Raw genomic sequence first — 55,184 nt, 5'->3', positions numbered from 1 at the left:
CACCATCGCGAGGCCGACGAGGATCACGACACCGAACTCGACCCAGCCGTCGGCGATCTTGCCCTGGAGCTTGATCTGCCAGAGGGCGCCGATGAAGCCGGCGGCGATCGAGATGAACATGAGGATCGACATGCCGTTGCCGATGCCGCGGTCGGTGACGAGCTCACCGAGCCACATGACGACACAGGTACCGGCGGTCATCGTGATGACCATGACGATCGTGGTGAAGATGGACCGGTCCGGGACGATCTGGCTGGCGACCTGGCAGCCCTGGAACAGGGCGCCGGTGCGGGCGGTGGCGACGAGGCCGGTGCCCTGCAGGATCGCGAGTGCGACCGTCAGATAGCGCGTGTACTGCGTGATCTTCGCGGTGCCGGACTGTCCCTCTTTTTTGAGGTTCTCCAGCTTCGGGATGACCACGGTCAGCAGCTGCAGGATGATGCTCGCCGTGATGTACGGCATGATGCCGAGCGCAAAGATCGTGATCTGCAGCAGCGCGCCGCCGCTGAACATGTTGACGAGACCGAACAGGCCATTGCTGCTGCCTGCCTGGTCAACACAGATCTGTACGTTCTTGTAGCTCACGCCGGGTACCGGGATGTGGGACCCGAGCCGGAACAGCACGATGATGCCGAGCGTGAAGAGCAGCTTCTTGCGCAGGTCGGGCGTCTTGAACGCCCGGGCGAACGCGGTGAGCACGGTGCCTCCTGCGACCCCCGCGCTACTGCGTCAGAGGTGACGGTCTGAGGGATCGACGTATACGACAAAGCAAAGGTGCACGCCACCTTACCGGCGAGTGTGCCCCCCGTGGAACGACCAACCGGGGATGCCCCATATGTGAGGCATCCCCGGTCGGGTTTCGAGCTATTTAGTCACTTGATCGTCTTAGACGAGCTCGGTGACAGAGCCGCCGGCAGCGGCAATCTTCTCCTTGGCGGAGGCGGAAACGGCGTCAACCGAAACCGTCAGCGCCACGGAGATCTCGCCCTGGCCCAGGACCTTGACGAGGCTGTTCTTGCGAACCGCGCCCTTGGCGACCAGGTCGGCCACCGTGACCTCTCCACCCTCGGGGTAGAGGGCACCGAGCTTGTCCAGGTTGACGACCTGGAACTCGGTGCGGAACGGGTTCTTGAAGCCCTTCAGCTTCGGCAGGCGCATGTGGAGGGGCATCTGCCCACCCTCGAAGCGCTGCGGAACCTGGTAGCGGGCCTTCGTACCCTTGGTACCACGACCTGCCGTCTTACCCTTCGACGCCTCACCGCGACCCACACGGGTCTTCGCGGTCTTGGCACCGGGGGCGGGACGGAGGTTGTGAGCCTTCAGCGGGCTGTTCTCAGCCATGATTAGTCAACCTCCTCAACCGTCACGAGGTGGCGGACGGTGTGCACCATTCCGCGGAACTCGGGGCGGTCCTCCTTGACGACCACGTCGTTCAGGCGCTTGAGCCCGAGCGAACGCAGGGTGTCGCGGTGGTTCTGCTTGCTGCCGATGTACGACTTCGTCTGCGTGATCTTGAGGCGAGCCATTACGCGACACCCGCCCCGGCACGCGCACGAAGCAGAGCCGCGGGGGCGACGTCCTCGAGGGGCAGACCACGGCGAGCCGCGATCTCCTCGGGACGCTGCAGGCCCTTCAGGGCCTCCACGGTCGCGTGCACGATGTTGATCGCGTTGTCGGAGCCGAGCGACTTCGACAGGATGTCGTGAACGCCGGCGCACTCCAGAACGGCGCGCACCGGGCCACCGGCGATAACACCGGTACCGGGGGAAGCAGGCTTCAGCAGGACGACGCCCGCGGCCTTCTCACCCTGGATCGGGTGCGGGATGGTGCCCTGGATGCGGGGAACCTTGAAGAAGTTCTTCTTGGCTTCCTCGACACCCTTGGCGATGGCCGCGGGAACTTCCTTGGCCTTGCCGTAACCGACACCTACGGTGCCGTCACCGTCACCCACCACGACGAGCGCGGTGAAGCTGAAGCGACGACCACCCTTGACAACCTTGGCGACACGGTTGATCGCGACAACGCGCTCAACGTAAGCGGTCTTCTCGACGGCAGCACCGCCGTCGCGACCCTTCCGGTCCCGCCGCTCGCCGCCACCGGCACCGCTTCCGCGGCGCTGGGGTCCAGCCATTGGATTACCTCTCTCTGTTACGTCCGTGAGTCCCGGAACCGGGGCTTAGAACTTCAGCCCGGCTTCGCGGGCGGCGTCAGCCAGAGCGGCAATGCGCCCGGCGTATCGGTTGCCACCGCGGTCGAACACGACGGTCTCGACACCCGCAGCCTTGGCACGCTCGGCGACGAGCGCGCCGACAGCCTGGGCCTGGGCGCTCTTGTCGCCTTCGCCACCGCGGATCGAAGCGTCCAGGGTCGACGCGGACGCCAGGGTGTGGCCCTGGAGGTCGTCGATGACCTGAGCAACGATGTTGCGGTTGGAACGCGTCACGACGAGGCGCGGACGCTCCGCCGTACCCGAGACGTTCTTGCGGATGCGGATGTGGCGGCGAGCCTTGGCAGCGCGCTTGTACGCGTCGCCCTTGGCGATCTTCACACCGTATGCCATGGCTACTTACCAGCCTTTCCGACCTTGCGGCGGATGACCTCGCCGGCGTACTTGACACCCTTGGCCTTGTACGGGTCGGGCTTCCGCAGCTTGCGGATGTTGGCGGCGACCTCGCCGACCTTCTGCTTGTCGATGCCCTCGACCGAGAACTTGGTGGGCGACTCGACCTTGAACGAGATGCCCTCGGGCGCCTCGATCAGGATCGGGTGGCTGTAACCGAGCTGGAACTCCAGGTCGGAGCCCTTCGCGGCGACGCGGTAACCGACACCGCTGATCTCGAGAGCCTTGACGTATCCCGTGGTCACACCGGTGATCATGTTCGCCACCAGCGTGCGGGACAGGCCGTGCAGGGCCTTGTTCTGACGCTCGTCGTTCGGGCGGATGACGTTCAGGACGCCGTCCTCACCCTTGGCGACAGCGATGGGCGCAGCGACGGTGTGCGTGAGGGAGCCCTTGGGGCCCTTCACGACGACCGTACGGCCATCGATGGTGACGTCCACGCCGGCGGGAACCGGGATGGGGAGCTTGCCGATACGAGACATAGCTTTTCCTCCGTTCCCGACTACCAGACGTAGGCGAGGACTTCCCCACCCACGCCCTTCTTGCCTGCCTGCTGACCGGTCAGGAGACCGTGGGACGTGGAGATGATCGCCACGCCCAGGCCGCCGAGGACCTTCGGCAGGTTGGTGGACTTCGCGTACACGCGCAGACCGGGCTTCGAGATCCGCTTGATGCCCGCGATGGAGCGCTCACGGTTCGGCCCGAACTTCAGCTCGAGGACGAGGTTCTTGCCGACCTCGGCGTCCTCGACCTTCCAGCCGGTGATGAAACCCTCCTGCTTGAGGATCTCTGCGATGTGCGACTTGATCTTGCTGTGCGGCATCACGACGGAGTCGTGGTACGCCGAGTTAGCGTTACGCAGACGCGTGAGCATGTCTGCGATCGGGTCAGTCATGGTCATGAAGTGGCCTTCGGCCTCTCTCGCCGGGGTTTCCTGTATGCGCCATCCCTCTCCCCACTCAGTGGCGGGACGGGTGCGGTGCGGGGACCTACGGCGTAGTAAGTCGATAGGGCGGCGGACGCCCAACCCCACAAGCCTACGGCATGCGGGCAGGGCGGTCCGCCGACCTGATGCTTACCGAGAGCTTCCGGAAAACCTCAACGCCCAAAGGGCGGGAGGATTTACCAGGAGCTCTTGGTCACGCCCGGCAGCTCGCCACGGTGAGCCATCTCACGAAGGCAGACGCGGCAGAGGCCGAACTTGCGGTACACGGAGTGGGGACGACCGCAGCGCTGGCAGCGGGTGTACGCACGCACACCGAACTTGGGCTTGCGGGCAGCCTTCGCGATGAGAGCCTTCTTCGCCATCTCGCTTACGCCTCCTTGAAGGGGAAGCCGAGGTGACGGAGGAGCGCGCGGCCCTCAGCGTCGTTGGTCGCCGTGGTGACCACGGTGATGTCCATACCCCGGGTACGGTCGATCTTGTCCTGGTCGATCTCGTGGAACATGACCTGCTCCGTGAGACCGAAGGTGTAGTTGCCACGGCCGTCGAACTGCTTCGGCGACAGACCACGGAAGTCGCGGATACGCGGCAGCGCGAGCGACAGCGTACGGTCCAGGAACTCCCACATGCGGTCACCACGGAGGGTGACGTGGCAGCCGATCGGCTGACCCTCGCGCAGCTTGAACTGCGCGATGGACTTGCGGGCCTTCGTGACGGCCGGCTTCTGGCCGGTGATCGTCGTCAGGTCGCGGATGGCGCCGTCGATCAGCTTCGAGTCACGGGCGGCGTCGCCGACACCCATGTTCACGACGATCTTGACGAGGCCGGGGATCTGCATGACGTTCTCGTAGGAGAACTCCTCACGCAGCTTGCCCGCGATGTCCTCGCGGTACTTCGTCTTCAGACGCGGAGTGGTAGCCATCAGATGTCCTCACCCGTGCGCTTGGCAACGCGGATCTTGTTGCCTTCGTCGTCGAAGCGGTAACCGACGCGGGTGACGACCTTCTTGCCGTCCTTCTCCACGACCAGCTGCACGTTGCTCACGTGGACCGGGGCCTCGGTGATGACGATGCCACCGGCCTGGTTCTGCGCGGCCTTGGTGTGCTTCTTGACCCGGTTGACACCCTCGACGAGGACGCGGTTCTCAGCGGGGAAGGCAACGATGACCTTGCCCTGCTTGCCCTTGTCCTTACCGGTGATGACCTGGACCAGGTCGCCCTTCTTGATCTTCATGCTTACAGCACCTCCGGCGCGAGCGAGATGATCTTCATGAACTTCTTCTCGCGCAGCTCACGGCCCACGGGGCCGAAGATACGGGTGCCGCGAGGGTCGCCGTCGTTCTTCAGAATGACGGCGGCGTTCTCGTCGAAGCGGATGTACGAGCCGTCCTGGCGGCGGCGCTCCTTGACGGTGCGAACGATGACCGCCTTGACGACGTCACCCTTCTTCACGTTGCCACCGGGGATCGCATCCTTGACGGTGGCGACGATGACGTCACCGATGCCCGCGTAGCGGCGACCGGAGCCACCGAGAACACGGATGCAAAGGATCTCCTTGGCACCAGTGTTGTCGGCGACACGCAGTCGCGACTCCTGCTGGATCACGTCTATCTCCTGTTTGTCTGCCGGTTCCCGGCCGGGGCTTCACTGAAGCCCCGACCGAGCCTGGCGGAACTGACCTGAAGGGTTACCCCCTCAAGTAATTACTTGGCCTTCTCGAGGATCTCGACGATGCGCCAGCGCTTGCTCGCCGACAGCGGACGCGTCTCCATGATGAGGACGCGGTCGCCGACGCCGGCAGCGTTCTGCTCGTCGTGCGCCTTGAGCTTGTTCGTACGGCGGATGACCTTGCCGTACAGCGCGTGCTTGACGCGGTCCTCGACGGCGACGACGACGGTCTTGTCCATCTTGTCGCTGACGACCAGACCCTCACGGGTCTTGCGGAAGCCGCGCTCGGTCTTCTCAGTCACGTTCTCGCCCATCAGACGTTCTCCACCGTCTCGATACCGAGCTCACGCTCGTGCATCAGGGTGTAGATGCGAGCGATGTCCTTACGGACGGACTTGAGCCGGCCGTTGTTCTCCAGCTGGCCCGTGGCCGCCTGGAAGCGGAGCTTGAACAGCTCCTCCTTGGCCTCGCGCAGCTTGGCAACGAGCTCCTCGTTGCCGAGCTCGCGGAGCTCGGACGCCTTGGTACCGGCCGCCATCACGACTCACCTGCCTCGCGCTTGACGATCCGGCACTTCATCGGCAGCTTGTGGGCCGCACGAGTGAGGGCCTCACGCGCAATCTTCTCGTTCGGGTAGGACAGCTCGAACATGACCCGACCCGGGTGCACGTTCGCGATCCACCACTCCGGCGAACCCTTACCGGAACCCATGCGGGTTTCGGCCGGCTTCTTCGTGAGCGGGCGGTCCGGGTAGATGTTGATCCAGACCTTGCCGCCACGCTTGATGTGGCGGGTCATGGCGATACGAGCGGACTCGATCTGGCGGTTCGTCACGTAGGCGGGGGTAAGCGCCTGGATGCCGTACTCGCCGAACGTGACCTCAGTACCGCCCTTGGCCATACCGCTGCGCTTCGGGTGGTGCTGCTTGCGGTGCTTGACCCTACGAGGGATCAGCATGACGGTCAGGCCTCCGTTCCGGTGCTCTCGGCCGGAGCGGCGGCGGGAGCCTCGGCCTTGGGGGCCTCGACACCAGCAGCCTGCTGCGGCTTGCGGCCACCACGGCCGCCGCGCTCGCCACCACGGCCACCACGGCCGGCGGGACGGTCGCCAGCGCCGGCACCACGGGCCGGGCGGTTACCCGCACGGGCCGCAGCGTTCTCGGCGCGAACCTCGGCGATGTTCTTGACGTCGCCCTTGTAGATCCAGACCTTCACACCGATACGGCCGAAGGTGGTCTTGGCCTCGAAGAAGCCGTAGTCCACGTTCGCGCGCAGCGTGTGCAGCGGCACACGACCCTCGCGGTAGAACTCGGAGCGGGACATCTCGGCGCCGCCGAGACGGCCGCCACACTGGATCTTGATGCCCTTGGCGCCGGCCTTCATGGTGCCCTGCATGCTCTTGCGCATGGCACGACGGAAGGAGACGCGGGAGGAGAGCTGCTCGGCAACGGCCTGGGCAACGAGCTGAGCGTCGAGCTCGGGGTTCTTGACCTCGAGGATGTTCAGCTGGACCTGCTTGCCCGTGAGCTTCTCGAGGTCACCGCGGATGCGGTCGGCCTCGGCGCCACGGCGGCCGATGACGATGCCGGGACGGGCGGTGTGGATGTCCACACGCACGCGGTCACGGGTGCGCTCGATCTCAACCTTCGAGATGCCGGCGCGCTCCATGCCGGACGTCATCATCCGACGGATGGCGACGTCTTCCTTGACGTAGTCCTTGTACAGCTTGTCGGCGTACCAGCGGGACTTGAAGTCCGTGGTGATGCCGAGTCGGAACCCGTGCGGGTTTACCTTCTGGCCCATTACCGGGAACCTTCCTTGCTGCTGACGACCACGGTGATGTGGCTGGTCCGCTTGCGGATCCGGTAGGCACGGCCCTGGGCACGCGGACGGAACCGCTTCAGGGTCGGGCCCTCGTCCACGTACGCCTCGCTGATGACCAGCGTGGAGGCGTCCGGGTGGTTGTAGTTGTGCGCGGCGTTGGCGATGGCGCTGTCCAGCACCTTGCCGACCGGCACGCTCGCGGCCTGCGGGGCGAAACGCAGGACCGCCTGAGCCTCCGTGGCATCCATGCCACGGATAAGGTCCACCACGCGGCGGGCCTTCATGGGCGTGACGCGGATGTACCGCGCCTGGGCCCTGGCTTCCATGGTTGTCCCTTCGGTGTAAGTCATAGTCGTAACCACCCCGCGATTAGCGGCGCTTCGACTTCCGGTCGTCCTTGACGTGGCCGCGGAAGGTGCGAGTCGGCGAGAACTCGCCGAGCTTGTGGCCGACCATCGACTCGGTGACGAACACCGGGACGTGGGTCTTGCCGTTGTGCACCGCGATGGTGTGACCCAGCATGGCCGGGATGATCATCGAGCGACGGGACCAGGTCTTGATGACGTTCTTGGTACCAGCTTCGTTCTGAGCGTCCACCTTCTTCACGAGGTGGTCGTCGACGAAGGGTCCCTTCTTGAGACTGCGCGGCATCTAAACCCGCTCCTAGCGCTTCTTGTTCGTCTTGCGGCGGCGGACGATGTACTTGCTCGAAGCCTTCTTCGGCGAGCGAGTACGACCCTCCTTCTGACCCCACGGGGAGACCGGGTGACGACCACCGCTGGTCTTGCCCTCACCACCACCGTGCGGGTGGTCAACCGGGTTCATCGCGACACCGCGGACGGTCGGGCGAACGCCCTTCCAGCGCATGCGGCCGGCCTTGCCCCAGTTGATGTTCGACTGCTCGGCGTTGCCGACCTCGCCGACCGTGGCGCGGCAGCGCGCGTCGACGAGACGGATCTCACCGGACGGCATGCGGAGGTGGGCCATCACGCCCTCCTTCGCGAGCAGCTGCACGGAGGCACCAGCCGAACGCGCGAACTTGGCGCCGCCACCGGGGCGGAGCTCGATCGCGTGGATCGTGGTACCGACCGGGATGTTGCGGAGCGCGAGGTTGTTGCCCGGCTTGATGTCGGCCGTCGGGCCGTTCTCGATCCGGTCACCCTGCTGCAGACCGCGCGGCGCGATGATGTAGCGCTTCTCGCCGTCGGCGTAGTGCAGCAGCGCGATGCGCGCGGTGCGGTTGGGGTCGTACTCGATGTGCGCGACCTTGGCCGGCACGCCGTCCTTGTCGTGACGACGGAAGTCGATCACGCGGTAGGCGCGCTTGTGGCCACCGCCCTGGTGGCGAACGGTCACACGACCGGTGTTGTTACGGCCGCCCTTGCTGTGCAGGGGGCGGACCAGCGACTTCTCCGGCGTGGACCGCGTGATCTCGACAAAGTCGGCGACGCTGGAGCCACGACGGCCCGGGGTCGTCGGCTTGTACTTGCGGATACCCATTTCTCAGTCCTCGTCCGATTCCGGACGACTAGACCTCCGTTAGGAGGCCTGGCCGCCGAAGATGTCGATACGGTTGCCCTCGGCAAGGGTCACGATGGCGCGCTTGGTGTTGGCGCGCTTGCCGAAACCGGTCTTGGTGCGCTTGCGCTTACCCTGACGGTTGATCGTGTTGACCCCGGTGACCTTGACCGAGAAGACCGCCTCGACGGCCTGCTTGATCTGGGTCTTGTTGGCGCCGGGCGCGACGATGAACGTGTACTTGTTCTCGTCCAGCAGCGCGTAGCTCTTCTCCGAGACGACCGGCTTGATCAGCAGGTCGCGCGGGTCGGTGAAGGTCTTGCTGGTAACGGTCGCCTCAGACATCAGGCGTCGCTCCCTTCGGTCTCATCGGCCTTGGGGCCAGACACGAAGGACTCGAAGGCGGCCTTGGTGAAGACCACGTCGTCAGAGACGATCACGTCGTACGTGTTCAGCTGGCCCGGCTCCAGGATGTGAACCTGGGGCAGGTTGCGGGCGGACAGCCACGAGGCCTCTTCGCTGCGGTCGACGACCAGGAGCAGGTTCTTGCGCTCCGAGATCTTGCCGAACAGCGTCTTGGCGGCCTTGGTGGAGGCGGCACCCTCGACCACGCCGGTGACGACGTGGATGCGGGAGTGACGCGCACGGTCCGAGAGGGCACCGCGGAGGGCGGCGGCCTTCATCTTCTTCGGGGTCCGCTGCGAGTAGTCACGCGGCACGGGGCCGTGGACGACGCCACCGCCGGCGAACTGCGGAGCGCGGGTCGAACCCTGACGGGCGCGGCCGGTGCCCTTCTGGCGGTACGGCTTGCGGCCACCACCACGGACTTCGCCACGGGTCTTGGTCTTGTGCGTGCCCTGACGGGCAGCTGCCAGCTGGGCGACGACGACCTGGTGGATCAGCGGAACGCTGGTCTTCGCGTCGAAGATCTCCGCGGGGAGCTCGACGGTACCGGCCTTGTCGCCTGCCGGCGAAAGGATGTCAATGGTGCTCATTACCTCAAGCCCCCTTGGCCGCGGTACGGACCAGGACGAGGCCGCCGTTCGGACCGGGGACCGCGCCCTTGATGAGGAGCAGACCCTTCTCCGCGTCAACCGCGTGGATGGTCAGGTTCTGGGTGGTGACGCGCTCGTTACCCATGCGACCGGCCATGCGCATGCCCTTGAAGACACGCCCAGGGGTGGCGCAGCCACCGATCGAACCGGGGGAGCGGTGCTTGCGCTGCACACCGTGACCGGCGCCGAGGCCCCGGAAGTTGTGCCGCTTCATGACACCGGCGAAGCCCTTGCCCTTGCTGTTGCCCGTGACGTCAACCTTGACGCCGGACTCGAACACCTCGGCAGTGATCTCCTGGCCGAGCGTGTACTCGCTGGCGTCGGAGGTGCGGAGCTCCACCAGGTGGCGGCGGGGGGTCACGTCGGCCTTGGCGAAGTGGCCCTTGAGGGGCTTGTTCACCTTGCGCGGGTCGATCTCGCCGAAGGCGATCTGGACCGACTCGTAGCCGTCGATGTCGTTCGTACGGACCTGGGTAACGACGCAGGGTCCGGCCTTGACCACGGTCACCGGGACGACACGGTTGTTCTCGTCCCAGACCTGGGTCATGCCGAGCTTCTCGCCCAGGACGCCCTTGATCTGCTTTGCCATCTTCTCGACGCCTCTCAGAGCTTGATCTCGATGTCGACGCCGGCCGGAAGGTCCAGGCGCATCAGCGAGTCAACGGTCTTGGGCGTCGGGTCGAGGATGTCGATCAGGCGCTTGTGCGTGCGCATCTCGAAGTGCTCGCGCGAGTCCTTGTACTTGTGCGGCGACTTGATGACGCAGTACACGTTCTTCTCAGTGGGCAGCGGCACCGGGCCCGCGACCGACGCACCAGTGCGGGTCACCGTCTCGACGATCTTCTTCGCCGAGGAGTCGATGACCTCGTGGTCGTAGGCCTTGAGCCGGATGCGGATCTTCTGTCCCGCCATGGCTACTCCGTAGTCCTGTCTCTATGTGGAAACGCTCTGGCCCTCGGCCGGCTGCGGGACGTGGTCCCGCGGCTTCTCTCCGACCCACGCGGTCGGGCGTGTCGCACACCCTCTACAGAAAATTCCCATACGGAAATTCCCTCGTCCAAGGGGGTGCGGTCCCTGTGACCGCGTTTCGGGGGAGAAACACCCACCGAGCGCCTGGTGGGCACCGTGCTGACACTTCCCAGAAGATTCCCGTACGTCCGCCCCCATTGCTGCCCCGAAAGGCAGATTAAGGACGACGAGTACTGTGGGACTCGCTTCCGGTCCTCCCGGCGGGAGGCGCGCAGCATCGGCACTCAACCGAGCAACTTGAGTAGTCTGCCATACGAGGCACGTACCTGGCCAATCGGGCCGAAGAGAATACCCCGCCACTCGATCACGTCAAACTATGCCGCGCGACGGGGCCCCTGGTCAGGACCGGGACAGCGTCCCGCACCCCTCCTGGCTGACGGCGTCGATGGGCTTGCTCCTGTCGTACGGGTCCACGGGCGTCCCGGAAGGCGTCGGTCCGCTGCCGACCGGGTCCGAGAAGAACGACGGGTGCACGTAGCCGTCGTACCGGTCACAGGCACTGTTGCCGATGTCGCGCTGGTAGTGCGTGAGCATCAGCCGACCGGGAGTCCCCTTCCATTTGCGCAGGTCGGCGATGGAGAAGGTGGCTTCGCGCCGCACGATGGTCCGCGCGACGTCCTCCGGGTTCCCCTTGGTCTTCACGAAGGGGTAGACGAAGGAGTAGTCCACCTTGATGTCGGCCATTCCGGGCTTCTGCCCCTCCTCCACCCACATCCGGCCCCGCACCTTGACCACGTCGCCCACGGGCTTCAGCTCGGCCGGGTCGTACCGGGTGAACAGGTTCAGCGGGTCCTGGTCCCGCGACGGCTGGGCGTAGGAGTCGTTCAGCTGCTTCATCAGCTCCTCCTGCTGCGGGTCCAGCAGCTTCAGCGCCGCCTCCGGACGTTCGCCGCGCAGGGTCGCGGGATCCAGGTTGGCCGCGACCAGGAACTGCTTCGCCTTCGCCAGCGCGTCCGCGACCTGCTCCTTGGAGAACCCTCCGACGGCCGCGGCCTCCGGCACCTCGATCCCGGCGGCGCCGTCGGCCCACTGGAGCGCCGGGGAGCCGCGGAAGGGTTCCTTCCGGGTCGGGCGGTCGGGGTCCGCCGACGGCGGAGGGGCACTCGGGCGCCCGGTCTCCGGGGCCGGCGGGCCCGCGTTCTCGGCGTCCTCGCGGGCCTGGGACTTGCCCGTCACCTTGTCGATCACCAGCTCCGGCCGCATGACGACCAGCGCCACCCCTGCGATGAGGGCGATGGCCAGGGCGGCCCTGAGGCGCCGCCGACGCCTGCCGCGGCCCTGCATCTCCTGCCACGCCGGGCCGGTGCGCCAGCCCGGCGGGTCCTGCTGGTGGCGCAGCCGCTCGGTCACCATCCGCGCCCGCGCGGACGGCTCCTTCGGCGCGTCGCCCTCCCCCGCCGCGGCCTGCTCCATGAACCGCGCCCACTCCTCGTCGGAGGGACTCCGCCCGGCTCTCCGGTCGTCGTCGTTCCTGCCCATGCCCCACCCCTGTCCGTGAACGTGCGAGAGGCCCCGCACCTTCGGTGCGGAGCCTCTCACCTGCTGATTCACCGCATTAGATCACTTGCTGAAATACCCGGTGATGTCCGCGAGGAGATCCACGGACCCGGCGTTGTTGTAGAAGGTGACCTTCCCGTCGACCACGGGGACGATCACCAGGTTCGGGATCGTCTGGCCGCCGGTGAAGTTCAGGTTCGAGGCGGTGGGACGGGGGGCCGTCGCGCCGCCCGGGTAGACCGACACGTAACTGGCCTGGGTCGGGTTCGTCGCCGTCACGTTCAGCACGACGGCCGTGACCCCGGCGGGCAGGACGCCCTCGGCGCCCGTGAGCTGGAGGGTGACCGTGGAGCCGCCCGCGACGGGCTTCTGCGGGACGCCCAGGCCCTCACGGGTGTCCATGAGGCGCTTGGGGCCGATGTTGGTCTGCGTCGATCCCGCGGTGCTGTCCGAGAAGTAGCCGGTGATGTCGGCGATCAGGTCGACGGTGCCCGCGTTGTTGTAGAAGCTGACCTTGCCGTCGACCACGGGGACGATCACCAGGTTGGGGATCGTCTGGCCGGCGGTGAAGTTCAGGTTCGACGCCGTGGGGCGCGGGGCGGTCGTGCCGCCCGGGTAGACCGACACGTAACTGGCCTGGGTCGCGTTGGTCGCCGTCACGTTCAGCACGACGGCCTTGGCTCCGGGGACCGGGATGTCGAGGCTGACCGCGGTGCCGCCGGCCACCTTCTGCCGGGGGACGCCGAGGCCCTCACGGGTGTCCATCAGGCGGGTCGGGCCGTAGCTGGTCTGCGTGGCGCCCTCGCCGCTGGAGGTGAAGTAGCCGGTGATGTCGGCTATCAGGTCGACGCCGCCGGCGTTGTTGTAGAAGCTGACCTTGCCGTCCGCGACCGGGACGACCACCAGGTTGGGGATCGTCTGGCCGGCGGTGAAGTTCAGGTTCGACGCGTTGGGGCGCGGCGCGGAGGCGTCGCCCGGGTAGACCGAGACGTAGCTGGCCTGCGTCGGGTTCGTGGCCGTCACGTTCAGGACGACCGCGGTGACGTTCTTCATCTCCGCGCTGGTGACCGGGAGCGTGACCGCACCGCCGCCGGGCACCTTGCCGGCCCGCACGCCGAGTCCGGTGCGGGTGTCCATGAGGCGGTTCGGGGTGACGGGGACGAACTTGATGTCCTTGGCCGCCACGGCGACGACGGTGACCGGGAGGCTGGTGGCCACCTTGCCGTTGGTGGTGGTCGCCCGGACCTGGAGGTCGTGGTTGCCGAGGGCCAGCGGCGGCGTCGAGGCGGTGGTCGCCTTGCCCGCGTCCACGACCGGGGCGCCGTCGACGAGCAGCTCGTACTTGGTGATCAGGGCGGGGGCCGTGGTGGTCTCCCAGGAGAGGGACACCGGTCCGACGGTGGTCTCCAGGGGGGTGCCCGGCTTCGGCGCCGACCCGTTCACGCCGGTGATCTTCAGCCCCGCGGCGGGGCCGGCCGCCCGGATCGTGCCGAGCTGCGGGTAGAGCGAGTTGCCCGGGCACTCGGTGTTGAAGCCGTCCCGGTGGCCCGAGAGCGTCTTGAACTGGTACGACTCGCCCTTGGTGAACTTGGTGCCCGAGTAGTTGGTCTGGGTGTCGCCCGCGACCAGCGTCGTCGTGCCGTTGATGTCCCCGCCGTACTGGCCGAGCTTGTACGAGGCGATCCTCGCGACGGCGTCGAGCGCGGCGGGCGAGGCGCCCTCGTTCGTGTAGTCGCCGAGGACGGCGACGCCCGCCGACTCGGCGTTCCAGCCGTAGGTGTGCGCGCCGTTGACGGGCTGGTCGACGCCGCCCTGGCGGCCCTCGAAGACCGTGCCGCACTTGTCGACGAGGAAGTTGTAGCCCAGGTCCCGCCAGCCGTTGGACTGCACGTGGAAGACGTGCAGGCTGCGGACGATGGCCGCGGACTCGCTGCAGTCGTAGGCCGCGCCCGTGGTGTGGTGGACGAAGACGGCCTTGATCCTGCCTCCGGGGAGGTAGATCGGGCCCTCGTTGTTCAGGGACTCGTCGGCGCCCCACGCGACGCGCGAGACCACGTCCGGCTTCGGCGCGGTGGAGTCGGGGCCGGGGACCGACGGCGGAACGGTGGGCGGGTCGGTGGGCACCGGGTCCGCCGCCGGGAGCGCGAAGGCGGCCGGGGCGGCGGCGAGGTCGCCCTTCTTCGCGGGCTTGGCGGCGCCCGGGTCGACCAGGTTCAGTTCCATCCCGGCGGGGAGCTCGGCGGTGCCGCCGCCCACCCGGACCTCGGCGCCGTCGGAGGGGCCGACCCAGACGGGCTCGGTTGCGCCGCGCAGTCCGGGGCGCTTGCCGTCGAGGCCGGCCTTGGCCACGTCAAGGGTGATCCACTTCGACCACTTGCCGGTCTCGGCGTCCCGGGTGCGGGCCTCGATGGTGCCCTGGACCTGGGCGGAGGGGTCCTTCCAGGAGACACCGAGGAGCCCGAAGGGCTTGGTCTCCTGCTGGGAGAGGACGGCCTTGCCGGTCCCCTTCGGCTTGAGCGCCAGCTTGTGGACCTTGCCGACGACGGGCGTCTTCGCCTTGCCGGAGGCCTGGTAGCGGGCGCCGGCGTTCTCGTCCGGGGAGTCCGTGCCGAATCCGTTGGCCGCTCCCTGGAAACCGAGTACCGCCACGACCCCGAGAGCGGCGGCGAGAGCCGTCCCGCGCACTCGTCCTAGTTTCAACGTGTTTCCCCAACCCCTGAGTAGAGCTGTGCCGCCACTTGCGAACGGGCGGATGCTACTGGCAGGGGATGCCGGGAAAACCGGCGGGGTACCGGGCCCCGGCAGGGGCCCCGGACGTCTCAGTGGCGGCGCCAGAGCACCCAGCCGTGCTTCTTGTCCACCTTGGCCACGTACCAGCCCGCGGGCGCGTGCGGCCAGGTGTCCTGCGGCGTGGCGTCCTCCTTGGCGAGCTGGAGGAGCGCCGCGTCCGCCTTCGCCGGCGGCCGTTCGCCGTTCTCCAGGTCCCGCGTCCAGACCCGGCCCTCGAACACCTCGTACGTCTGCGCCATCCGCGTGCCCCACTCGACGTCCCAGTCCATGACCAGGTTCTCGCCGGGCCGCAGCCCCGCGGCCTTGGTGAAGCCCGTGGCCTGGGCCTTGCTCCGTTCCGGGAACACGTTGGCGACGTTCGCGGTGACCGTGGCCGTCGCGTACATCGCGAAGAGAGCCAGCGACACCCCGAGGGCCCAGGTGACCCGGCGTCCACCGGCGAGGCGCAGGAGCACGCAGGCCGCGAGCACCAGCAGGGCTCCGGCGGCCGTCCGCCCCATGTGCAGCTTCGTCCACTCCGAGGCCAGGAACAGGGCGTCCGGCATGGCCCACTTGATGATCTCCAGCTTCCGCAGGCCGGATCCGACCACGAACATCACGAACGCGCCGGTCACCATGACGAGCAGCGCCGCCGCCCCGGCCAGCCGCAGCAGCGCGCCGGTCCGGGCGCGGTGCAGGGTGGCGACGCCCACCACGAAGAACGCGGGCACGAGCGGGGCGAGGTAGCGGGCGTAGATCCAGTTGTCGATCCGCCCCCCGTCCTCCGGCAGTCCGGCGGCCGCCGCGAGCGCGATCCCGCACAGCAGGGCGACCATCACGAAGGAGACGACGCGCGAGCCTCGCGTGAAGCGCTTGCTGAAGACGGCGAACACGCACAGCGCGACGGCGAGCGCGCCGAAGCCCCAGGAGGAGACGGAGAAGTACCAGATCTGGCCGATCGAGCGGGTGATCGTGCGGCGCAGCAGCTCCGGGTCGACGAGGTTGTCCATGACCTGCGTGCCCACCGAACTCGGCGGGTTGTCCGTGAACCGGGCCTCCAGCCAGGTGGACAGCAGCTTCGCGGCCAGCACGGACAGCGCGAGCCCGCCCCAGGCGCCGAGGGTGGAGCGCAGCGGCGCCCACTTGAGGACGAGGGCACCCAGCAGCACCACGGCGGTGAGGGCGACGACCACGCCGCCGCGGTCGTGGACGGCCATGGAGGCGCCGGCCAGGAGTCCCGTTGCCGCCCCGTACCGGAGGCGGTGGCGGGCGTCGCCCTCGCTCAGCCAGCCGTGCATGGCGATCAGCCACGCGAGGAGGACCACCGGGAGCAGGGTGTCCGACATGACGAACTCGGAGTAGAAGACCACGGGCGGCATCAGGGCCGCCGCCATGGCCGTCAGGACCGACAGGCCCCTGGACAGGTCGAGCCGCCGCAGGGCGGCGTAGGCGAGCGGGAAGACCAGGGCGTTGATCAGCGTGTTGATGACCATGACCAGCCGGTACGCGGTGACCGGATCGTCCGTGAACCACATGGCCGGGGAGATCAGCAGCGGGTAGCCGCCGGGGATGACCGACCCGACGGGCATCTCCGTCGTGGTCCCTCCCGCGAGCACCCGGGCCAGCACCAGGTAGGAGGCCTCGTCCGCGTGGACCGAGGGGAAGCTGTTGCCCCGCACGAGGAAGAGGCGGAACAGCACCTGTACCAGGTATCCGCCGAGCAGTGCCGCCGGCCAGAACCCCCGCTTGCCGACCCAGGTCCGTGGTTCGAGCAGCCGTCGCGGCCGCTCCGGTGTCGCGGTCCGCTCGGGAACGGGCGTATCCGCCGCGTCCAGGGTTTCGGTTGCCGACTGCACGCGGGGCACTCCCTGTCTGGTCTGGTATCCGAGCTGCTGGTCGTGCGGCCGCGCGCGTGCGGACACGCGGCGTGATGAGCGCGGAGAACGAAGCGGAGCCGTCGGCGCTTCGAAGCGGATGGCTCGGGCGCTTCCCCGCACGAGGTCCTGTACGCCCCGTGCTCCCCCGCCGCAACCGTACCAAGATGCGGTAAAAGCCGTGGCGATTCCCTCGGGCCAAGGAATCGCTCAGTGTATGCACCGGCCGGTAGGGTGGCGCGTCATGATAGAAACCGCTCCCGCGCCGGTCCCCATCCCGGCACCGGCAGCCGAGCGCCGGGCGCCACGCCTACGCGGAGGCGGCCTTCCCAGGACCTTCGCCCTCGTCTCGGCCGAGGCGGTCACCGCGCTCACCGCCGCGCTGGCGCTCATCGTGCTGTGCATGCGCCTGCACGTGAACCCGATGACACGAATCGGGCAGGTCAGCGGTCTGGCGGGCATCCAGCTGCGGTTCCTGGCCCTGCTGGCCGCCTCCCTCCTGGTGTACGGGCTCGTCGCGCGGCTGCTGCCGGGAGCGGCCGTGCGCATCGGCGCCGCGGCGGTCGCGGGTCTGGCCACCGGGGTGACCGCCTCGGGCAGCATCGTGGCGCTGCGCGGCACCGACTGGCCGATCTACGCCAACATCGGCGACGTCGGCAACCTCCAGCAGTGGGCGTACGACGTCATCGACGGCGTGACGCTCCCGCCGTCGTACCCGCCCGGCTTCCCGCACCTGCTCGCCTGGGCGGCGGAGAACCTCTTCGACGGGGACGTGCCGAAGGCCACGAAGTGGGTGATGATCGGCTTCCTCGCGCTCACCGGCCCCGCCGCCTATCTGGCCTGGCGGATGCTGCTGCCCCCGCTGTGGGCCCTCGGCATCGGCGTGACCGCGACGCTGCCGCTGGTCGACCCGTACAAGCCGTACTCCCCGCTCGTCCTGATGGTCGTCATCCCGGTCTTCGCCAAGCTCGCCCAGGTGGTGCTGCGCTCCTCCGCGCTCGGCCGGAAGCGGGCCCTGGCCGTCGGCGCCGGTCTCGGGCTGCTGCTCGCGGGTCTGTTCCTGCTGTACGCGGGCTGGTTCGTGTGGTCCTCGGTCGGTGTCGTCGTCCTCTTCACGATGCTGCTGGTCCACCTCTTCCGCGCGGGCGGGATTCGCGCCCTGGGGGAGGGCCTGGTTCCGCTGAGCGCGACGCTCGTGGTGTTCTTCGCCCTGGCCGGCTCCTACTTCGTGCAGCTGCTCTCGGCCAGCGGCACGACCAAGGACACGTACTTCTACTTCGACACGGCCAGCGACCCGGCGTACTTCGCCATGTGGGGCGCCGACATGCCGAGCCCGCAACACCTGCTCGGCTGGCCGCCGCTCGGAGAGCTCGGCGGTGTCGGCCTCTTCAGCATCGTCCTGATGCTGGGGCTGGGCGTGGCCCTCGCCCTCGGGCTGCGCCACCCGCTGGTGATGACCCTGGCGGCGTGCACGGCGAGCGCGTTCTTCCTGCGCTACTGGTACGCCTCCCACATGGAGCGCGACCAGGCGGTGCAGCTCTACCCGCGCACCAGCCACCAGATCATGTACTGCCTGATCGCGCTGACCGGCCTCGCGGTGTACTTCGCGGCCGGGCGGGTCCGGGCGTGGGCGCGCGCCCACGAGGTGGAGGTGCCGCTGTCCGCCCGGGCCCGGCCGGCCCTCACCTCCCGGCCCAGGGCCGTGGTCGTCGGCGCGCTCGCCGCGCTGGGACTGCTCTTCGGCACGGCCGGCTCCTCGACGGCGGACAACATCATGCCGAAGGACCCCGCCAAGGGCGGGATGGGGCAGCTCGCCTGGCGCTCGCACACCATGCGGCAGCCGGACGGGACGTGCCCCAAGTACGCGCCCAAGGGCAAGTGCGAGCCGTACACCCCGCCTCTGCGGGGCAAGAGGGACGTCCCCGCCGCGAAGAAGTAGGGGCGCTCCTACGGAAAACGGCCTGCCGCTGGTCCTGGGACCGGCGGCAGGCCGTTTCTCGTACGGGGGCGGAGCGGGCCGCTCAGCTCTGCCCGGAGGTGAAGGCGTGCCGGGCGAGCGTACGGGCTCCGTCGCGCTGCCCGCGGCGCAGGGCACCGGGCAGCATCGTGAGCGCGTGCAGCCGCGAGGCGCTGTGGAAGCGCGCCGCGCGGGCCGCCTTCGGCCAGCCGCGGGCGTCCATGCGCGCGGCGACCGCGGAGAAGTACCGCTCGGCCTCCGCGAAGCGGGTGCCCGAGAAGGCCTGTACCGACGACTCGCTGACCGCGTGCCGGCGGTACTGGAACACCGTGGTGGAGTTGTCGATGACCATTCCCTCGCCCTCTTCGAGCAGGTCGACGACGAGCGCGAGGTCCTGGATCACCGAGTAGTCGTCGCGGAAGTTCACCTTGCGCAGCGCTTCTCCGCGCCAGGCGATCGAGGGGAAGTAGAGCCAGTTACCCCGCAGCACGCTGGCGGCCAGTTCCTCACCGGCCATCAGCCGGCGGCCCTTCACCTGCGGTGCGTACAGCCGCTTCTTGGTGTTGTCCACGAGACCGGCCGTGACCCGGCCGTCGCCGTCGATGACCTCGACGCCGGGCTGGACCATGCCGGTGCCGGGGTGGGAGGCGAGGACCGAGCGGACGGTCTCCAGGTAGTGCGGGTGCAGCAGGTCGTCGCAGCCCATGATGACCACGTAGTCGGCCTCGGAGAGCTGCACGCACTTCTGGAAGTTCTTGGTGATGCCGAGGTTCTGCTCGTTGCGGGTGTAGTGCACCCGCTCGTCACCGAGCTGTTCGAACCAGCCGGGGACGTCCGGCTCCTTGCCGTCGTCGATCACGACGAGCCTGAAGTCCGGGTCGGTCTGCGCCAGGACGCTGCGCACCGCGTCCTGCATCAGCCGGACGTCCCCGTAGTAGGGGAGCATGAAGTCGAAGGTCGGGGTAGCCACGGGACGTCAGGCCTTCACGGAGTCGGAGTCCGCGGGGGCGCCGGCGGCGGCCTCGGCCGGGGGAGCCTCCGGGGCCGCCGGGACGTCGCCGCGCAGCCGGGCGTCGTTGTGCCGGATGCCCTCGCTGATGGCGACGGTCCGCGCCAGGTCGGTGATCTTCTTCTCCAGCGAGCGGAAGCGCAGGAAGGTGTTGAGCGTGAGGAAGCCCATGGCGAGGACCATCACGTACAGCACCAGGTCCGTGCCGCGGCCGACGCCGAGCTGCTGGGCGACCCAGGTGACGTCGGTCGGGCGGAGCACCGCGTACACGTTGACGACGACGAACACCGAGAAGGCGATGCGCTTCCAGGCCCGGTTCTTGGCCTGGCCCCAGGTCCGTATGAACATCAGTGCCATCGACACCGAACCGGCGATCAGGAGCAGCTGGATCCAGAAGTACTTCATCGACGCCCACGCTCCCGCAGCGAAATGTCAAAAAGGATGTTGACGCCGTTGATCAGGGACTGCCCCTTGGCGCGCGAGTAGTCCGTGTAGAGGATGTCCACCGGCACCTCGGTGACCCGCAGGCCGGAGCCGGCCAGGAAGCCGACGAGCTCCGATGCGTGGGCCATGCCGTTCATGGTGATGTTCAGCTGCTCGGCGGCCTCACGGCCCAGGACGCGCAGACCGTTGTGCGCGTCGGTGAGCTTGAGCTTGCGCGCGGTGGGGCTGACGGCGGCGGCCGTGCGCAGCACGACCTGCTTGATCCACGGCACCTGGCCGTTCTGCTCGATGAACCGGGAGCCGAGCACCACGTCGGCCTCGTCGGCCCGCAGGACGGCGACCATCTTCTCGACGTCCTTGGTCTGGTGCTGACCGTCCGCGTCGAAGGTGGCGAAGTAGCGGGCGCCGGGCTGGGCCAGCGCGTACGTCAGGCCGGTCTGCAGGGCCGCGCCCTGGCCGAGGTTGACGGGGTGGCGCACCAGGTGGGCGCCGGTGGTCGCTATGTGCTCGGCCGAGTCGTCGGTGCTGCCGTCGTCGACGACGACGATGTTGGGGAACGTCTTGCGGGCCCCCTCGACCACGTCGGCGATCACCTGGCCCTCGTTATAGGCCGGTATGACCAGCCAGACATCGTCGTATTGGGACACGGTAGCTCCAGCTGAATGTGGCACGAACGAGTACTCGGTGATCGGTGAGGCGTCTCGGCGCGGCAAGGTCATCTCCTGGAAGCGCCCACGCCCGGGCTGCTTGCGTCGGCCATGTGCCCTGGTCCTCCGGTGGCCCCCGCAGCCGCTCCGGGGAAGCTCAGCCTCAAAGCCGCCAGCATAGCGAGCACGGTGGCGAGGGAGCCGAGGGCGTAGGCGAGGATCACACGCAAGGCCACGTCTCCCGGCACGAAGGTGACGCCCAGAAGGACCGCCGTACCGAGGACCCAGCACAGCAGTTGCAGGTTGTGCCGCTTGAATACCATGAGCGCCTGTCCGAGGACCATCGCGAACATGTACGCGACGGTGCCCGCGGACATCAGGAAGAAGTCGAGGCAGCCCAGTACCGGCTTGGCACCGAACAGCACCTGGATGAGCCACGGCCCGAAGACCGTGGCGGGCACGCCGCCGAGCAGACCGAGCCCTCCGACGACCACGCCGATCCGGCGCAGCATCGCCCAGAAGGCCACCCGGTCCCCCGCCGTGAACGCGGCGCTGAGGCCGCTGAGCAGGGACGCCTGGAGCGAGCCGAAGACGAAGAGCGGCACGCGGGCCAGGACCAGCGCGTTCAGCAGCGCCGCGATCAGGACGCTGTCGGCGGGTGCGAGCAGCTTGGTGCTCATCACGGCGGCGTTGACGACCACCTGGGAGAGCAGGGTCGCGCAGATCAGCAGGCCGAGCCCGTTGTACAGCTCGCGCCAGGCGATCGGGCCGCCGGGGCCGGCCCCGCGCAGCAGCGGGGGCAGCGTCACCAGGGTCGCCGCGATCGGCGCGATCGCGAGGACGAGGCTGAAGTCGAGCGCCGAGTGCAGCCCGGAGAGGGCGCAGGCGAAGGCGAGCACGATCCGCAGGCCGCCGTCCACGGCGAGCTGGGTGCCGTACGCGGGGAACAGCCCGAGCCCGGCCAGCACGCCCCGGGTCAGGTAGCACACGGCCATGCCCGCGAAAGCCGCGCCGAGCGCCGCGACCAGCGAGCGGTCGCCGTGGAACAGGAGGTCCGCGAGGGGACCGGCGGCGAGGCCCAGGGCGAGCAGGGTCGCGCCGAGGATCCCCGCGGTCAGCAGGGCGGCCCGGCGGAGCACGGGGGCGGCGCCCCGGCCGAGGACCGTGCGGGCGGAGACGATCCGCGTGAGCTCCTGCTCGACGGGGAAGAACAGACCGATGCCGACGGACATCACGATCGTCCACAGCACGGAGACGTTCGCCATGTCGTCGGTGGACAGGCTGTGGCCCGCCACGCCCAGGTGGACGTAGGAGGCCGCGCCCAGCACGACGGTGCCGCCGGCCACCGCGACGGTGCCCGGCGGCAGGGCCGCGCTCAACTTGTTCAGCAGGGCTTTCATCCCGCCCGGCCGTCCCGGGCCTGCGTGGCCAGCGTGGTGAAGGCGGGGGCGCCGAGCGCCTCCGCCAGCTGCTCCCGCCAGTCCGCGAGCGGGGCCAGGCCCGCTTCGGCCCAGCGATCGTGCGCGAGCACGCTGAACGCCGGCCGGACGGCGGGGCGTACGAACGCCTCCGAGGTGGTGGGCCGGATCCGCTCCGGGTCGAGCCCGCTCAGCCGGTACGTCTCACGGGCCAGCCCCATCCAGGTGGTCCGGCCGCTGGCGGTGCCGTGGTAGACCCCGCCCGGGGCCCTGCCTTCGAGCGCGGCGAGGCCGAGCTCGACGAGGCGGCGGGCCAGCGCGAGGGACCAGGTGGGCTGGCCGTGCTGGTCGTCGACCACGTCGAGGGTGTCGCGCTGCGCGGCCAGCTTCAGCATGGTCGCGACGAAGTTCGGGCCGTGCTCGCCGTACAGCCAGGCCGTCCGGACCACGTAGCCGTCCTGCGGCAGGAGTTCGGCGACGGCCTGCTCGCCGGCCAGCTTGGTACGGCCGTAGGCGTTGACCGGTCCGGTCTCGGCGTCCTCGCGGTACGGCTCCGCGGCGTCGCCGGGCAGCACGTAGTCGGTGGAGACGTGCAGCAGCCGCGCCCCGGCGGCGGCGCAGGCCCCCGCGAGGACCCGTACGCCGGTGCCGTTGACGGCGGTGGCGGCCTCCTCGGCCGTCTCCGCCCCGTCGACGTCCGTCCAGGCGGCGCAGTTCACGACGACGGCGGCCCCCTCGACGGCGGCGCGGACCGCGTCCGGGTCGGTGATGTCGAGGTCGGCGCGGCGCAGGCCCGCCGCCTCGATGCCGGCGTCCTTCAGGACGGCCAGGACGTCCTGGCCGAGCATCCCGGCCGCGCCGGTGACGAGCCAGCGCCCGGCTCGCGGGTCGGTGCTCACTTCTGCAGGGCCGCCTTCGCCTTCAGCGGCTCCCACCAGGCGCGGTTCTCGCGGTACCAGTCGATGGTGGCCTTGATGCCGTCCTCGAACGTGACCTGCGGGGCGTAGCCCAGCTCGGCGCCGATCTTGCTGATGTCGATGGAGTAGCGCAGGTCGTGGCCCTTGCGGTCCTCGACCCGCTCGACCATCTCCCAGCCGAGGCCTGCGGCTTCCAGCAGGACGCCGGTGAGCTCCTTGTTGGTGAGCTCGGTGCCGCCGCCGATGTTGTAGACCTCGCCGGCGCGGCCCTTGCGCATGGCCAGGTCGATGCCGCGGCAGTGGTCCGAGACGTGCAGCCAGTCGCGGACGTTGCCGCCGTCGCCGTACAGCGGGACCTTCTTGCCGTCCATCAGGTTCGAGACGAACAGCGGGATGACCTTCTCCGGGAACTGGTAGTGCCCGTAGTTGTTGGAGCAGCGGGTGACCACCACGTCCATCCCGTGGGTGCGGTGGTACGCCAGAGCCAGCAGGTCGGACGACGCCTTCGAGGCGGAGTACGGGGAGTTCGGCACCAGCGGCCACTCCTCCGTCCAGGAGCCCTCGCTGATCGAGCCGTAGACCTCGTCGGTGGAGATGTGGACGAAGCGGCCGACGCCGTGCTTGCGGGCGGCGTCCAGCAGGACCTGCGTACCGACGACGTTGGTCATCACGAACGGGCCCGCGCCGGCGATCGAGCGGTCCACGTGGGACTCGGCGGCGAAGTGCACGACCACGTCGTGACCGGCCATCACACGGTCGACGGCCTCGGCGTCGCAGATGTCGCCCTTGACGAAGCGGTATCCGGGGTGGTCGGCGACCGGGGCGAGATTGGCCTCGACGCCGGAGTACGTCAGCTTGTCGAAGACAGTGATCTGCGCCGTGGCATCTGCACCGAGCTGCTGGCGAACGAATTCTGAACCGATGAAGCCGGCGCCGCCGGTCACGAGGATGCGCATAATACGAAGAGTCTAGCCGCCTGCCGAACGTCACATGCCCTGGGCGCGGCTCCCCCACGGCCCCTCGCATAGGGTTCTCCCCATGCGTGGAATCCTCTTGGCCGGTGGCACCGGATCGCGACTGTGGCCGCTGACGCGGGCAGTCTCGAAGCAGCTGCTCCCCGTCTTCGACAAGCCGATGATCTACTACCCGCTCTCCACCCTGGTGATGGCGGGCATCAGCGAGATCCTGATCATCACGACCCCTGACGACCGGGCCCAGTTCGAGCGACTGCTCGGCGACGGCTCGCAGTTCGGGCTGCGGCTGGAGTACGCCGTCCAGGAGCGCCCGGAGGGCATCGCCCAGGCCTTCGTCCTCGGCGCCGACTTCATCGGTGACGAGTCCGTCGCACTGATCCTCGGCGACAACATCTTCCACGGCAGTGGTCTCGGCACCCGCCTCGCGCAGCACACCGACGCCAAGGGCGGCCGGGTGTTCGCGTACCCGGTGGCGGACCCGACGGCGTACGGCGTCGTCGAGTTCGACGAGACCGGCCAGGCCATCTCCATCGAGGAGAAGCCGGCCCGGCCCAAGTCCCGCTACGCGGTGCCGGGTCTGTACTTCTACGACAACCGGGTCGTGGAGATAGCCCGCGGGCTGGAGCCCAGCGCCCGCGGCGAGCTGGAGATCACCGCCGTCAACGACGCCTACCTGCAGGCCGGCGAGCTGAACGTGACGATCCTCGACCGGGGTACCGCCTGGCTCGACACCGGCACGTTCGTGTCGATGGTCCAGGCCTCCGAGTTCGTCCGCGTGATCGAGGAACGCCAGGGCTTCAAGATCGGCTGCATCGAGGAGGCGGCCTGGCGGGCCGGCCTGATCGACTCCGCGCAGCTGCGCGAACTGGCCGAACCGCTGACCAAGAGCGGCTACGGCGACTACCTGCTGCAGCTGCTCGCCGAGGAGGACGCCCGATGAAGTTCCGCGAGCTCTCCATCGAGGGCGCCTTCGAGATCACCCCGCAGCTGCACGGCGACCCGCGCGGCCTGTTCACCGAGTGGTACCGCTTCGACCGGCTGGCCGAGGTCGTCGGGCACCCGCTGAACCTGGCGCAGGCGAACCTCTCGGTCTCCTCGGCCGGTGTGGTCCGCGGCATCCACTTCGCCGACGTCCCGCGCGGCCAGGCCAAGTACGTGACCTGCGTGCGCGGCGCCGTCCTCGACGTGATCGTGGACCTGCGCGTCGGCTCCCCGACCTTCGGCACGTGGGAGGGCGTCCGCCTCGACGACGTGGACCGCCGCGCGGTCTACATCCCCGAGGGCCTGGGCCACGGCTTCTGCGCGCTCAGCGACGACGCCACGCTCTCCTACCTCTGCTCGGAGACCTACAACCCGACCGGCGAGCACTCCGTGCACCCGCTCGACGCCGACCTGGGCATCGAGTGGCCGGCCGAGGTCCCGCTGCTCTCCGCCCGCGACGAGGCCGCCCCGTCGCTGGCCGACGCGATCGCGACCGGGCTGCTGCCCGACTACGCGGCCTGCAAGGAGTTCACCGAGTCGCTCCGCGTGAGCTGACCGCCGGCGCACCCGCGCGAAGAGGGCCGCATCCCGTTCACCGGGGATGCGGCCCTTTCGTCGTACCGCAGCCCGGCCCGCCGGGCCGTCAGTGGACGACGGAGAAACTGCGCCAGGGCAGACTGCCGGTGGCCGTCACGTTCGAGGTGGACTGCGGGATGTAGATGCCGGGCGCCCTGTCGCTCTTCTGGCAGTCCGGCGTCCTGTACATGATCACGTCGACGAGGGTGTTGTTGTAGACGTGGGACGCGCCGCGCGGGAGGCCGATCTTGTGGCAGCCCTGGACGGGCGTGTTCGAGTAGCTGAGCAGGACCGGCGAGTCCTCGGCCCGGAAGCTGAGCTGGCCCACGGTGGTCTTGCCGGTCGAGCAGGCCGTGGCCGTGAGCAGCAGCGCCGCCCCGGTGATGACGCCGACGTACCGGAGCCTGGCTCCTCCGATTTCACGCATGGTGCTCGGTCCTCGTCTCTGCGGTGGTGTCTGCCTCTACCGCAGCCTCACCCGCCGGGCGCCGCCGGGCATCCGCAGCGCACCCGAAGGGATGACGGCTCGTCCCGCGGTGAGCTCTCCCCCCGCGTCGGGCCACCGGCACGCCGAAGGGCCCCGTCCCACCGCCGGAGCGGTGGGACGGGGCCCTTCAGTGCAACTTGGTGCTCGTCGAACGAGCTACCAGGTCAGAACACGAATTACTTCGTGATCTTGGTGACCTGGCCGGCGCCCACGGTACGACCACCCTCACGGATGGCGAACTTCAGGCCCTCCTCCATGGCGACCGGCTGGATCAGCGCGACCGACATCTCGGTGTTGTCGCCCGGCATGACCATCTCCGTGCCGGCCGGCAGGGTGACGACACCCGTGACGTCCGTGGTACGGAAGTAGAACTGCGGACGGTAGTTGTTGAAGAACGGGGTGTGACGGCCACCCTCGTCCTTCGACAGGATGTAGGCCTGGGCCTCGAACTCGGTGTGCGGGGTGACCGAACCGGGCTTGATGATGACCTGGCCGCGCTCGACGTCCTCGCGCTTGATGCCACGGAGGAGCAGACCGACGTTCTCACCGGCCTGGCCCTCGTCGAGCAGCTTGCGGAACATCTCGATACCGGTGACCGTGGTGGTGGTCTTCTCTTCCTTGATACCGATGATGTCGACGGTCTCGTTGACCTTCAGGACACCACGCTCGATACGGCCGGTGACGACCGTACCGCGACCGGTGATCGTGAAGACGTCCTCGACGGGCATGAGGAACGGCTTCTCGGTGTCACGCGGCGGGGTCGGGATGGCCTCGTCGACGGCGTCCATCAGGCCGAGGAGCTTGTCGCCCCACTCCTTGTCGCCCTCGAGCGCCTTCAGCGCGGAGACGCGGACGACCGGCAGGTCGTCGCCCGGGAACTCGTACTCGGAGAGCAGCTCACGGACCTCGAGCTCGACGAGCTCCAGGATCTCCTCGTCGTCCACCATGTCGGCCTTGTTCAGGGCGACGACGATGTACGGAACGCCGACCTGGCGGGCCAGGAGCACGTGCTCCTTGGTCTGCGGCATCGGGCCGTCGGTGGCGGCGACCACGAGGATCGCGCCGTCCATCTGCGCGGCACCGGTGATCATGTTCTTGATGTAGTCAGCGTGACCCGGGCAGTCGACGTGGGCGTAGTGACGCGCCTCGGTCTGGTACTCGACGTGCGCGATGGAGATGGTGATACCGCGCTGGCGCTCCTCAGGAGCCTTGTCGATCTGGTCGAACGCCGAGGCCGCGTTCAGGTCCGGGTACTTGTCGTGCAGCACCTTGGTAATGGCGGCCGTGAGGGTCGTCTTACCGTGGTCAATGTGACCGATGGTGCCGATGTTGACGTGCGGCTTAGTCCGCTCGAACTTCGCCTTCGCCACGGGGTCCTCCTGAGAGTGGTTCTGTACGCCTTAACTCATCGGCGCCAGGTGATCTTTGCTGGATAGCCGGTTCCCCCGGGGCAACGGGAGATTGCTCCTGTTGCCCCAGAGGCTCCGGTGGCAAGCCTAAAACGTGAACTCGGAAGAGTTACTCGCCCTTGGCCTTCGCGATGATCTCCTCGGCGACGTTCCGGGGAACCTCGGCGTAGGAGTCGAACTGCATCGAGTAGCTGGCGCGACCCGAGGTCTTGCTGCGGAGGTCGCCGACGTAGCCGAACATCTCCGAGAGGGGCACGAGGCCCTTGACGATCTTGGCTCCGTGACGGTCCTCCATGGCCTGGATCTGGCCACGGCGGGAGTTGATGTCACCAATGACATCACCCATGGACTCCTCGGGCGTGGTGACCTCAACGGCCATCATCGGCTCGAGCAGAACGGGCGAAGCCTTGCGCGCGGCCTCCTTGAAGGCCTGCGAGCCGGCGATCTTGAACGCGAGCTCGGAGGAGTCGACCTCGTGGTAGCCACCGTCGAGAAGCGTGACGCGGACGCCCGTCATCTCGTAGCCGGCCAGGATGCCGAACTGCATGGCCTCCTGCGCACCGGCGTCCACCGAAGGGATGTACTCCTTCGGCACGCGGCCACCGGTGACCTTGTTCACGAACTCGTACGCCGGGCCGTCGGCCTCGGTGATGGGCTCGATCGCGATCTGCACCTTGGCGAACTGACCGGTACCACCGGTCTGCTTCTTGTGGGTGTAGTCGTGACGCTCGACGGCCTTGCGGATCGTCTCGCGGTAGGCCACCTGCGGCTTGCCGACGTTGGCCTCGACCTTGAACTCGCGCTTCATACGGTCGACCAGCACCTCGAGGTGCAGCTCGCCCATACCGCCGAGGATGGTCTGGCCGGTCTCCTCGTCCGAGTGAACGTGGAAGGAGGGGTCCTCCTCCGCGAGACGCTGGATGGCGACACCCAGCTTCTCCTGGTCACCCTTGGACTTGGGCTCGATGGCGACCTGGATGACCGGAGCCGGGAAGTCCATGGACTCCAGGATCACGGGCTGCTTGTCGTCACAGAGCGTCTCACCGGTGGTGGTCTGCTTCAGGCCCATCACGGCGACGATGTCGCCGGCGCCCACCGAGTCGATCTCCTCACGCTTGTTCGCGTGCATGCGGTAGATCTTGCCGATGCGCTCCTTCTTGCCCTTGACGGAGTTCAGCACCGCGGTGCCGGCCTCCAGGCGGCCCGAGTAAACCCGGACGAAGGTGAGCTTACCGAGGTGCGGGTCGCTCATGATCTTGAACGCGAGCGCGGCGAGGGGCTCCTCGTCCGACGGCTTGCGCTTCACGACCGTCTCGGCGTCGCGGACGTCGTGGCCCTCGATGGCCTCGATGTCCAGCGGCGACGGGAGGTAGCGGACGACGGCGTCGAGCAGGGGCTGAACACCCTTGTTCTTGAACGCCGTGCCACAGAACACCGCGGTGATCGTGGGCTCGCCCTTGCCCTTGCCGGAGCCCAGGATGATGCGGCGCACGGCGGCGTGCAGCTGCTCCTCGGTCGGCTCGTCGCCGTTGAGGAAGAGCTCCATGATCTCGTCGTCGTTCTCGGCGACGGTCTCGACCAGCTTGCCGCGCCACTCCTCGGCAACCTCGGTGTGCGAGGCCGGGATGTCGACGATGTCGTACATCTCGCCCTTGGTCGCCTCGGCGGACCAGACGAGCGCCTTCATGCGGACGAGGTCGACGACACCCTGGAAGTCGGCCTCGGCACCGATCGGGAGCTGCATGACGATCGGAACCGCACCGAGGCGGTCCTTGATCATGTCGACGCAGCGGTGGAACTCGGCGCCCGTACGGTCGAGCTTGTTGACGAAGCAGATGCGCGGAACGCCGTAGCGGTCGGCCTGACGCCAAACGGTCTCGGACTGCGGCTCCACACCGGCGACACCGTCGAACACGGTGACGGCGCCGTCGAGGACGCGGAGCGAACGCTCCACCTCGACGGTGAAGTCAACGTGACCCGGGGTGTCGATGATGTTGATGGTGTGGTCGACGTCCTCGAGCGGCCAGTGGCAGGTCGTCGCGGCAGACGTGATCGTGATGCCGCGCTCCTGCTCCTGCTCCATCCAGTCCATCGTGGCAGCGCCGTCGTGGACCTCACCGATCTTGTACGACACACCGGTGTAGAACAGGATGCGCTCGGTGGTGGTCGTCTTGCCCGCGTCGATGTGAGCCATGATGCCGATGTTGCGCACCTTGGCAAGGTCAAGCGAAGTGGTAGCCATATCGGCTCAGTCTTCTCTCGGTCTCGATGTGGGTTCGGACTACCAGCGGTAGTGCGCGAAGGCCTTGTTGGACTCGGCCATCTTGTGCGTGTCCTCGCGCTTCTTGACGGCCGCACCGAGGCCGTTCGAGGCGTCGAGAAGCTCGTTCATCAGGCGCTCGGTCATGGTCTTCTCGCGGCGGGCGCGGGAGTAGCCCACGAGCCAGCGGAGGGCCAGGGTCGACTGACGACCCGGCTTGACCTCGACGGGAACCTGGTAGGTCGCGCCACCGACACGGCGGGACTTGACCTCGAGGGACGGCTTGACGTTCTCCAGCGCGCGCTTCAGCGTGATGACCGGGTCGTTGCCGGTCTTCTCGCGGAGGCCTTCCATGGCGCCGTAAACGATGCGCTCGGCGGTGGAGCGCTTGCCGTTCAGGAGGATCTTGTTGATGAGCGAGGTCACCAGAGGAGATGCGTAGACCGGGTCGATGATGACCGGGCGCTTCGGGGCGGGGCCCTTACGAGGCATTCTTACTTCTCCTTCTTGGCGCCGTAGCGGCTGCGGGCCTGCTTGCGGTTCTTGACAGCCTGGGTGTCAAGCGCACCGCGGATGATCTTGTAGCGAACACCCGGCAGGTCCTTCACACGGCCACCACGCACGAGCACGATCGAGTGCTCCTGCAGGTTGTGTCCCTCACCCGGAATGTAAGCGGTGACCTCGATGCCGGAGGTCAGACGCACACGCGCGACCTTACGCAGCGCCGAGTTCGGCTTCTTCGGGGTGGTCGTGAACACACGCGTGCAGACGCCACGACGCTGAGGCGAAGCCTCGAGCGCGGGGGTCTTTGTCTTCTCGACCTTGTCCTGCCGGCCCTTACGGACCAGCTGCTGGATCGTAGGCACTACTTCTCCGGTTTCTGTGTGCCGTGTAGTGAAGCTAACCTGGAACTTTTGCCGACCCACGCGGTCGGGTGTGTCGGATCCTGCACACCTTCACCGGGGTGAAGGAGGGCTCGGATCGCGGTGTGTTCTTCTCGGCTCACCGCGGCGTCCTAAGCGCACGCGGGAGCCCAGGGCACACCCCAGGCACAAGGTCAGAGCGTACCTACCTCACAGAGGTAGGTCAAAACAAATGCCCAGCACGAAAACACACCGGACGCAAGGCGTACGGACCGGCCACTTCGTCCGGACCGCCCTTCCGCGGCGCAACACCCGGACCGCGCAGGTCAGTCGCGGGCACGGCGCCGCGACGGCGGCCCCGCAGGCCGGCATGCCCCGGCCCTACGAACCCCGGCGCGTTCCCCCGCCCGAGTGGTCGCACCGGCCACCGCTCCAGGAGCGCCCACGCCCCCGTCCGGGCCGCCGCCGGGACCGCGCCGCGCCCCGTACCGGCCACCGACCCCGCCGGTCCTGGCAGGCCTCGGCCGCGTGCGCCGATCGTCGCAGCCGTCTCCGCGGTGGCCGTGACCGCCTGGCAGATCAGCGGCCAGTAGCCCGCCCGACCCCGCGCACCGGGGCGGCCCGCCCGGGGGGCCGCCCCCCGCCCGCGACCTAGACTGGCGGCTTGCCGTCGAGGAGCAGGGAGCAGGACATTGGGCACCGTGGCACCGGAGCAGACCGCGGTCGGCTCCCCTCCCCCCGGCCCGGACGAGCGCTCCCCCCGCCGCACCCTGCGGTTCCGCGGGCCCCTGCTCGCCTTCCTGATCACCGCGGGCGCGTTCTGCACGGCCTGGGTGGCGCGCGGCAGCTTCCCCTTCGGCAACACCGGCCGGGCCATCAACGACCAGGCCAACCAGTACGTCCCCTTCCACCGGGCCCTGTGGGACCTCGTCCACGGCCAGGCCGCCGGGGACCTGCTCTTCACCTGGCGCGGCGGCTTCGGCCAGCAGTTCCTGTCCGACTACTACACGTACCTCGGCAACCCCTTCTCCTGGCTCGCCGTCCTCGTCCCCCGCGCCCACGTGGACCTGGCGGTCTTCGCGATCACCCCGATCACCATGGGCACCGGCGCCGTCGTGATGACGGTGTACCTCGGCAAGCTGCACCCCGGCCCCTGGTGGCAGCGCGGCGTGCTCGGAGCCGTGTACGGCCTGTGCGCCTGGGCCCTGAGCGACGCCTCCTACATCCCGATGTGGCTGTGGGGCCTGGTGGCGCTGCCCGTGCTCGGCATCGCCGTCGAGTGGTGCCTGGAGCAGCGGCGCTGGCCGGGCGTGGCCCTGCTCGTCGCGCTCGCCTGGTTCGGGAACTTCTACACGGCGATGATGGCGACGATGGCCGCCTGCGTCCTGCTGGCCATCCGCCTGACCACGCTCGGCATGACGGGCCGCCAGCGGCTGCTCGCCCTGTGGCGCGCCGCGACCGCCGCCGCCACGGGCATCCTCCTCACCCTCCCGTTCCTCCTCCCGTCCTTCCTGTCCAGCAGCGCGGCGCAGCCCACCCGGGCGGGCGCGTTCGACCCGGTCCGGATCGAGCTCTTCCTCGCGGGCATGCTCCCGGCGACGCACCTGTGGGGCGGCCGGCCCCGCCTGTACGTCGCCTCCCTCGGGCTGATCCTGGCGGGCTCGTTTCTCCTCAACACGCGCATCGCGAAGAAGACCCGGCTGGTCTGGGCCGCGGCGACGGTCCTCGTGGCCGTCTCGTTCCAGTTCCCGCCCACCCAGTACGTGTGGCACGGCCTGGCGGTCCCGAACGGCAACCCGTACCGCGAGGCCTTCGTCTTCAGCGGCATGGTGGTGATCGTCGCCTGGCTGGCCCTGGCCAACCGGCCGCGCCCGCTCCACCTGGCCCTGGTGGCCGCCCTGCTCGTCCTGGCCGCCTTCGTACTGCGCCGCGCCGACGACTTCGGCGGCTGGACCTGGCCCGCCGTCCTGGGCGGCGGCGCGGTCTCCGTCCTCGCCCTCGTCCTGCTCACCCTGGGCGAGAAGCGCCGCCACCTCGTCCCCGTGGCCGCCGCGCTCATGGTCGCCGTGGTCTTCGCCGAGTCCGCGGTCGCCGCCTACAACGCGGACGTCCGCCGCGCCCGTGAGCGCTGGGCGAAGCCCGTCGCCACCTCGAACCGTTCGATCGCCGAGCACTTCGACGCCGTACGGCGCGTGGACGGCTGGCCCGCCTACCGCACCGACTCGGGCGCGCCGCAGACCTCGTACAACGACGCCCTCGCCCTGCGCTCGGAAGGCCCGCAGTACTACAGCAGCTATCTGCCGGAGGCGACCTACCAGGCCCTGGAACCCCTCGGGTACGGCTACAAGAACGACGGCCGGACCTTCTTCGGCGCGGACAACCCGGTGCTCGACGCGATCTTCTCCATCGGCGCCCGCGTCCGCCCGGGAACCGCCCCCGGCACCTGGACGGGCGCCACGTTCCCCGCGCCCCCGCTGGTCACCGTCCGCACCGCGCCCTACACCTCCCCGGGCCCGGCGGACAGCGTCTGGGCCCGCCAGGAGAACGTCCTGGGCGCGACCGTCTACCAGGTCCCCGACGTCGCCCGCGGCGGCAGCGCCACCGAGCAGACGTACACCGCGCGGTGCACCCCCGGCTCCGAGGCCTACTGGTACTCCCCCGCCCTCCACGGCACCCTCGCCGCAGGCGGCACCGAGCGGCCCCTGGAAGACCTGATGACCGGTGTCACCCCGCTCGGCCCGGTCCCCGCCTCGGGCCGGCTCGACGTCACCGTCCGCACGCGGACCGAGGACGCCACGGCCGGCACCCACCCCCTGGGCTGCCTGAACCGCACCGCCCTGGACACCAGGGTCCGCGACCTCACCACCACGGGCGCGACCAAGGTCGACGTCACCGGCCACGGCATCGAGGCGACCCTCCCCCGCGGCACCACCGGCACCGCGGTCCTGGCGATGACGAACGTCCCCGGCTGGCAGTGCTCCGCCCCGGTCCGCGACTTCCACGGCCTGGTCTCCCTGGACCTCCCGGCGGGCACGGACGAGCTCTCCTGCACCTTCACCCCGAGGGGCCTGGCCCCCGGTCTCGCCGGCGCCGCCGTGGCCCTGCTCACCCTGGTCTCGGTGACGATCGCGGCCCGCCGCCGCCGCGCCTGACCCGCCCGCCCTGGGTTCCGGCCCCCGAGCCGGAACCCTGGCCCGGACCCCGGGCCGGGACCGGCCCCCAACGAGAAAACCCCCGCCGCTCCTCTCGGAGCGACGGGGGGTTTCTTCATACGAGCTCTCAGCCGTTGTACGGGCCGTAGTCGTAGTCCTCCAGCGGGACAGCCTGGCCGGAGCCGGTGCCGAAGGGCGAGTAGTCGATGTCGTCGTAGCCGACGGCCGAGTACATCGCGGCCTTCGCCTCCTCGGTGGGCTCCACCCGGATGTTGCGGTAGCGGGACAGACCCGTACCGGCCGGGATGAGCTTACCGATGATGACGTTCTCCTTGAGGCCGATCAGGGAGTCGGACTTGGCGTTGATCGCCGCGTCCGTCAGGACCCTGGTCGTCTCCTGGAAGGACGCCGCCGACAGCCACGACTCGGTCGCGAGCGAGGCCTTGGTGATACCCATCAGCTGCGGACGGCCGGAGGCGGGGTGACCGCCCTCGGTGACCACACGACGGTTCTCGGTCTCGAACTTCGACCGCTCGACCAGCTCGCCCGGCAGGAGCTCCGCGTCGCCGGACTCGATGATCGTCACGCGGCGCAGCATCTGCCGGATGATGATCTCGATGTGCTTGTCGTGGATCGACACGCCCTGCGAGTTGTAGACCTTCTGGACTTCGCCGACCAGGTGGACCTGGACGGCACGCTGGCCGAGGATGCGCAGCACGTCGTGCGGGTTGGTGGCACCCATGGTGAGCTTCTGGCCCACCTCGACGTGGTCGCCCTCGTGCACGATGACCTTGGCGCGCTTGGAGATCGGGAACGCCGTCTCGTCGCTGCCGTCGTCGGGCGTGATGACGATCTTCTTCGTCTTCTCGGTCTCCTCGATCCGCACGCGGCCGGCGGCCTCGGAGATCGGGGCGACACCCTTCGGGGTACGGGCCTCGAAGAGCTCGACGACACGCGGCAGACCCTGCGTGATGTCGTCACCGGCCACACCACCGGTGTGGAAGGTACGCATCGTCAGCTGGGTACCGGGCTCACCGATGGACTGGGCGGCGATGATGCCGACCGCCTCACCGATGTCGACCAGCTTGCCGGTGGCGAGCGAGCGTCCGTAGCAGAAGGCACAGGTGCCGACCGCGGACTCACAGGTCAGGACCGAGCGGGTCTTGACCTCCTCGACGCCGTTGGCGACCAGGGCGTCGATGAGGACGTCACCGAGGTCGACGTTGGCCGGCGCGATGACCTTGCCGTCGATGACGACGTCCTCGGCCAGCATGCGGGCGTAGACCGAGGTCTCGACGTCGTCGGCCTTACGCAGCACGCCGTCCTCGCCGCGAACGGCGATCTTCAGCTTCAGGCCGCGCTCGGTGCCGCAGTCCTCCTCGCGGATGATCACGTCCTGCGAGACGTCCACCAGACGACGGGTCAGGTAACCCGAGTCGGCGGTACGCAGGGCGGTGTCCGCCAGACCCTTACGGGCACCGTGCGTGGAGATGAAGTACTCCAGAACGGTGAGGCCCTCACGGAAGGACGCCTTGATCGGACGCGGGATGGTCTCGTTCTTCGCGTTCGACACCAGACCACGCATACCGGCGATCTGTCGCATCTGCATCATGTTTCCTCGGGCACCCGAGTCAACCATCATGAAGATGGGGTTCGTCTTGGGGAAGTTCGCGTTCATCGCCTCGGCGACCTCGTTGGTCGCCTTGGTCCAGATCGCGATGAGCTCCTGCGTGCGCTCGTCCTTGGTGATCAGACCGCGCTCGTACTGCTTCTGGACCTTCTCGTCCTGCTCCTCGTAGCCCTTGACGATGGCCTTCTTGGCCTCGGGCACGACGACGTCGGAGATGGCCACGGTGACGCCCGAACGGGTCGCCCAGTGGAAGCCGGCCGCCTTCAGGTTGTCGAGCGTCGCCGCCACGATGACCTTGGGGTAGCGCTCCGCCAGGTCGTTGACGATCTCGGAGAGCTGCTTCTTGCCCACCGAGTAGTCGACGAACGGGTAGTCCTCGGGCAGCAGCTCGTTGAAGAGCGCGCGGCCCAGGGTGGTGCGCAGACGGAAGCTGTCGCCCGGCTGGAACTCCTGCTCGCCCTCCTCGGCGACCGGCGGCACCCAGCCACGCGGCGGGATGGTGCCCACCGGGAAGCGGATGTCGACGGACGACTGCAGCGCGAGCTCGCCTGCGTCGAACGCCATGGTCGCCTCGGCCGTGGAGCCGAACGCGCGGCCCTCGCCCTTGGTGTCACGGAGCTCACCGTCGGTGGTCAGGAAGAACAGACCCAGGACCATGTCCTGCGTCGGCATCGTGACCGGACGGCCGTCGGCCGGCTTGAGGATGTTGTTCGAGGACAGCATCAGGATGCGGGCCTCGGCCTGCGCCTCCGCGGAGAGCGGCAGGTGCACGGCCATCTGGTCACCGTCGAAGTCCGCGTTGAACGCGGTGCAGACGAGCGGGTGGATCTGGATGGCCTTGCCTTCGACCAGCTGGGGCTCGAAGGCCTGGATGCCGAGGCGGTGCAGCGTGGGCGCACGGTTCAGCAGGACCGGGTGCTCGGCGATGACCTCTTCGAGCACGTCGTACACGACCGTGCGGCCGCGCTCGACCATGCGCTTCGCCGACTTGATGTTCTGCGCGTGGTTCAGGTCGACCAGGCGCTTCATCACGAACGGCTTGAAGAGCTCCAGCGCCATGGCCTTGGGCAGACCGCACTGGTGCAGCTTCAGCTGGGGACCGACGACGATCACGGAACGCGCGGAGTAGTCCACGCGCTTACCGAGAAGGTTCTGACGGAATCGACCCTGCTTGCCCTTCAGCATGTCGCTGAGGGACTTCAGGGGACGGTTGCCGGGACCGGTCACCGGACGACCACGACGACCGTTGTCGAAGAGGGCGTCGACGGCCTCCTGGAGCATGCGCTTCTCGTTGTTCACGATGATCTCGGGGGCACCGAGGTCGAGAAGGCGCTTCAGGCGGTTGTTGCGGTTGATCACGCGGCGGTACAGGTCGTTCAGGTCGGAGGTCGCGAAGCGGCCACCGTCCAGCTGCACCATCGGACGGAGGTCCGGCGGGATGACCGGGACGCAGTCCAGAACCATGCCCTTGGGCTTGTTGCTGGTCTGCAGGAACGCGGAGACGACCTTGAGGCGCTTGAGCGCACGGGTCTTCTTCTGGCCCTTGCCGGTACGGATGATCTCGCGGAGGCGCTCGGCCTCCTCCTCCAGGTCGAAGGACTCGAGACGCTTCTGCAGCGCGGCGGCGCCCATGCAGCCGTCGAAGTACGTGCCGAAGCGGTCACGCAGCTCGCGGTACAGGAGCTCGTCGCCCTCCAGGTCCTGGACCTTGAGGTTCTTGAAGCGGGCCCACACCTCGTCGAGGCGGTCGATCTCGCGCTGGGCGCGGTCGCGGAGCTGCTTCATCTCGCGCTCGGCGCCTTCGCGCACCTTGCGGCGCACGTCGGCCTTCGCGCCCTCGGCCTCCAGCTCGGCCAGGTCGCTCTCGAGCTTCTTGGCACGGCCTTCGAGGTCCGCGTCACGGCGGTTCTCGATCTGCTGGCGCTCGACGGAGACGTGGGCCTCCAGCGACGGCAGGTCGCGCTGGCGGCGCTCGTCGTCGACGAACGTAATCATGTACGCGGCGAAGTAGATGACCTTCTCGAGGTCCTTCGGCGCGAGGTCCAGCAGGTAGCCCAGGCGCGACGGGACGCCCTTGAAGTACCAGATGTGGGTGACGGGAGCGGCAAGCTCGATGTGGCCCATGCGCTCACGGCGCACCTTGGCGCGCGTGACCTCGACGCCACAGCGCTCACAGATGATGCCCTTGAAGCGGACACGCTTGTACTTGCCGCAGTAGCACTCCCAGTCCCGGGTAGGACCGAAGATCTTCTCGCAGAAGAGTCCGTCCTTCTCGGGCTTGAGGGTGCGGTAGTTGATGGTCTCCGGCTTCTTGACCTCGCCGTGCGACCAGGTTCGGATGTCGTCCGCGGTGGCAAGGCCGATCCGCAGCTCGTCGAAGAAGTTGACGTCGAGCACTGTGCGTCAATCCCTCTTTCGGGGTCGAGTCTCAATCATGGTCTGAACGGTCCCGGGGCGGCCGGGGGATCTGTCCGATCCCCCGGCCAGGCCCGTCAGACCTCTTCGACGCTGCTCGGCTCGCGCCGGGACAGGTCGATACCGAGCTCCTCCGCCGCGCGGAAGACGTCCTCGTCGGTGTCGCGCATCTCGATGGACATGCCGTCCGAGGACAGCACCTCCACGTTGAGGCAGAGCGACTGCATTTCCTTGATGAGCACCTTGAAGGACTCGGGAATGCCCGGCTCGGGGATGTTCTCGCCCTTGACGATGGCCTCGTAGACCTTCACGCGGCCGGTCACGTCGTCGGACTTGATCGTCAGGAGTTCCTGGAGCGCGTACGCGGCGCCGTATGCCTCAAGCGCCCACACCTCCATCTCACCGAAGCGCTGACCACCGAACTGCGCCTTACCACCCAGCGGCTGCTGCGTGATCATCGAGTACGGACCGGTCGAACGGGCGTGGAGCTTGTCGTCGACCAGGTGGTGCAGCTTGAGGATGTACATGTACCCGACCGAGATCGGGTCCGGGAACGGCTCGCCGGAGCGGCCGTCGAACAGGCGCGCCTTACCGGTCGGGAGCACCATGCGCTCGCCGTCACGGTTCGGGATGGTGTGCTGGAGCAGGCCGGCCAGCTCGTCCTCGCGCGCACCGTCGAAGACGGGGGTGGCGACGTTGGTGCCGGGGGCGACCTGGTCGGCGCCGATCGCCTGGAGGCGCTGCGCCCACTCGTCCGCGAGGCCGGAGACGTCCCAGCCGCGGCTGGCGAGCCAGCCGAGGTGGATCTCCAGGACCTGTCCCGGGTTCATTCGGGACGGGACACCCAGCGGGTTGAGGATGATGTCGACCGGGGTGCCGTCCTCGAGGAAGGGCATGTCCTCGATCGGGAGGATCTTGGAGATGACACCCTTGTTGCCGTGGCGGCCGGCGAGCTTGTCACCGTCGGTGATCTTGCGCTTCTGGGCGACGTAGACGCGGACCAGCTGGTTCACGCCCGGGGGAAGCTCGTCGCCCTCCTCGCGGTCGAAGACGCGGACACCGATGACCTTGCCGATCTCGCCGTGAGGGACCTTGAGCGAGGTGTCACGCACCTCGCGAGCCTTCTCACCGAAGATCGCGCGGAGCAGGCGCTCCTCCGGGGTCAGCTCGGTCTCACCCTTGGGCGTGACCTTGCCGACCAGGATGTCACCGGCGACGACGTCCGCACCGATGCGGATGATGCCGCGCTCGTCGAGGTCCGCGAGGACCTCCTCGGAGACGTTCGGGATGTCCCGGGTGATCTCCTCGGGGCCGAGCTTGGTGTCACGGGCGTCGACCTCGTGCTCCTCGATGTGGATCGAGGAGAGGACGTCGTCCTGCACGAGGCGCTGCGACAGGATGATCGCGTCCTCGTAGTTGTGACCTTCCCACGGCATGAACGCGACGAGCAGGTTCTTGCCGAGGGCCATCTCGCCCTCTTCGGTCGCCGGTCCGTCGGCGAGGACCTGGGACTCGACGATCCGGTCACCCTCGTTGACGATGACCTTCTGGTTGACCGAGGTGCCCTGGTTCGAGCGGGAGAACTTGGCGACGCGGTACGTGGTGTACGTGCCGTCGTCGTTGGCGACGGTGATGTAGTCGGCCGAGACCTCCTGGACGACACCGTCCTTCTCCGCACGGATCGAGTCACCGGCGTCGACCGCGCAGCGGTACTCCATGCCGGTGCCGACGAGCGGGGCCTCCGCCTTGATGAGCGGAACGGCCTGGCGCATCATGTTCGCGCCCATGAGGGCACGGTTGGCGTCGTCGTGCTCCAGGAAGGGGATCATCGCGGTCGCGACGGACACCATCTGGCGCGGGGAGACGTCCATGTAGTCGACGTCGCCGCCGGCGATGTAGTCGATCTCGCCGCCACGACGGCGGACCAGGACGCGGTTCTCGGTGAAGCGCATCTCATCGTTCAGGGCGGCGTTCGCCTGGGCGATGACGAAGCGGTCTTCCTCGTCGGCGGTCAGGTAGTCGACCTCGTCGGTGACGACACCGTCGACGACCTTGCGGTACGGGGTCTCGACGAAACCGAACGCGTTGACGCGGCCGTAGGAGGCGAGCGAGCCGATCAGACCGATGTTCGGGCCTTCAGGGGTCTCGATCGGACACATGCGGCCGTAGTGCGAGGGGTGCACGTCACGGACCTCGAAGCCGGCCCGCTCACGGGACAGACCACCGGGACCCAGCGCCGAGAGACGACGCTTGTGCGTCAGACCCGACAGCGGGTTGTTCTGGTCCATGAACTGCGACAGCTGGCTGGTGCCGAAGAACTCCTTGATGGAGGCGACGACCGGCCGGATGTTGATCAGGGTCTGCGGCGTGATCGCCTCGACGTCCTGCGTGGTCATGCGCTCGCGCACGACGCGCTCCATACGAGCCAGACCCGTGCGGACCTGGTTCTGGATGAGCTCGCCGACGTTGCGCAGACGACGGTTGCCGAAGTGGTCGATGTCGTCGGTCTCGACGACGATCGAACGGCCGGACTCGCCGATCGTCTCGGTCTCGCCGGCGTGCAGCTTGACCAGGTACTTGATCGTGGCGATGACGTCGTCGGTGGTGAGCACACCGGCGTCGAGCGGCTCGTCGGCGCCCAGCTTCTTGTTCACCTTGTAGCGGCCGACCTTCGCGAGGTCGTAGCGCTTGGGGTTGAAGTAGAGGTTCTCGAGCAGCGTCTGAGCGGCCTCACGGGTCGGCGGCTCGCCCGGGCGCAGCTTGCGGTAGATGTCGAGCAGCGCGTCGTCCTGGCCCTGGGTGTGGTCCTTCTCCAGGGTGGCGCGCATGGACTCGTACTCGCCGAACTCCTCGAGGATCTGCTCGGTGGTCCAGCCGAGAGCCTTCAGGAGGACGGTGACGGACTGCTTGCGCTTGCGGTCGATGCGGACACCGACCATGTCACGCTTGTCGATCTCCATCTCGAGCCAGGCACCCCGGGAGGGGATGATCTTGGCGGAGAAGATGTCCTTGTCGGACGTCTTGTCGATGGAGGAGTCGAAGTAGACACCGGGGGAACGGACGAGCTGCGACACCACGACACGCTCGGTGCCGTTGATGACGAAGGTGCCCTTGTTGGTCATGAGCGGGAAGTCGCCCATGAAGACCGTCTGAGACTTGATCTCTCCGGTCTCGTTGTTCGTGAACTCGGCCGTGACGAACAGCGGAGCCGCGTACGTGAAGTCGCGCTCCTTGCACTCGTCGACGGAGTTCTTCGCCGGCTCGAAACGGTGGTCGCGGAAGGTCAGCGACATCGACCCGGAGAAGTCCTCGATCGGCGAGATCTCCTCGAAGATCTCTTCCAGACCGGACTTGGTGGGGACGTCCTGTCCACTCTCAAGCGCCGACTCGACGCGAGCCTTCCAGGCGGCGTTGCCGAGAAGCCAGTCAAAGCTCTCGGTCTGCAGCGCCAGGAGGTTCGGAACCTCGAGCGGCTCCTTGATCTTTGCAAAGGAGATGCGCAGCGGGGCAGTGCTGGCACCGGTGTTCGTATTGGTCGAGGCGTTGCGCGAGGCGGCCAAGAGGGGGTCCTTCCGAGGGCTCGGACTCACTACGCGCGTACCGGTCCCAGCCGACACATAAGACCAACCACTCCTGATCCGGCTAAAAGGCCAGGTCAGGACGGTTCAACCAAGTGTGCTTCAGCGTGGGCATGTCCCTGGCGACGGGCAGGGGACAGCTAACAGGCAGCGCAAAGGGTCAGTGTAGCCACTCGGCTCACTGATGTCCAGACCAGGTTTCCGGAAACCGGCAACAGGCCTTCCCCATGTCGTAACGTCGCGACCCTCGTACACAGAGTGCGCGTATCAGTACTGCCCTCTTCGAAGCCGATCCATACCTCGGATCCCGGATCGAGGTGGTCGAGCTGCCGACGGGACTGAGAATTGCGCGCCTGGTCCCGTTCGTCAAGGCCCCCTGCTCCGAGCGGATCATCCTGGGACCCTGGCGCGGAGCAACGATGATCACCCTACTCCCCAACGACGCAGGGGCAAGTCAGGCACTGCGGGTACGCCAAAGGGCGACCACCCTTACGGGTGATCGCCCTTGGTTGGGGCCTCAGAGGGCCCCAGAGGTGTTACTTGACCTCGACGGAGGCACCGGCACCCTTGAGGGCCTCGGCGGCCTTGTCAGCGGCCTCCTTGTTGACCTTCTCCAGGACGGGCTTCGGGGCGCCGTCCACGAGGTCCTTCGCCTCCTTCAGACCCAGGGAGGTCAGCTCACGCACGACCTTGATGACCTGGATCTTCTTGTCGCCGGCGCCCGCGAGGATGACGTCGAACTCGTCCTTCTCCTCGACGGCCTCAGCGGCGCCACCAGCGGCACCACCGGCGGGGGCAACGGCGACGGCCGCGGCGGCGGTGACGTCGAACTTCTCCTCGAACGCCTTCACGAACTCGGAGAGCTCGATGAGGGTCATCTCCTCGAACTGGGCGAGGAGGTCTTCCTGAGAGAGCTTCGCCATGATGGGCGATCCTTCCACTAATTCGGCAGGTGCCGATATGTCTATAGAGGCGGGCGTAACGGCCCGCTACGACCCACGCACTAGGCGGCGTGGATCAATGCGCGAGCCGAATTACTCGGCACCGCCCTGCTCGGCGAGCTTGACGCGAAGCGCTTCCGCGGTGCGGACGAACTTCGACGGCAGCGCCTGGAAGAGCGAGGCAGCCTGGGACTGCTTGCCCTTGAACGCGCCGGCCAGCTTGCTGAGCAGAACCTCGCGGGACTCGAGGTCCGCAAGCTTCTTGATGTCGTCGGCGGAGAGAGCCTTACCGTCAAGGACACCGGCCTTGATGATGAGGTTCGGGTTCTCCTTGGCGAAGTCACGCAGGGCCTTCGCCGACTCCACCGGGTCACCGGTGATGAAGGCGACCGCGGTCGGACCAGCGAAGTGCTCGTCCAGCGCGGTGATCCCGGCCTGGTTGGCCGCAATCTTGGTCAGCGTGTTCTTCACCACGGCGTACTGGGCGTTCTCACCGAGGGAGCGACGCAGCGTCTTGAGCTGCGCGACGGTGAGACCCCGGTACTCGGTCAGCACGGCGGCGTTCGAGCTCTGGAACGCGTCCGTGAGCTCGGCTACCGATGCAGCCTTGTTGGGCGTCGGCATGGTGCGTTCGCCTCCTTCCGGGTGATGAGGACCGCTCAGAAGGGGCTGACAAACAAAAACGCCCCGGCGTAGGCGCCAGGGCGTAGCTCGACCGAAAAGAATTCGGGAGCTTTCCACAGTCACCTGCGCGGGTCGTCCGTAGTCAACGGATCCTTCGGCCACCACACCCTTACAGGCACGGCAACGACCAGCGGTCTTTGGCTTCTGTGGAAGAGTACGTGAAGGGTTCCAGTCGAGGCAAATCGCCCCCGGGGCCGGTCGGCTCAGGACTGCTTGAGGCCTTCCAGCCCCGCGTCCTTCAGCGTCTGGTCGGCGTCCTCGAGCGTCTTGTCGATGCCCTTCATCACGTCCTCGAAGTCGACGACCTGGTCGGCCGGGGGCGCGCTGACGGGTTCGGTCGTGCCGTAGCCGGAGAACTTCGCCGAGACCTTCGTCGTGCCGTCCCCCGCCACCCGGGAGGTGTCGACGCGGACCGGGTAGCCGTCCTTGCCGATCCACAGGTCCACCTCGATCGCGCTGTAGTCCCTCAGCGCCTCGTGGAGGTTCCGGCGGTTCGCCTCGTCCATGACCTTGGTGGACTCGTCGGCGGCGAGCAGCTCCGCGCCGGTGAGGCCGGCCTTGTAGTGCTTGGCCTCCACGCCGTCGGGCTGCTCGGCGCCGACCAGGGTCAGCTTCTGCTGCCCGAGGAGCAGTGCGAGGTATTCGGCCGGGTCGTCGTTGAGCTGGTGGGGGCGCTTGCCGTCCTTGTTCAGGTTCATCTTCATCCAGGACCTGCCCTGCACGGGCTTGTCCGTGTTCGTGTAGACGACGTCGCCCAGCATGACCTGGCGGCCGTCGGCCCCCTTGGGCTCGATGCCGGTGGCGGCCGGGTACCAGCCCTTCGTCCCGGTGAGCTGGGTGGGCTTGCCGTCCTTGCCCGTGATCGTCATGTCGAACCGGGCGAACCTGGCCGCCGTCGTCTTCACGTACGACGCCTTGATCGTGTCGGCCGGGGACTCTGCCTTCGGGGCGGCCTTGCCGCCCGCCTCACCGGCGCCGTCTCCCCCGCAGGCCGTCAGCCCGCCCAGGAGCAGTGCGGCCCCCGCCGCGGCGACAACGGCCCGGTTCAGGGCGTGCTCGTACATCCGGTCTTCCCCCATGGTGGATCTGTCTCTCTGTCTGGTCCGACGAACGCCCGGGCTGGTCAGGCCCCGGCGCCGGCCCCGGTCTTGCCGAGCTGCTGCAGCATCGCGAAGAGGTCGAAGGTCTCGTTCTCCGGCGGGGCCTGGACGGTGGCCGCCGAGCCGTAGTCCGAGTAGTGCGCGTCGACCGCCATGGTCCCCTGGGGCGTGCCGATGCCGACCTTCATCCGGGCCGGATAGCCGTCCTTGTCGACCCACACGTCCATGTCGTAGCCCTTGATGCCGGCCGTCTTCATGGCCTCGGTGAGCTTGGCCCGGTCGGCCTCGCTCAGCTCCTTGGAGTTCTGGTTGGCCGCGAGCATCTCGTCGAAGGTCAGCGTGCCCCTGTAGTGCGTGGTGTCCACGCCCTCGATCTTCTCCGCGCCGACGCTCTTCACGTTCGGCGAGGCGAGCAGCAGGGCGAGCTGCTTGGCGGGGTCCTGGCTCTGCTCCGCGCCGCCCAGGCCGCCGAACTTCTTCAGGGCCTCGGCGTCGCCCGTCCCCGCGGCGGCGGCCGCCTTCGCGTCGAGCTTCATCCAGTGCTTGCCCTCGAAGGCGGCGGAGGAGGGCGTACCGGCCGGGATCTCCATGAACATGACGTCGCTCGACATGATCACGCGCACGGTGTCGGCGCCCTGGCCCGGGGCGAGCGCGCCCTTCATGGTGATGTCCATGACGTTCGGGTCCCAGCCCTGCACGCCGGTGAGCTCCACGGTGCCGCCCCCGCCGAGGGTGGCCGGCATCGACATGGTCATGCGCACCTTGGCGGACTTCGCCGCGGAGGTCTTCTTGTACGCGGCCGCGAGGGCCTCGGTGGCGTTGCCGCCGGCCGCGGGCGGGCTCGGCCGCGCGGACGGGGCGGCCGGCTTGGCGGCGCCGTCCTTCTTCCCGTTCTCGCATGCCGTGGCCCCGCCCACGAGCAAGACGGCCGCCAGGGCGGCGCCGACGGTCTTCTTCCGGTACACGGACATGGAGGTCCCCCACCCCTTGTGGTCGATCACTTGCCCGACCGACCTTACGTTCCCCCTCCGGCGGATCACGCGTCCACCTGCCCCGATGCGGCGGGATGTGGCCCTGAACACGGAAAACGGGCCCCCCGCCACCCCGGTGAAGGGGGGCGAGGGGCCCGTTCAGCCACTCAGTGAGCCGGAAGGGCTCAGACCGCGGCCGGGTCTTCCTCGACGAGGAGGTTCCGGGTGCGGTTCGGGTCCAGCTGGATGCCGGGGCCCATGGTGGTGGAGATCGCGGCCTTCTTGATGTACCGGCCCTTGGCGGCGGACGGCTTCAGACGAAGGATCTCGTCCAGGGCCGCGCCGTAGTTCTCGACCAGCTTGTCATCGGAGAAGGAGACCTTGCCGATGATGAAGTGCAGGTTCGAGTGCTTGTCGACACGGAACTCGATCTTGCCACCCTTGATGTCGGTGACAGCCTTGGCGACGTCCATGGTGACGGTGCCGGTCTTCGGGTTCGGCATCAGGCCACGCGGACCGAGCACGCGGCCGAGGCGGCCGACCTTGCCCATGAGGTCCGGGGTGGCGACAACCGCGTCGAACTCGTTCAGGCGGTTGCCCTTGGCGATCTCGTTGATCAGCTCGTCGTCGCCGACAATGTCGGCGCCGGCGGCTTCCGCGGCCGCAGCACGGTCACCGGTCGCGAAGACCAGGACCCGGGCGGTCTTGCCGGTGCCGTGCGGGAGGTTCACGGTGCCGCGGACCATCTGGTCGGCCTTGCGCGGGTCGACACCCAGGCGGAAGGCGACCTCGACGGTGCCGTCGAACTTGGTCGTGGAGGTCTCCTTGGCGAGACGGACGGCCTCGAGCGGGGCGTACAGCTTCTCCCGGTCGACCTTGGCGTCCGCAGCGCGGAGAGTCTTGCTGCGCTTCACTTCAGCTCCTGTGTTTTGGCTTCAGGCATGGAGTCGTGGTGCGGACCAGCGCTTGGCCCTACCACTGGTGGTACTTGGGGGGTGGCTGAATCAGCCCTCGACCGTGACGCCCATCGAACGCGCGGTGCCGGCAATGATCTTGACGGCGGCGTCGATGTCGTTGGCGTTCAGGTCGGGCATCTTCAGCTCGGCGATCTCCTTGACCTGGGCGGCCGTGAGCTTGGCGACCTTGGTCTTGTGGGGCTCGCCGGAGCCCTTCTCGATGCCCGCGTGCTTCAGGATGAGGCGCGCGGCCGGCGGAGTCTTGGTGATGAAGGTGAAGGTGCGGTCCTCGTAGACCGTGATCTCCACCGGCACGACCATGCCACGCTGCGACTCGGTCGCGGCGTTGTAGGCCTTGCAGAACTCCATGATGTTGACGCCGTGCTGACCGAGCGCGGGGCCGACCGGCGGAGCCGGGTTGGCCGCACCGGCCTTGATCTGGAGCTTGATAAGCCCCGTGACCTTCTTCTTCTTGGGAGGCATTGCTCTCTCCGGGTCCTAGTGAGAGTTTTCAGCCGCCGATCCGGTCATCCGGATGGAGGCATACCGCACCACGATAACGGGTATGGGTGCGGGGCTAAAAACCGAGCAGGTCAGACCGCCCTTCACGGGGCGATCTGACCTGTCCGGAAGCGCTGGGCCCAGAAGATCGTCAGTTCTTCTGGATCTGGTCGAAGCTGAGCTCGACCGGGGTCTCGCGACCGAAGATCTCGACGAGGCCCTTGACCTTCTTCGAGTCCGGGTTGATCTCGTTGATCGTCGCCTGCAGCGTCGCGAACGGGCCGTCGGTGACGGTGACCGAGTCGCCGACCTCGAAGTCCAGGACCTCGATGGTGCGCTTGACGGCGGGGGCCGGCAGGCCCGCGGCCTCGGCGGCGGCCTTGTCGGCCTTCTCCTTGGCCTCCGGCGCGAGCATCTTGACGATCTCGTCCAGGGTCAGCGGGTACGGGTCGTACGCGTTGCCGACGAAGCCGGTGACACCGGGCGTGTTGCGGACGACGCCCCAGGACTCGTTCGTCAGATCCATGCGGACGAGAACGTAACCGGGCAGCTTGTTCTGCCGGACGTTCTTGCGCTCGCCGTTCTTGATCTGGACGATCTCTTCCTCGGGCACCTCGGCCTGGTAGATGAACTCCTCGACGTTCAGCGAGACGGCACGCTGCTCCAGGTTGGCCTTCACGCGCTTCTCGTAGCCCGCGTAGGTGTGGATGACGTACCACTCGCCCGGGAGCAGGCGCAGCTCGTCCCGCAGGGCCTGGACGGGGTCGACGGGCTCGGCGGGCTCGACCTCGGCGGCCTCGGCCTCGGCCTCGACGTCGGTGTCCTCCTCGGACTCCTCGGCCTCGTCGTCCTCGTCCGCCTCGTCGGCAGCCGGCTCGACCTCGGAGTCGTCCTCGGCCTCGACGTCACCCTCGTCCTCGACGTGCAGCGCGGCCTGTTCGGCGGCGACGCCCGCCTCGGCGTCGGCGAGCTCGGCCTCGTCGGGGTCCACAGCGTCCGCCGCCTCGACGATGTCGAGCGCGTCCTCGACGGACTCGACGGAGTCGTGGCTCGCGTTCAGGTTCGGGTCAGACACGGTGGCTGCTTCTTCCTGGATACAAAAGGTGGTGGAACATGCGAAAACGGGCGGCACCCATCAAGGCGCCGCCCTCCGCGGGGATCAGCCGAAGACGAACTTGATGGCTTCCTGGAACCCATAGTCAATCACGGTCACCAGACCGATCATGATGACCACGAAGACAATCACCACGGTGGTGTACGTCGTGAGCTGGTTGCGGGTCGGCCAGACAACCTTGCGGAGTTCCGCGATGATCTGGCGGTAGAACAGCGCGAGCCTGCCCAGAGGGCCCTTCTTGCCGCGCTTGCCGCCCTTGCGGGTCTTCTTCTCGCGCGTCTCGTCCTCGGCGTCAGGCATGTCGATGGAGCCCAGGGCGTCCGTCACGTCTCTCACCTGAATCCGGGTCGTGGCCGTACCGCGCCCGGTTGCGCCGCACGGCGTTGCATCGAAGTACGTACCTGCGCACACACATCCGAAGAATGGAGTGTGGAGCAGGGCCGGAGGGACTCGAACCCCCAACCGCTGGTTTTGGAGACCAGTGCTCTACCAATTGAGCTACGACCCTTTGCGTCCCCCAACCTACCGCATCCGGGCGAGTGCACGGAGTGCTCACGCTCTGCAGCGGTCGGCGAGGTCCAACGACAGGTGAGTGTACGTGAACCCGGCCCTGACGTCGAACAGCGCCGGACGGGAGGTCATCCGGGCATGCCCCGGTCCGGTGACTGAAACGGTGTGCGGCGCCTGTTTGCCGTCTGGGACGATTGCTCACATGACCTCTGCAACGCCTTCCTCCGAGCGCCGCGTCTCCGCCCGTATCGGCGCCATCTCCGAGTCCGCCACCCTCGCCGTCGACGCCAAGGCCAAGGCCCTCAAGGCCGCCGGGCGCCCGGTGATCGGCTTCGGTGCGGGCGAGCCCGACTTCCCGACCCCGGACTACATCGTCGAGGCCGCGGTCGAGGCCTGCCGCAACCCGAAGTACCACCGCTACACCCCGGCCGGCGGTCTGCCCGAGCTGAAGGCCGCGATCGCCGCCAAGACGCTGCGCGACTCCGGCTACGAGGTCGACGCGTCGCAGGTCCTGGTGACCAACGGTGGCAAGCAGGCCATCTACGAGGCCTTCGCGGCCGTCCTCGACCCGGGTGACGAGGTCATCGTCCCGGCTCCGTACTGGACCACCTACCCGGAGTCCATCCGTCTCGCCGGCGGTGTCCCGGTCGAGGTCGTCGCCGACGAGACCACCGGCTACCGCGTCTCCGTCGAGCAGCTCGAAGCGGCCCGCACCGAGCGCACCAAGGTCGTCCTGTTCGTCTCCCCGTCCAACCCGACGGGCGCGGTGTACTCCGAGTCCGACGCGAAGGCGATCGGCGAGTGGGCCGCCGAGCACGGCCTGTGGGTGCTGACGGACGAGATCTACGAGCACCTGGTCTACGGCGACGCGAAGTTCACCTCGCTGCCCGTGCTGGTCCCGGCGCTGCGCGACAAGTGCATCATCGTCAACGGCGTCGCCAAGACCTACGCCATGACGGGCTGGCGCGTGGGCTGGGTCATCGCCCCGCAGGACGTCATCAAGGCCGCGACGAACCTGCAGTCGCACGCCACCTCCAACGTCTCCAACGTGGCCCAGGTCGCCGCGCTGGCCGCGGTCTCGGGCGACCTCGACGCCGTCGCCGAGATGCGCAAGGCCTTCGACCGCCGCCGCCAGACGATGGTCAAGATGCTCAACGACATCGACGGCGTCTTCTGCCCGACCCCCGAGGGCGCGTTCTACGCGTACCCGTCGGTCAAGGAGCTCCTGGGCAAGGAGATCCGCGGCAAGCGCCCGCAGACCTCCGTCGAGCTCGCCGCGCTGATCCTGGACGAGGCCGAGGTCGCGGTCGTCCCCGGAGAGGCCTTCGGCACGCCCGGCTACCTCCGCCTGTCGTACGCCCTGGGCGACGAGGACCTGGTGGAGGGCGTCTCCCGCATCCAGAAGCTCCTGGCGGAGGCCAAGTCCTGACGCGGACGGCAACCCACCCCTGAGCGGCGCCTCCCCCAACGGGGCGGCGCCGCTCCGGCGTCCCCGGGGCTCCGCCCCGGACCCCGCGCCTCAAACGCCGGCGGGGCTGAAATTGCCCTCCGGGCATCCAGCCCGCCCCGGAAGCCGCGCATGCGTACGGGCAAGCCCCCAAAAGGTAAAACCGCCTCCCGCTCAGCGCGTGCGTACGGCAGGATCGCCAAATGGAGCACGTACGCGATCTCACGCTTCTGCCGAAGGCCCACCTCCACCTGCACTTCACCGGCTCGATGCGCCCGTCGACCCTCCTGGAGCTCGCCGACAAGTACGGCGTCCGCCTCCCGGAGGCCCTCACCGCCGGCGAACCGCCGAAGCTGCGCGCCACCGACGAGCGCGGCTGGTTCCGCTTCCAGCGGCTCTACGACGCCGCCCGCTCGTGCCTCCGTGAACCCGAGGACATCCACCGCCTCGTGCGCGAAGCCGCTGAGGAGGACGTACGGGACGGCAGCGGCTGGCTGGAGATCCAGGTGGATCCCACCTCCTACGCCCCCCTCCTCGGCGGGATGATCCCGGCCGTCGAGCTGATCCTCGACGCCGTCGACTCGGCGTCCCGGGAAACCGGCCTCGGCATGCGGGTCCTGATCGCCGCCAACCGCATGAAACACCCCCTCGACGCCCGCACCCTCGCCCGCCTCGCCGTCCGGTACGCCGACCGCGGGGTCGTCGGTTTCGGGCTCTCGAACGACGAGCGCCGCGGCATGGCCCGCGACTTCGACCGGGCCTTCGCGATCGCCCGTGACGGCGGCCTGCTCGCCGCCCCGCACGGCGGTGAGCTCACCGGCCCGTCCTCGGTCCGTGACTGCCTCGACGACCTGCACGCCGCCCGCATCGGCCACGGCGTACGGGCGGCCGAGGACCCCCGGCTCCTCAAGAGGCTCGCGGACCGCCAGATCACCTGCGAGGTCTGCCCGGCCTCCAACGTGGCGCTCGGTGTCTACGAGCGGCCCGAGGACGTGCCCCTGCGCACCCTCTTCGAGGCGGGCGTGCCCATGGCCCTGGGCGCCGACGACCCGCTCCTGTTCGGGTCCCGGCTCGCGGCCCAGTACGAGATCGCCCGCCGGCACCACGGCTTCACGGACGCGGAGCTCGCCGAGCTGGGCCGCCAGTCGGTGCGCGGTTCGGCCGCGCCGGAGGACGTACAGGCCAAGCTGCTGGCCGGGATCGACCACTGGCTGGCGTCCTGATCAGGGGGTCAGGGGTCAGCGGGTGAGCCGCAGGTCGCCCTCGTGGCAGTCGGCGCGCACCCGGCCCCCGTCGGGGAAGCCGATCTCCAGGTGGGTGCGCCCCTGTTCGGGCAGCGCGAACTCGGCGACCGAGGCGATCGTCTCGCCGAGGTGGCGCAGGAAGGGGTGGTCGCCGAGGTCCTCGCCGACCTCGATGCGGCCCCACTCCCCCATGTCGTAGGGCTCGTGCGGCGGCGCGGACTCCACGATCAGGCACTGGTCGGAGCCGGTCGTGATCCGGATCGAGTCGCCGACGCTGTCGATCAGCCAGACGTCGAGGGGGGCTTCGGAGCGCTCGCCGTCGCTGACGTGCCAGGACGCGACGACTCGGCTGAGCGTGCGCCCCACGAGGCGAGTGGGGTCCGTACCGGCCCCGTGCAGGGGACAGAGCATGGGCGGCCGGGGCTCCTCAGAGGCTGACGCCGACCGTCACCGGCTCGTTGACCAGGGTGACGCCGAAGGCCGCGTGGACGCCCGCGACCACCTCGCGGGCCAGCGCGAGGAGGTCCTCGGTGGTGGCCTCGCCGCGGTTGGTCAGGGCGAGGGTGTGCTTGGTGGAGATGCGCGCCGGGCCGGTGCCGTAGCCCTTGGTGAAGCCGGCCTTGTCGATCAGCCAGGCCGCGCTGGTCTTCGTACGGCCCTCGCCCGCCGGGTAGGCGGGCGGGTTGGTCCCGGCGCCGAGGCGCTCCTGGACGCGGGCGAGGAAGGCGGCGTAGGCCTCGTCGGTCAGGATCGGGTTGTGGAAGAACGAGCCGGCCGACCAGGTGTCGTGGTCGGCGGGGTCCAGGACCATGCCCTTCCCGGCGCGCAGGCGCAGCACGGTCTCCCGGGCGGCGGCGGCCGGTACCCGGTCCCCGGCCTCGACGCCGAGGGCGCGGGCGGTCTCGGGGTACTTGATCGGCGCGGACAGTCCGCCGGCGTCCTCCAGCGCGAAGCGGACGCGCAGGACGACGTAGCGGTCGGGCTGGTCCTTGAAGGTGCTGTTGCGGTACCGGAACGCGCATTCGGCGGCGGCCAGCGTAACCGTTTCGCCGAGGGTGCGGTCGTAGGCGACGACCTCGGTGATGGTGTCGCAGACCTCCTGGCCGTACGCCCCGACGTTCTGGATCGGGGTCGCACCGGCGGAGCCGGGGATCCCTGCCAGGCATTCGATGCCGGCCAGGCCGGCCTCGACGGTGCGGGCGACGGCGTCGCTCCAGTTCTCGCCGGCGGCGAGCTCCAGGGTGGTGCCGTCGAGGGTGAAGCCGGTGGTCGCGATGCGCAGGGCGGTGCCCTCGAAGCCCCGGTCGCCGATGACCAGGTTGCTGCCGCCCCCGATGACCAGGAGCGGGGTGCCGCTCTCGTCAGCGGCGCGGACGGCGGCGACCACCTCGGCGTCGGTGGTCGCGGTCACCAGGCGACTGGCGGGGCCACCGAGGCGGAAGGTGGTCAGCGGGGCGAGGGGGGCGTCGTGGAGTTCCTGCACGTGGACAAGAGTACGGTCCGCACCCCTCGCATCCCTGCGGGGCCACGGACCGCGGCTCAGTAGCGCGACTTCTCCTCGGCCAGGCGGCGCTCCGCCTCCTCCCAGCCGATGGGCAGCTCGCAGGCCCGTACGGTCCAGAAGGTGAAGGCCGATTCCCTCATGTAGGCGCTGGCCGCGCGGGAGCTGGACCGGTGGGGCTCGCTGCGGGCGAAGCGGTAGAGAGCGTCCCGGTCCTCCCAGGCGGAGAGGGTCAGGAAGGTGCGGCTGAAGATCCTGGCCCGCAGGGCGGTGCCGTGGGCTCCGGGGGCCTTGCGGATCTGGCCGATGATGCCGGGGGCCTTGAGGAAGAACTTGAACGCCCCGGCGAGGGTGGCGGTCTCGAAGCGGGAGGCCATGACGTAGACCTCGGCGTCGGGGGCGGCCTGGGTGGGCGTGGACCAGGGGATGTCGGGCATGACGTGCTCCTCCGTGTCGTACGACTGGGCGATTGCGTTCACACGGGACCGACGGGTCAGCTTTCGACGGCGATCCCCGCCGGCTCCGGGGCCCCGGCCGGCACGGAGCCGGTCACGGCGCCCTTCCCTGCCCTGCTCCTGCGCGGCAGGAGGAGGGCGAGTCCTGCGGCGAGGGCCACGGCGCCCGCGCCGATCCACAGGGCCGGGACGGTACCGTCGGTGAAGGCCTGCGGGGACTCGTAGCCGCCCCGGGCGGAGAAGACCGAGGCCAGGACGGCCACGCCGAGGGCTCCTCCGACCTCGCGCAGGGCGTTGTTGGTGCCGGAGGCCTTGCCCTGGTCGGCGGGGGCCACGGTGGACATGAGGACGTTGGCGGCCGGGGCGAAGTACAGGGCCATCCCGATCCCGCTGAGGATCAGCGCGGGCAGCTGGGCCGCGTACGAGACGTCCGCGCTCAGGATCACGGCGAACCAGCCGAGGCCGAGGGCCTGCAGGGCGAGGCCGGCGGCGACGACGGGGCGCCCGCCGATGCGGTCGGAGAGGATTCCGGCGACCGGGGCGACGATCATCGGCATGCCGGTCCAGGGGAGCATCCGCAGCCCGGCCTCGGTGGGCGAGTAGCCCGCGACGCCCTGGAGGAACTGGGCCAGCAGGAAGATCGAGCCGAACATGCCCAGGAACATGAGCAGGCTGGCGAGGTTGATCCCGAGGAAGCCGCGGCTGCGGAAGAGCCTCATGGGCAGCATGGGGTTCGCGCTCACGGAGCCATGACGAATGAACACGGCGACGAGCGCGGCACCGGCGATCAGCCCGGTGAGCACGGGGGCGCTGGTCCAGCCCTTGGAGTTCGCGTTGACGAGGGCGTAGACGATGCCGAAGAGTCCGCCACTGACGAGCAGGGTGCCGGGGACGTCGAGACGGGATCCGGGGGCGGTCGACTCGGCGAGGCGGAGCCGGGCGAGCGGGACCAGCGCGAGCCCGATCGGCACGTTGAGCCAGAAGATCCACTGCCAGGAGATGTGCTCGGTCAGGCTGCCGCCGATGAGGGGACCGCTGGCGACGGCGAGGCCGGTGACGGCTCCGTAGATCCCGAGCGCCATCCCGCGGCGGGCCGCCGGCACGGCGGCGGTGAGCAGGGTCAGGGTGAGCGGCATCATGATCGCGGCACCGACGCCCTGGACGGCGCGGGCGGCGATGAGCGCGTCGATCCCCGACGAGAGCGCGGCCGCGGCGGACGCACCGGTGAACACGGTGAGCCCCGCGATGAACATCTTCCGCCGCCCGAACCGGTCGCCGAGCGCGGAGCCGAACAGCAGCAGGACGGCGAAGGTGAGCGTGTAGGCGTTCACCGTCCACTCCAGGTCCTCCAGCTTCCCGCCGAGGTCGGCGCGGATGGCGGGGAGGGCGGTGGTGACGACGAGGTTGTCGAGGGCGGCCATGAAGCTGGCGACGCCGGTGATGACGAGCGCCCAGACGGCGGGCCCCCGGAGTTTGCTGTCCTGCGTGTTCACGGTTCCCCCTACGAGTACGAGTTGTTAGTAATCAATGACTAACTTTTGCGGCCATGGGTGAGCCCGGCCCGGCCTCAAGCCCTACCCAGAACCGGGGGCCCGCCGGCACTGCGCCGCTGCGCCGCCACGCCGCTACGCCTCCAGACGGCCCGTGTCCCGAGCCTCCGGGTACAGCCCCTCCCAGACCCGGTGCTCGGGCGGGAAGCCCATGGCGGCGAGGGTGTTGATCAACATCCCGTAGGCCATGAAGGTCGAGGCCTCCTTGACGTCCCCGCCGAAGGGCGTGTGAACGGTGTCCCAGAGCTCCATCCACCCCTTCCGTACGAGCTCACCGAGCTCCTTGTCACCGGCCGCCTCGGCGGCGGCGACGGTGACGTACATCTGGAGCTGCATCTGGAGCTTGTCCGGGTCCTCGGCGATGAGCCGGGTGTAGGCATTGGCCATGGCGTACTTGGCCTCGTCCCCCCGCAACCCCTCGGAAGCGGCGGCGAAGACCTCACGGGTGTCGCGCAGGCACCGCTCGGAGGCGGCGAGGAAGATCGCGAGCTTGTTGGGGAAGAGCCGGAAGAGATACGGCTGCGAAACCCCCACCCGCTTGGCGATCGCCTCGGTGGAGGTCCCGTAGTAACCCCCACGCGCAAACTCGTGCATCGCCGCCCGAATGACGCTCTCACGCCGCTCTTCTGCGCTCATCCTTGCCATGAGTCAAAGTTAGTGCTCAATCACTAACTCAGTCAAGGGGGTGGCCGGGGCGA

Annotated in this window: 57 protein-coding genes and 1 tRNA gene (1 of these 58 running past the window's edge); 6 read left to right on the top strand and 52 right to left on the bottom strand. The window is 68.6% G+C overall.

The genetic code is table 11. The features are described 5' to 3' along the window. From secY to ACZ6Y1_RS21485, 25 genes are all read right to left on the bottom strand, one after another. Positions 1-699: the 5' portion of a preprotein translocase subunit SecY gene (gene secY / locus ACZ6Y1_RS21605; protein WP_403889535.1), read on the bottom strand. It extends 615 nt beyond the left edge of the window; the window shows 699 of its 1,314 coding nt (coding positions 1-699); the start codon lies at positions 697-699; its stop codon lies beyond the left edge, outside the window. 186 nt (positions 700-885) lie between these two features. Beyond that, a complete protein-coding gene (gene rplO, locus ACZ6Y1_RS21600; protein WP_042812339.1) occupies positions 886-1,341 on the bottom strand; it encodes a 50S ribosomal protein L15 in 456 nt (151 codons plus the stop codon). 2 nt (positions 1,342-1,343) lie between these two features. Further along, positions 1,344-1,526: a 50S ribosomal protein L30 gene (gene rpmD, locus ACZ6Y1_RS21595; RefSeq protein WP_005313525.1), complete on the bottom strand. Its 183-nt coding sequence runs from the start codon at positions 1,524-1,526 to the stop codon at positions 1,344-1,346. Next, entirely contained in the window at positions 1,526-2,131 is a 606-nt protein-coding gene (rpsE, locus tag ACZ6Y1_RS21590) for a 30S ribosomal protein S5 (RefSeq protein WP_469631960.1), read from the bottom strand. Before rpsE ends, rpmD begins: the two co-directional genes overlap by 1 nt. 45 nt (positions 2,132-2,176) lie before the next feature. Then, complete coding sequence (gene rplR / locus ACZ6Y1_RS21585; protein ID WP_030026334.1) at positions 2,177-2,560, bottom strand: 50S ribosomal protein L18; 384 nt, start codon at positions 2,558-2,560, stop codon at positions 2,177-2,179. A gap of 2 nt (positions 2,561-2,562) precedes the next feature. Continuing rightward, positions 2,563-3,102 carry a 50S ribosomal protein L6 gene (gene rplF, locus ACZ6Y1_RS21580; RefSeq protein WP_469631957.1) on the bottom strand — a complete coding sequence of 180 codons (540 nt, stop codon included), beginning with the start codon at positions 3,100-3,102 and terminating at the stop codon, positions 2,563-2,565. A gap of 20 nt (positions 3,103-3,122) precedes the next feature. Then, entirely contained in the window at positions 3,123-3,521 is a 399-nt protein-coding gene (gene rpsH / locus ACZ6Y1_RS21575) for a 30S ribosomal protein S8 (protein ID WP_008739698.1), read from the bottom strand. A 221-nt stretch (positions 3,522-3,742) separates the two neighbouring features. Continuing rightward, the gene (locus ACZ6Y1_RS21570) at positions 3,743-3,928 is read right to left on the bottom strand and encodes a type Z 30S ribosomal protein S14 (RefSeq protein ID WP_003956452.1); all 186 of its coding nucleotides are present in this window, start codon (positions 3,926-3,928) and stop codon (positions 3,743-3,745) included. Between the two features lie 5 nt (positions 3,929-3,933). Continuing rightward, entirely contained in the window at positions 3,934-4,485 is a 552-nt protein-coding gene (gene rplE, locus ACZ6Y1_RS21565; RefSeq protein WP_030154702.1) for a 50S ribosomal protein L5, read from the bottom strand. After that, entirely contained in the window at positions 4,485-4,796 is a 312-nt protein-coding gene (gene rplX / locus ACZ6Y1_RS21560) for a 50S ribosomal protein L24 (protein WP_150258782.1), read from the bottom strand. The genes rplE and rplX overlap by 1 nt, the downstream gene beginning before the upstream one ends. Positions 4,797-4,798: 2 nt before the next feature. Beyond that, positions 4,799-5,167, bottom strand: coding sequence for a 50S ribosomal protein L14 (gene rplN, locus ACZ6Y1_RS21555; protein ID WP_003956455.1), 369 nt, complete (start codon positions 5,165-5,167; stop codon positions 4,799-4,801). A gap of 98 nt (positions 5,168-5,265) precedes the next feature. Further along, on the bottom strand, positions 5,266-5,547 hold the full coding sequence (gene rpsQ / locus ACZ6Y1_RS21550; protein WP_403889653.1) for a 30S ribosomal protein S17: 282 nt from the start codon (positions 5,545-5,547) through the stop codon (positions 5,266-5,268). After that, positions 5,544-5,768 (bottom strand): 50S ribosomal protein L29, encoded by a 225-nt coding sequence (gene rpmC / locus ACZ6Y1_RS21545; RefSeq protein WP_403889543.1) that lies wholly within the window; start codon positions 5,766-5,768, stop codon positions 5,544-5,546. The genes rpsQ and rpmC overlap by 4 nt, the downstream gene beginning before the upstream one ends. After that, a complete protein-coding gene (gene rplP / locus ACZ6Y1_RS21540; RefSeq protein ID WP_384585733.1) occupies positions 5,768-6,187 on the bottom strand; it encodes a 50S ribosomal protein L16 in 420 nt (139 codons plus the stop codon). The genes rpmC and rplP overlap by 1 nt, the downstream gene beginning before the upstream one ends. 5 nt (positions 6,188-6,192) lie before the next feature. Beyond that, complete coding sequence (gene rpsC / locus ACZ6Y1_RS21535; protein ID WP_363060139.1) at positions 6,193-7,032, bottom strand: 30S ribosomal protein S3; 840 nt, start codon at positions 7,030-7,032, stop codon at positions 6,193-6,195. Then, positions 7,032-7,379, bottom strand: coding sequence for a 50S ribosomal protein L22 (rplV, locus tag ACZ6Y1_RS21530; protein WP_007265904.1), 348 nt, complete (start codon positions 7,377-7,379; stop codon positions 7,032-7,034). Before rplV ends, rpsC begins: the two co-directional genes overlap by 1 nt. Positions 7,380-7,422: 43 nt before the next feature. Further along, the gene (rpsS, locus tag ACZ6Y1_RS21525; protein ID WP_249767356.1) at positions 7,423-7,704 is read right to left on the bottom strand and encodes a 30S ribosomal protein S19; all 282 of its coding nucleotides are present in this window, start codon (positions 7,702-7,704) and stop codon (positions 7,423-7,425) included. Between the two features lie 12 nt (positions 7,705-7,716). Beyond that, positions 7,717-8,553 carry a 50S ribosomal protein L2 gene (rplB, locus tag ACZ6Y1_RS21520; RefSeq protein WP_007265902.1) on the bottom strand — a complete coding sequence of 279 codons (837 nt, stop codon included), beginning with the start codon at positions 8,551-8,553 and terminating at the stop codon, positions 7,717-7,719. A 39-nt stretch (positions 8,554-8,592) separates the two neighbouring features. Further along, entirely contained in the window at positions 8,593-8,916 is a 324-nt protein-coding gene (rplW, locus tag ACZ6Y1_RS21515) for a 50S ribosomal protein L23 (RefSeq protein WP_007265901.1), read from the bottom strand. After that, positions 8,916-9,566: a 50S ribosomal protein L4 gene (rplD, locus tag ACZ6Y1_RS21510; RefSeq protein WP_469631951.1), complete on the bottom strand. Its 651-nt coding sequence runs from the start codon at positions 9,564-9,566 to the stop codon at positions 8,916-8,918. Before rplD ends, rplW begins: the two co-directional genes overlap by 1 nt. A gap of 4 nt (positions 9,567-9,570) precedes the next feature. Beyond that, positions 9,571-10,215: a 50S ribosomal protein L3 gene (rplC, locus tag ACZ6Y1_RS21505; protein ID WP_007265899.1), complete on the bottom strand. Its 645-nt coding sequence runs from the start codon at positions 10,213-10,215 to the stop codon at positions 9,571-9,573. Positions 10,216-10,229: 14 nt separating this feature from the next. Then, positions 10,230-10,538, bottom strand: a complete 309-nt coding sequence (rpsJ, locus tag ACZ6Y1_RS21500; protein ID WP_003948644.1) for a 30S ribosomal protein S10 — start codon at positions 10,536-10,538, stop codon at positions 10,230-10,232. A 456-nt stretch (positions 10,539-10,994) separates the two neighbouring features. Continuing rightward, positions 10,995-12,134 (bottom strand): hypothetical protein, encoded by a 1,140-nt coding sequence (locus tag ACZ6Y1_RS21495; protein ID WP_469631948.1) that lies wholly within the window; start codon positions 12,132-12,134, stop codon positions 10,995-10,997. Positions 12,135-12,215: 81 nt separating this feature from the next. Continuing rightward, positions 12,216-14,837: an N-acetylmuramoyl-L-alanine amidase gene (locus tag ACZ6Y1_RS21490; RefSeq protein ID WP_469631945.1), complete on the bottom strand. Its 2,622-nt coding sequence runs from the start codon at positions 14,835-14,837 to the stop codon at positions 12,216-12,218. A 134-nt stretch (positions 14,838-14,971) separates the two neighbouring features. Further along, entirely contained in the window at positions 14,972-16,777 is a 1,806-nt protein-coding gene (locus tag ACZ6Y1_RS21485; RefSeq protein ID WP_469631942.1) for a hypothetical protein, read from the bottom strand. 262 nt (positions 16,778-17,039) lie between these two features. On the opposite strand from ACZ6Y1_RS21485, the gene ACZ6Y1_RS21480 reads away from it, so the two are divergent. Continuing rightward, a complete protein-coding gene (locus ACZ6Y1_RS21480) occupies positions 17,040-18,734 on the top strand; it encodes a hypothetical protein (protein ID WP_469631939.1) in 1,695 nt (564 codons plus the stop codon). 82 nt (positions 18,735-18,816) lie between these two features. On the opposite strand, the gene ACZ6Y1_RS21475 is transcribed toward ACZ6Y1_RS21480, so the two are convergent. The 6 genes from ACZ6Y1_RS21475 to rfbB form a co-directional block, all read right to left on the bottom strand. After that, positions 18,817-19,722: a glycosyltransferase family 2 protein gene (locus ACZ6Y1_RS21475; RefSeq protein WP_469631937.1), complete on the bottom strand. Its 906-nt coding sequence runs from the start codon at positions 19,720-19,722 to the stop codon at positions 18,817-18,819. Positions 19,723-19,728: 6 nt separating this feature from the next. Next, positions 19,729-20,166, bottom strand: coding sequence for a DUF2304 family protein (locus ACZ6Y1_RS21470; RefSeq protein ID WP_469631934.1), 438 nt, complete (start codon positions 20,164-20,166; stop codon positions 19,729-19,731). Next, positions 20,163-20,852: a glycosyltransferase family 2 protein gene (locus ACZ6Y1_RS21465; protein WP_469631931.1), complete on the bottom strand. Its 690-nt coding sequence runs from the start codon at positions 20,850-20,852 to the stop codon at positions 20,163-20,165. Before ACZ6Y1_RS21465 ends, ACZ6Y1_RS21470 begins: the two co-directional genes overlap by 4 nt. A gap of 68 nt (positions 20,853-20,920) precedes the next feature. Further along, positions 20,921-22,252 (bottom strand): polysaccharide biosynthesis protein, encoded by a 1,332-nt coding sequence (locus ACZ6Y1_RS21460; protein WP_469631928.1) that lies wholly within the window; start codon positions 22,250-22,252, stop codon positions 20,921-20,923. Further along, positions 22,249-23,169, bottom strand: a complete 921-nt coding sequence (rfbD, locus tag ACZ6Y1_RS21455) for a dTDP-4-dehydrorhamnose reductase (RefSeq protein WP_469631926.1) — start codon at positions 23,167-23,169, stop codon at positions 22,249-22,251. The genes ACZ6Y1_RS21460 and rfbD overlap by 4 nt, the downstream gene beginning before the upstream one ends. Next, entirely contained in the window at positions 23,166-24,143 is a 978-nt protein-coding gene (rfbB, locus tag ACZ6Y1_RS21450; RefSeq protein ID WP_469631923.1) for a dTDP-glucose 4,6-dehydratase, read from the bottom strand. Before rfbB ends, rfbD begins: the two co-directional genes overlap by 4 nt. A gap of 82 nt (positions 24,144-24,225) precedes the next feature. Between rfbB and rfbA the strand changes: the two genes are divergently transcribed. Both rfbA and rfbC read left to right on the top strand, forming a co-directional pair. Next, positions 24,226-25,101, top strand: coding sequence for a glucose-1-phosphate thymidylyltransferase RfbA (gene rfbA / locus ACZ6Y1_RS21445; RefSeq protein WP_469631921.1), 876 nt, complete (start codon positions 24,226-24,228; stop codon positions 25,099-25,101). Further along, the gene (gene rfbC, locus ACZ6Y1_RS21440) at positions 25,098-25,697 is read left to right on the top strand and encodes a dTDP-4-dehydrorhamnose 3,5-epimerase (protein ID WP_469631919.1); all 600 of its coding nucleotides are present in this window, start codon (positions 25,098-25,100) and stop codon (positions 25,695-25,697) included. Before rfbA ends, rfbC begins: the two co-directional genes overlap by 4 nt. Before the next feature lie 88 nt (positions 25,698-25,785). Here rfbC and ACZ6Y1_RS21435 read toward each other — a convergent pair whose 3' ends face one another. From ACZ6Y1_RS21435 to rpsL, 5 genes are all read right to left on the bottom strand, one after another. After that, positions 25,786-26,145 (bottom strand): hypothetical protein, encoded by a 360-nt coding sequence (locus tag ACZ6Y1_RS21435; RefSeq protein WP_469631917.1) that lies wholly within the window; start codon positions 26,143-26,145, stop codon positions 25,786-25,788. Positions 26,146-26,381: 236 nt separating this feature from the next. Further along, positions 26,382-27,575, bottom strand: coding sequence for an elongation factor Tu (gene tuf / locus ACZ6Y1_RS21430; RefSeq protein ID WP_352214024.1), 1,194 nt, complete (start codon positions 27,573-27,575; stop codon positions 26,382-26,384). Between the two features lie 148 nt (positions 27,576-27,723). Continuing rightward, positions 27,724-29,856: an elongation factor G gene (gene fusA / locus ACZ6Y1_RS21425; RefSeq protein ID WP_376662002.1), complete on the bottom strand. Its 2,133-nt coding sequence runs from the start codon at positions 29,854-29,856 to the stop codon at positions 27,724-27,726. A 39-nt stretch (positions 29,857-29,895) separates the two neighbouring features. Further along, positions 29,896-30,366, bottom strand: coding sequence for a 30S ribosomal protein S7 (rpsG, locus tag ACZ6Y1_RS21420; protein WP_007265894.1), 471 nt, complete (start codon positions 30,364-30,366; stop codon positions 29,896-29,898). 2 nt (positions 30,367-30,368) lie between these two features. Continuing rightward, positions 30,369-30,740 (bottom strand): 30S ribosomal protein S12, encoded by a 372-nt coding sequence (gene rpsL, locus ACZ6Y1_RS21415; protein ID WP_007265893.1) that lies wholly within the window; start codon positions 30,738-30,740, stop codon positions 30,369-30,371. Between the two features lie 698 nt (positions 30,741-31,438). On the opposite strand from rpsL, the gene ACZ6Y1_RS21410 reads away from it, so the two are divergent. Beyond that, positions 31,439-33,889: a YfhO family protein gene (locus ACZ6Y1_RS21410; protein ID WP_469631913.1), complete on the top strand. Its 2,451-nt coding sequence runs from the start codon at positions 31,439-31,441 to the stop codon at positions 33,887-33,889. A gap of 127 nt (positions 33,890-34,016) precedes the next feature. Here the strand turns inward: ACZ6Y1_RS21410 and ACZ6Y1_RS21405 are convergent, their stop codons facing one another. From ACZ6Y1_RS21405 to ACZ6Y1_RS21355, 11 genes are all read right to left on the bottom strand, one after another. After that, complete coding sequence (locus tag ACZ6Y1_RS21405) at positions 34,017-37,916, bottom strand: DNA-directed RNA polymerase subunit beta' (protein WP_469631911.1); 3,900 nt, start codon at positions 37,914-37,916, stop codon at positions 34,017-34,019. A gap of 95 nt (positions 37,917-38,011) precedes the next feature. Next, positions 38,012-41,494, bottom strand: a complete 3,483-nt coding sequence (gene rpoB / locus ACZ6Y1_RS21400; RefSeq protein WP_469631908.1) for a DNA-directed RNA polymerase subunit beta — start codon at positions 41,492-41,494, stop codon at positions 38,012-38,014. A gap of 554 nt (positions 41,495-42,048) precedes the next feature. Then, positions 42,049-42,435, bottom strand: coding sequence for a 50S ribosomal protein L7/L12 (gene rplL, locus ACZ6Y1_RS21395; RefSeq protein WP_469631906.1), 387 nt, complete (start codon positions 42,433-42,435; stop codon positions 42,049-42,051). Positions 42,436-42,546: 111 nt separating this feature from the next. Further along, the gene (rplJ, locus tag ACZ6Y1_RS21390) at positions 42,547-43,077 is read right to left on the bottom strand and encodes a 50S ribosomal protein L10 (protein WP_030026650.1); all 531 of its coding nucleotides are present in this window, start codon (positions 43,075-43,077) and stop codon (positions 42,547-42,549) included. Between the two features lie 263 nt (positions 43,078-43,340). Further along, a complete protein-coding gene (locus ACZ6Y1_RS21385) occupies positions 43,341-44,201 on the bottom strand; it encodes an SCO4651 family lipoprotein (RefSeq protein ID WP_469631905.1) in 861 nt (286 codons plus the stop codon). 59 nt (positions 44,202-44,260) lie between these two features. After that, positions 44,261-45,208: an SCO4651 family lipoprotein gene (locus ACZ6Y1_RS21380; protein WP_469631902.1), complete on the bottom strand. Its 948-nt coding sequence runs from the start codon at positions 45,206-45,208 to the stop codon at positions 44,261-44,263. Between the two features lie 185 nt (positions 45,209-45,393). Then, the gene (gene rplA, locus ACZ6Y1_RS21375; RefSeq protein ID WP_384745004.1) at positions 45,394-46,122 is read right to left on the bottom strand and encodes a 50S ribosomal protein L1; all 729 of its coding nucleotides are present in this window, start codon (positions 46,120-46,122) and stop codon (positions 45,394-45,396) included. A gap of 90 nt (positions 46,123-46,212) precedes the next feature. After that, entirely contained in the window at positions 46,213-46,647 is a 435-nt protein-coding gene (gene rplK / locus ACZ6Y1_RS21370) for a 50S ribosomal protein L11 (protein ID WP_030026644.1), read from the bottom strand. A 169-nt stretch (positions 46,648-46,816) separates the two neighbouring features. Next, on the bottom strand, positions 46,817-47,740 hold the full coding sequence (nusG, locus tag ACZ6Y1_RS21365) for a transcription termination/antitermination protein NusG (protein ID WP_469631898.1): 924 nt from the start codon (positions 47,738-47,740) through the stop codon (positions 46,817-46,819). A gap of 84 nt (positions 47,741-47,824) precedes the next feature. Then, positions 47,825-48,106 carry a preprotein translocase subunit SecE gene (gene secE / locus ACZ6Y1_RS21360; protein WP_384745000.1) on the bottom strand — a complete coding sequence of 94 codons (282 nt, stop codon included), beginning with the start codon at positions 48,104-48,106 and terminating at the stop codon, positions 47,825-47,827. A gap of 108 nt (positions 48,107-48,214) precedes the next feature. Next, positions 48,215-48,287, bottom strand: a tRNA-Trp gene (locus ACZ6Y1_RS21355). Between the two features lie 204 nt (positions 48,288-48,491). Between ACZ6Y1_RS21355 and ACZ6Y1_RS21350 the strand changes: the two genes are divergently transcribed. Next, complete coding sequence (locus tag ACZ6Y1_RS21350; RefSeq protein WP_469631896.1) at positions 48,492-49,718, top strand: pyridoxal phosphate-dependent aminotransferase; 1,227 nt, start codon at positions 48,492-48,494, stop codon at positions 49,716-49,718. A gap of 221 nt (positions 49,719-49,939) precedes the next feature. Further along, positions 49,940-50,959 (top strand): adenosine deaminase, encoded by a 1,020-nt coding sequence (locus ACZ6Y1_RS21345; protein ID WP_469631893.1) that lies wholly within the window; start codon positions 49,940-49,942, stop codon positions 50,957-50,959. Between the two features lie 15 nt (positions 50,960-50,974). Here ACZ6Y1_RS21345 and ACZ6Y1_RS21340 read toward each other — a convergent pair whose 3' ends face one another. The 5 genes from ACZ6Y1_RS21340 to ACZ6Y1_RS21320 form a co-directional block, all read right to left on the bottom strand. Then, positions 50,975-51,391 (bottom strand): hypothetical protein, encoded by a 417-nt coding sequence (locus tag ACZ6Y1_RS21340; protein ID WP_469631890.1) that lies wholly within the window; start codon positions 51,389-51,391, stop codon positions 50,975-50,977. A gap of 16 nt (positions 51,392-51,407) precedes the next feature. Then, a complete protein-coding gene (locus ACZ6Y1_RS21335; protein ID WP_469632054.1) occupies positions 51,408-52,523 on the bottom strand; it encodes a UDP-N-acetylmuramate dehydrogenase in 1,116 nt (371 codons plus the stop codon). Next, positions 52,520-52,918, bottom strand: a complete 399-nt coding sequence (locus tag ACZ6Y1_RS21330; RefSeq protein WP_469631888.1) for a DUF3291 domain-containing protein — start codon at positions 52,916-52,918, stop codon at positions 52,520-52,522. Before ACZ6Y1_RS21330 ends, ACZ6Y1_RS21335 begins: the two co-directional genes overlap by 4 nt. Positions 52,919-52,974: 56 nt before the next feature. Further along, positions 52,975-54,429 carry a DHA2 family efflux MFS transporter permease subunit gene (locus ACZ6Y1_RS21325; protein ID WP_469631886.1) on the bottom strand — a complete coding sequence of 485 codons (1,455 nt, stop codon included), beginning with the start codon at positions 54,427-54,429 and terminating at the stop codon, positions 52,975-52,977. 132 nt (positions 54,430-54,561) lie between these two features. Further along, complete coding sequence (locus ACZ6Y1_RS21320; protein ID WP_469631883.1) at positions 54,562-55,131, bottom strand: TetR/AcrR family transcriptional regulator; 570 nt, start codon at positions 55,129-55,131, stop codon at positions 54,562-54,564. Between the last annotated feature and the right edge of the window lie 53 nt (positions 55,132-55,184).

It is taken from the genome of Streptomyces sp. NPDC053432 (assembly GCF_055585365.1).
This window is presented reverse-complemented; position numbering and strand designations above follow the sequence as displayed.

What these genes read in the sequence shown, in the direction of transcription:
- ACZ6Y1_RS21340 (WP_469631890.1), bottom strand. Translation starts at nt 51,391, where the DNA reads ATGCTCTGTCCCCTGCACGGGGCCGGTACGGACCCCACTCGCCTCGTG.
- ACZ6Y1_RS21385 (WP_469631905.1), bottom strand. Translation starts at nt 44,201, where the DNA reads ATGTACGAGCACGCCCTGAACCGGGCCGTTGTCGCCGCGGCGGGGGCC.
- rplD (WP_469631951.1), bottom strand. Translation starts at nt 9,566, where the DNA reads ATGAGCACCATTGACATCCTTTCGCCGGCAGGCGACAAGGCCGGTACC.
- ACZ6Y1_RS21570 (WP_003956452.1), bottom strand. Translation starts at nt 3,928, where the DNA reads ATGGCGAAGAAGGCTCTCATCGCGAAGGCTGCCCGCAAGCCCAAGTTC.
- rpmC (WP_403889543.1), bottom strand. Translation starts at nt 5,768, where the DNA reads ATGGCGGCCGGTACCAAGGCGTCCGAGCTCCGCGAGCTCGGCAACGAG.
- rpsG (WP_007265894.1), bottom strand. Translation starts at nt 30,366, where the DNA reads ATGCCTCGTAAGGGCCCCGCCCCGAAGCGCCCGGTCATCATCGACCCG.
- rpsC (WP_363060139.1), bottom strand. Translation starts at nt 7,032, where the DNA reads ATGGGCCAGAAGGTAAACCCGCACGGGTTCCGACTCGGCATCACCACG.
- rpsJ (WP_003948644.1), bottom strand. Translation starts at nt 10,538, where the DNA reads ATGGCGGGACAGAAGATCCGCATCCGGCTCAAGGCCTACGACCACGAG.
- ACZ6Y1_RS21470 (WP_469631934.1), bottom strand. Translation starts at nt 20,166, where the DNA reads ATGAAGTACTTCTGGATCCAGCTGCTCCTGATCGCCGGTTCGGTGTCG.
- rpsE (WP_469631960.1), bottom strand. Translation starts at nt 2,131, where the DNA reads ATGGCTGGACCCCAGCGCCGCGGAAGCGGTGCCGGTGGCGGCGAGCGG.
- ACZ6Y1_RS21380 (WP_469631902.1), bottom strand. Translation starts at nt 45,208, where the DNA reads ATGTCCGTGTACCGGAAGAAGACCGTCGGCGCCGCCCTGGCGGCCGTC.
- rplK (WP_030026644.1), bottom strand. Translation starts at nt 46,647, where the DNA reads ATGCCTCCCAAGAAGAAGAAGGTCACGGGGCTTATCAAGCTCCAGATC.
- rplE (WP_030154702.1), bottom strand. Translation starts at nt 4,485, where the DNA reads ATGGCTACCACTCCGCGTCTGAAGACGAAGTACCGCGAGGACATCGCG.
- fusA (WP_376662002.1), bottom strand. Translation starts at nt 29,856, where the DNA reads ATGGCTACCACTTCGCTTGACCTTGCCAAGGTGCGCAACATCGGCATC.
- rpmD (WP_005313525.1), bottom strand. Translation starts at nt 1,526, where the DNA reads ATGGCTCGCCTCAAGATCACGCAGACGAAGTCGTACATCGGCAGCAAG.
- ACZ6Y1_RS21495 (WP_469631948.1), bottom strand. Translation starts at nt 12,134, where the DNA reads ATGGGCAGGAACGACGACGACCGGAGAGCCGGGCGGAGTCCCTCCGAC.
- rfbB (WP_469631923.1), bottom strand. Translation starts at nt 24,143, where the DNA reads ATGCGCATCCTCGTGACCGGCGGCGCCGGCTTCATCGGTTCAGAATTC.
- ACZ6Y1_RS21435 (WP_469631917.1), bottom strand. Translation starts at nt 26,145, where the DNA reads ATGCGTGAAATCGGAGGAGCCAGGCTCCGGTACGTCGGCGTCATCACC.
- rplC (WP_007265899.1), bottom strand. Translation starts at nt 10,215, where the DNA reads ATGGCAAAGCAGATCAAGGGCGTCCTGGGCGAGAAGCTCGGCATGACC.
- rplO (WP_042812339.1), bottom strand. Translation starts at nt 1,341, where the DNA reads ATGGCTGAGAACAGCCCGCTGAAGGCTCACAACCTCCGTCCCGCCCCC.
- rplB (WP_007265902.1), bottom strand. Translation starts at nt 8,553, where the DNA reads ATGGGTATCCGCAAGTACAAGCCGACGACCCCGGGCCGTCGTGGCTCC.
- rfbC (WP_469631919.1), top strand. Translation starts at nt 25,098, where the DNA reads ATGAAGTTCCGCGAGCTCTCCATCGAGGGCGCCTTCGAGATCACCCCG.
- rpsS (WP_249767356.1), bottom strand. Translation starts at nt 7,704, where the DNA reads ATGCCGCGCAGTCTCAAGAAGGGACCCTTCGTCGACGACCACCTCGTG.
- ACZ6Y1_RS21350 (WP_469631896.1), top strand. Translation starts at nt 48,492, where the DNA reads ATGACCTCTGCAACGCCTTCCTCCGAGCGCCGCGTCTCCGCCCGTATC.
- rplF (WP_469631957.1), bottom strand. Translation starts at nt 3,102, where the DNA reads ATGTCTCGTATCGGCAAGCTCCCCATCCCGGTTCCCGCCGGCGTGGAC.
- rpsH (WP_008739698.1), bottom strand. Translation starts at nt 3,521, where the DNA reads ATGACCATGACTGACCCGATCGCAGACATGCTCACGCGTCTGCGTAAC.
- rfbA (WP_469631921.1), top strand. Translation starts at nt 24,226, where the DNA reads ATGCGTGGAATCCTCTTGGCCGGTGGCACCGGATCGCGACTGTGGCCG.
- rplJ (WP_030026650.1), bottom strand. Translation starts at nt 43,077, where the DNA reads ATGCCGACGCCCAACAAGGCTGCATCGGTAGCCGAGCTCACGGACGCG.
- rplW (WP_007265901.1), bottom strand. Translation starts at nt 8,916, where the DNA reads ATGTCTGAGGCGACCGTTACCAGCAAGACCTTCACCGACCCGCGCGAC.
- ACZ6Y1_RS21480 (WP_469631939.1), top strand. Translation starts at nt 17,040, where the DNA reads ATGATAGAAACCGCTCCCGCGCCGGTCCCCATCCCGGCACCGGCAGCC.
- rplR (WP_030026334.1), bottom strand. Translation starts at nt 2,560, where the DNA reads ATGGCATACGGTGTGAAGATCGCCAAGGGCGACGCGTACAAGCGCGCT.
- rplV (WP_007265904.1), bottom strand. Translation starts at nt 7,379, where the DNA reads ATGGAAGCCAGGGCCCAGGCGCGGTACATCCGCGTCACGCCCATGAAG.
- ACZ6Y1_RS21330 (WP_469631888.1), bottom strand. Translation starts at nt 52,918, where the DNA reads ATGCCCGACATCCCCTGGTCCACGCCCACCCAGGCCGCCCCCGACGCC.
- rplX (WP_150258782.1), bottom strand. Translation starts at nt 4,796, where the DNA reads ATGAAGATCAAGAAGGGCGACCTGGTCCAGGTCATCACCGGTAAGGAC.
- rplL (WP_469631906.1), bottom strand. Translation starts at nt 42,435, where the DNA reads ATGGCGAAGCTCTCTCAGGAAGACCTCCTCGCCCAGTTCGAGGAGATG.
- ACZ6Y1_RS21320 (WP_469631883.1), bottom strand. Translation starts at nt 55,131, where the DNA reads ATGGCAAGGATGAGCGCAGAAGAGCGGCGTGAGAGCGTCATTCGGGCG.
- ACZ6Y1_RS21460 (WP_469631928.1), bottom strand. Translation starts at nt 22,252, where the DNA reads ATGAAAGCCCTGCTGAACAAGTTGAGCGCGGCCCTGCCGCCGGGCACC.
- rplP (WP_384585733.1), bottom strand. Translation starts at nt 6,187, where the DNA reads ATGCTGATCCCTCGTAGGGTCAAGCACCGCAAGCAGCACCACCCGAAG.
- ACZ6Y1_RS21345 (WP_469631893.1), top strand. Translation starts at nt 49,940, where the DNA reads ATGGAGCACGTACGCGATCTCACGCTTCTGCCGAAGGCCCACCTCCAC.